The 55,778-nt window shown below is 41.1% G+C and carries 69 protein-coding genes (1 of these 69 running past the window's edge); 46 read left to right on the top strand and 23 right to left on the bottom strand.

Going from position 1 to position 55,778, the window contains the following annotated elements:
* From AS888_RS18335 to modB, 4 genes are all read left to right on the top strand, one after another.
* Position 1, top strand: partial view of a phosphate-starvation-inducible protein PsiE gene (locus tag AS888_RS18335; protein WP_311316489.1) — a 1-nt sliver only. 473 nt of this gene lie to the left of the window's left edge; only 1 of the gene's 474 nt is visible here; its start codon lies beyond the left edge, outside the window; the stop codon is cut by the window's left edge — 1 of its three bases falls inside, at position 1.
* A gap of 1 nt (position 2) precedes the next feature.
* Complete coding sequence (locus tag AS888_RS18330; protein ID WP_061143588.1) at positions 3-344, top strand: Na-translocating system protein MpsC family protein; 342 nt, start codon at positions 3-5, stop codon at positions 342-344.
* Between the two features lie 114 nt (positions 345-458).
* Positions 459-842 carry a hypothetical protein gene (locus AS888_RS18325; RefSeq protein ID WP_061143634.1) on the top strand — a complete coding sequence of 128 codons (384 nt, stop codon included), beginning with the start codon at positions 459-461 and terminating at the stop codon, positions 840-842.
* 57 nt (positions 843-899) lie between these two features.
* On the top strand, positions 900-1,556 hold the full coding sequence (gene modB, locus AS888_RS18320; protein ID WP_061143587.1) for a molybdate ABC transporter permease subunit: 657 nt from the start codon (positions 900-902) through the stop codon (positions 1,554-1,556).
* A 314-nt stretch (positions 1,557-1,870) separates the two neighbouring features.
* On the opposite strand, the gene AS888_RS18315 is transcribed toward modB, so the two are convergent.
* A complete protein-coding gene (locus tag AS888_RS18315; RefSeq protein ID WP_061143586.1) occupies positions 1,871-2,089 on the bottom strand; it encodes a hypothetical protein in 219 nt (72 codons plus the stop codon).
* A 136-nt stretch (positions 2,090-2,225) separates the two neighbouring features.
* On the opposite strand from AS888_RS18315, the gene AS888_RS18310 reads away from it, so the two are divergent.
* From AS888_RS18310 to AS888_RS18250, 14 genes are all read left to right on the top strand, one after another.
* Positions 2,226-2,558, top strand: coding sequence for a helical membrane plugin domain-containing protein (locus AS888_RS18310; protein ID WP_260320295.1), 333 nt, complete (start codon positions 2,226-2,228; stop codon positions 2,556-2,558).
* Positions 2,559-2,574: 16 nt separating this feature from the next.
* Complete coding sequence (locus tag AS888_RS18305) at positions 2,575-2,787, top strand: heavy-metal-associated domain-containing protein (protein WP_155645546.1); 213 nt, start codon at positions 2,575-2,577, stop codon at positions 2,785-2,787.
* 39 nt (positions 2,788-2,826) lie between these two features.
* Positions 2,827-2,970, top strand: a complete 144-nt coding sequence (locus AS888_RS26185; RefSeq protein ID WP_185113127.1) for a hypothetical protein — start codon at positions 2,827-2,829, stop codon at positions 2,968-2,970.
* Between the two features lie 405 nt (positions 2,971-3,375).
* Complete coding sequence (locus tag AS888_RS18300; RefSeq protein WP_061143632.1) at positions 3,376-4,278, top strand: LysR family transcriptional regulator; 903 nt, start codon at positions 3,376-3,378, stop codon at positions 4,276-4,278.
* Between the two features lie 141 nt (positions 4,279-4,419).
* Positions 4,420-5,442 (top strand): LLM class flavin-dependent oxidoreductase, encoded by a 1,023-nt coding sequence (locus AS888_RS18295; RefSeq protein WP_061143584.1) that lies wholly within the window; start codon positions 4,420-4,422, stop codon positions 5,440-5,442.
* A gap of 53 nt (positions 5,443-5,495) precedes the next feature.
* Complete coding sequence (locus tag AS888_RS18290) at positions 5,496-6,830, top strand: LLM class flavin-dependent oxidoreductase (RefSeq protein ID WP_061143583.1); 1,335 nt, start codon at positions 5,496-5,498, stop codon at positions 6,828-6,830.
* 17 nt (positions 6,831-6,847) lie between these two features.
* The gene (locus tag AS888_RS18285; protein WP_061143582.1) at positions 6,848-7,126 is read left to right on the top strand and encodes a glutaredoxin family protein; all 279 of its coding nucleotides are present in this window, start codon (positions 6,848-6,850) and stop codon (positions 7,124-7,126) included.
* A gap of 117 nt (positions 7,127-7,243) precedes the next feature.
* Positions 7,244-7,777: a GNAT family N-acetyltransferase gene (locus AS888_RS18280; RefSeq protein WP_061143581.1), complete on the top strand. Its 534-nt coding sequence runs from the start codon at positions 7,244-7,246 to the stop codon at positions 7,775-7,777.
* Positions 7,778-7,797: 20 nt separating this feature from the next.
* Entirely contained in the window at positions 7,798-8,622 is an 825-nt protein-coding gene (locus AS888_RS18275) for a transporter substrate-binding domain-containing protein (protein WP_061143580.1), read from the top strand.
* Positions 8,623-8,654: 32 nt separating this feature from the next.
* On the top strand, positions 8,655-9,362 hold the full coding sequence (locus tag AS888_RS18270) for an amino acid ABC transporter permease (protein WP_061143579.1): 708 nt from the start codon (positions 8,655-8,657) through the stop codon (positions 9,360-9,362).
* A 20-nt stretch (positions 9,363-9,382) separates the two neighbouring features.
* The gene (locus tag AS888_RS18265; RefSeq protein WP_061143578.1) at positions 9,383-10,093 is read left to right on the top strand and encodes an amino acid ABC transporter permease; all 711 of its coding nucleotides are present in this window, start codon (positions 9,383-9,385) and stop codon (positions 10,091-10,093) included.
* Complete coding sequence (locus AS888_RS18260) at positions 10,090-10,860, top strand: amino acid ABC transporter ATP-binding protein (RefSeq protein ID WP_061143577.1); 771 nt, start codon at positions 10,090-10,092, stop codon at positions 10,858-10,860. The genes AS888_RS18265 and AS888_RS18260 overlap by 4 nt, the downstream gene beginning before the upstream one ends.
* Positions 10,861-10,879: 19 nt before the next feature.
* Positions 10,880-11,389 (top strand): GNAT family N-acetyltransferase, encoded by a 510-nt coding sequence (locus tag AS888_RS18255; protein ID WP_061143576.1) that lies wholly within the window; start codon positions 10,880-10,882, stop codon positions 11,387-11,389.
* Between the two features lie 18 nt (positions 11,390-11,407).
* Positions 11,408-12,550: an amidohydrolase gene (locus AS888_RS18250; RefSeq protein ID WP_061143575.1), complete on the top strand. Its 1,143-nt coding sequence runs from the start codon at positions 11,408-11,410 to the stop codon at positions 12,548-12,550.
* Positions 12,551-12,738: 188 nt separating this feature from the next.
* Here the strand turns inward: AS888_RS18250 and AS888_RS18245 are convergent, their stop codons facing one another.
* Together AS888_RS18245 and AS888_RS18240 are read right to left on the bottom strand one after the other, a co-directional pair.
* On the bottom strand, positions 12,739-13,524 hold the full coding sequence (locus tag AS888_RS18245) for a glucose-1-dehydrogenase (RefSeq protein ID WP_061143574.1): 786 nt from the start codon (positions 13,522-13,524) through the stop codon (positions 12,739-12,741).
* Positions 13,525-13,542: 18 nt separating this feature from the next.
* Positions 13,543-14,394 (bottom strand): GRP family sugar transporter, encoded by an 852-nt coding sequence (locus AS888_RS18240; RefSeq protein ID WP_061143573.1) that lies wholly within the window; start codon positions 14,392-14,394, stop codon positions 13,543-13,545.
* A gap of 227 nt (positions 14,395-14,621) precedes the next feature.
* On the opposite strand from AS888_RS18240, the gene AS888_RS18235 reads away from it, so the two are divergent.
* Positions 14,622-15,185, top strand: coding sequence for a thioredoxin family protein (locus AS888_RS18235; RefSeq protein ID WP_061143572.1), 564 nt, complete (start codon positions 14,622-14,624; stop codon positions 15,183-15,185).
* A gap of 310 nt (positions 15,186-15,495) precedes the next feature.
* Here the strand turns inward: AS888_RS18235 and glpT are convergent, their stop codons facing one another.
* On the bottom strand, positions 15,496-16,857 hold the full coding sequence (glpT, locus tag AS888_RS18230; RefSeq protein WP_061143571.1) for a glycerol-3-phosphate transporter: 1,362 nt from the start codon (positions 16,855-16,857) through the stop codon (positions 15,496-15,498).
* A gap of 559 nt (positions 16,858-17,416) precedes the next feature.
* On the opposite strand from glpT, the gene AS888_RS18225 reads away from it, so the two are divergent.
* The 3 genes from AS888_RS18225 to AS888_RS18215 all read left to right on the top strand — a co-directional run bounded on the left by AS888_RS18225 (position 17,417) and on the right by AS888_RS18215 (position 21,321).
* Positions 17,417-18,607: a glycine C-acetyltransferase gene (locus tag AS888_RS18225; protein ID WP_061143570.1), complete on the top strand. Its 1,191-nt coding sequence runs from the start codon at positions 17,417-17,419 to the stop codon at positions 18,605-18,607.
* Between the two features lie 44 nt (positions 18,608-18,651).
* Positions 18,652-19,611, top strand: coding sequence for an L-threonine 3-dehydrogenase (locus tag AS888_RS18220; protein WP_061143569.1), 960 nt, complete (start codon positions 18,652-18,654; stop codon positions 19,609-19,611).
* A 312-nt stretch (positions 19,612-19,923) separates the two neighbouring features.
* Entirely contained in the window at positions 19,924-21,321 is a 1,398-nt protein-coding gene (locus tag AS888_RS18215) for an amino acid permease (protein WP_061143568.1), read from the top strand.
* Positions 21,322-21,644: 323 nt separating this feature from the next.
* Here the strand turns inward: AS888_RS18215 and AS888_RS18210 are convergent, their stop codons facing one another.
* Complete coding sequence (locus AS888_RS18210) at positions 21,645-23,036, bottom strand: hypothetical protein (protein ID WP_061143567.1); 1,392 nt, start codon at positions 23,034-23,036, stop codon at positions 21,645-21,647.
* A gap of 311 nt (positions 23,037-23,347) precedes the next feature.
* Here AS888_RS18210 and AS888_RS26495 point away from each other — a divergent pair, with 311 nt between their 5' ends.
* Entirely contained in the window at positions 23,348-23,509 is a 162-nt protein-coding gene (locus AS888_RS26495; protein ID WP_155645545.1) for a hypothetical protein, read from the top strand.
* Positions 23,510-23,556: 47 nt separating this feature from the next.
* Complete coding sequence (locus AS888_RS18205; RefSeq protein ID WP_061143566.1) at positions 23,557-23,832, top strand: hypothetical protein; 276 nt, start codon at positions 23,557-23,559, stop codon at positions 23,830-23,832.
* Between the two features lie 265 nt (positions 23,833-24,097).
* Here AS888_RS18205 and AS888_RS18200 read toward each other — a convergent pair whose 3' ends face one another.
* Positions 24,098-24,904 carry a cytosolic protein gene (locus AS888_RS18200; RefSeq protein WP_061143565.1) on the bottom strand — a complete coding sequence of 269 codons (807 nt, stop codon included), beginning with the start codon at positions 24,902-24,904 and terminating at the stop codon, positions 24,098-24,100.
* 235 nt (positions 24,905-25,139) lie between these two features.
* Between AS888_RS18200 and AS888_RS26490 the strand changes: the two genes are divergently transcribed.
* The 6 genes from AS888_RS26490 to AS888_RS26895 all read left to right on the top strand — a co-directional run bounded on the left by AS888_RS26490 (position 25,140) and on the right by AS888_RS26895 (position 26,815).
* Positions 25,140-25,295 (top strand): hypothetical protein, encoded by a 156-nt coding sequence (locus AS888_RS26490; protein WP_155645544.1) that lies wholly within the window; start codon positions 25,140-25,142, stop codon positions 25,293-25,295.
* Between the two features lie 188 nt (positions 25,296-25,483).
* Complete coding sequence (locus AS888_RS26910; RefSeq protein WP_260320281.1) at positions 25,484-25,612, top strand: hypothetical protein; 129 nt, start codon at positions 25,484-25,486, stop codon at positions 25,610-25,612.
* A gap of 1 nt (position 25,613) precedes the next feature.
* Entirely contained in the window at positions 25,614-25,859 is a 246-nt protein-coding gene (locus AS888_RS18190; protein WP_260320279.1) for an SPP1 phage holin family protein, read from the top strand.
* Between the two features lie 50 nt (positions 25,860-25,909).
* Positions 25,910-26,122 (top strand): D-alanyl-D-alanine carboxypeptidase family protein, encoded by a 213-nt coding sequence (locus AS888_RS26905; RefSeq protein WP_061143563.1) that lies wholly within the window; start codon positions 25,910-25,912, stop codon positions 26,120-26,122.
* 7 nt (positions 26,123-26,129) lie between these two features.
* A complete protein-coding gene (locus AS888_RS26900) occupies positions 26,130-26,357 on the top strand; it encodes a M15 family metallopeptidase (RefSeq protein ID WP_061143562.1) in 228 nt (75 codons plus the stop codon).
* A gap of 266 nt (positions 26,358-26,623) precedes the next feature.
* Positions 26,624-26,815 carry a hypothetical protein gene (locus AS888_RS26895; protein WP_061143561.1) on the top strand — a complete coding sequence of 64 codons (192 nt, stop codon included), beginning with the start codon at positions 26,624-26,626 and terminating at the stop codon, positions 26,813-26,815.
* A 91-nt stretch (positions 26,816-26,906) separates the two neighbouring features.
* On the opposite strand, the gene AS888_RS26485 is transcribed toward AS888_RS26895, so the two are convergent.
* The 3 genes from AS888_RS26485 to AS888_RS18160 all read right to left on the bottom strand — a co-directional run bounded on the left by AS888_RS26485 (position 26,907) and on the right by AS888_RS18160 (position 28,841).
* Positions 26,907-27,104, bottom strand: coding sequence for a hypothetical protein (locus AS888_RS26485; RefSeq protein WP_061143560.1), 198 nt, complete (start codon positions 27,102-27,104; stop codon positions 26,907-26,909).
* A gap of 4 nt (positions 27,105-27,108) precedes the next feature.
* Positions 27,109-27,678 carry a hypothetical protein gene (locus AS888_RS18165; protein ID WP_061143559.1) on the bottom strand — a complete coding sequence of 190 codons (570 nt, stop codon included), beginning with the start codon at positions 27,676-27,678 and terminating at the stop codon, positions 27,109-27,111.
* A 632-nt stretch (positions 27,679-28,310) separates the two neighbouring features.
* Positions 28,311-28,841, bottom strand: a complete 531-nt coding sequence (locus AS888_RS18160) for a hypothetical protein (RefSeq protein WP_061143558.1) — start codon at positions 28,839-28,841, stop codon at positions 28,311-28,313.
* 327 nt (positions 28,842-29,168) lie between these two features.
* Here AS888_RS18160 and AS888_RS26480 point away from each other — a divergent pair, with 327 nt between their 5' ends.
* A complete protein-coding gene (locus tag AS888_RS26480; RefSeq protein ID WP_155645543.1) occupies positions 29,169-29,312 on the top strand; it encodes a hypothetical protein in 144 nt (47 codons plus the stop codon).
* A gap of 1,105 nt (positions 29,313-30,417) precedes the next feature.
* Positions 30,418-30,759: a hypothetical protein gene (locus AS888_RS18155; RefSeq protein ID WP_061143557.1), complete on the top strand. Its 342-nt coding sequence runs from the start codon at positions 30,418-30,420 to the stop codon at positions 30,757-30,759.
* A gap of 375 nt (positions 30,760-31,134) precedes the next feature.
* Here AS888_RS18155 and AS888_RS18150 read toward each other — a convergent pair whose 3' ends face one another.
* Positions 31,135-31,353, bottom strand: a complete 219-nt coding sequence (locus tag AS888_RS18150; RefSeq protein ID WP_061143556.1) for a DUF3006 domain-containing protein — start codon at positions 31,351-31,353, stop codon at positions 31,135-31,137.
* The gene (locus AS888_RS18145; RefSeq protein ID WP_061143555.1) at positions 31,354-32,193 is read right to left on the bottom strand and encodes a ComEC/Rec2 family competence protein; all 840 of its coding nucleotides are present in this window, start codon (positions 32,191-32,193) and stop codon (positions 31,354-31,356) included.
* A gap of 1,043 nt (positions 32,194-33,236) precedes the next feature.
* Between AS888_RS18145 and AS888_RS18140 the strand changes: the two genes are divergently transcribed.
* The 5 genes from AS888_RS18140 to AS888_RS18120 all read left to right on the top strand — a co-directional run bounded on the left by AS888_RS18140 (position 33,237) and on the right by AS888_RS18120 (position 37,976).
* Entirely contained in the window at positions 33,237-34,301 is a 1,065-nt protein-coding gene (locus AS888_RS18140; protein WP_061143554.1) for a C45 family autoproteolytic acyltransferase/hydolase, read from the top strand.
* 192 nt (positions 34,302-34,493) lie between these two features.
* Entirely contained in the window at positions 34,494-34,784 is a 291-nt protein-coding gene (locus tag AS888_RS18135) for a DUF3817 domain-containing protein (protein WP_061143553.1), read from the top strand.
* A 162-nt stretch (positions 34,785-34,946) separates the two neighbouring features.
* A complete protein-coding gene (locus AS888_RS18130) occupies positions 34,947-35,714 on the top strand; it encodes an ABC transporter ATP-binding protein (RefSeq protein ID WP_061143630.1) in 768 nt (255 codons plus the stop codon).
* The gene (locus AS888_RS18125) at positions 35,701-37,611 is read left to right on the top strand and encodes an ABC transporter permease (protein ID WP_061143552.1); all 1,911 of its coding nucleotides are present in this window, start codon (positions 35,701-35,703) and stop codon (positions 37,609-37,611) included. Before AS888_RS18130 ends, AS888_RS18125 begins: the two co-directional genes overlap by 14 nt.
* Before the next feature lie 5 nt (positions 37,612-37,616).
* Positions 37,617-37,976 carry a YxeA family protein gene (locus AS888_RS18120; RefSeq protein WP_061143551.1) on the top strand — a complete coding sequence of 120 codons (360 nt, stop codon included), beginning with the start codon at positions 37,617-37,619 and terminating at the stop codon, positions 37,974-37,976.
* Between the two features lie 53 nt (positions 37,977-38,029).
* Here the strand turns inward: AS888_RS18120 and AS888_RS18115 are convergent, their stop codons facing one another.
* The gene (locus tag AS888_RS18115; protein WP_061143550.1) at positions 38,030-39,418 is read right to left on the bottom strand and encodes a sensor histidine kinase; all 1,389 of its coding nucleotides are present in this window, start codon (positions 39,416-39,418) and stop codon (positions 38,030-38,032) included.
* Positions 39,415-40,125, bottom strand: a complete 711-nt coding sequence (locus AS888_RS18110) for a response regulator transcription factor (RefSeq protein ID WP_061143549.1) — start codon at positions 40,123-40,125, stop codon at positions 39,415-39,417. Before AS888_RS18110 ends, AS888_RS18115 begins: the two co-directional genes overlap by 4 nt.
* A 237-nt stretch (positions 40,126-40,362) precedes the next feature.
* Here AS888_RS18110 and AS888_RS18105 point away from each other — a divergent pair, with 237 nt between their 5' ends.
* On the top strand, positions 40,363-41,538 hold the full coding sequence (locus tag AS888_RS18105) for an MFS transporter (RefSeq protein WP_061143548.1): 1,176 nt from the start codon (positions 40,363-40,365) through the stop codon (positions 41,536-41,538).
* Between the two features lie 58 nt (positions 41,539-41,596).
* Here the strand turns inward: AS888_RS18105 and AS888_RS18100 are convergent, their stop codons facing one another.
* The 5 genes from AS888_RS18100 to AS888_RS18075 all read right to left on the bottom strand — a co-directional run bounded on the left by AS888_RS18100 (position 41,597) and on the right by AS888_RS18075 (position 45,325).
* Complete coding sequence (locus tag AS888_RS18100) at positions 41,597-42,337, bottom strand: amino acid ABC transporter ATP-binding protein (RefSeq protein WP_061143547.1); 741 nt, start codon at positions 42,335-42,337, stop codon at positions 41,597-41,599.
* Between the two features lie 29 nt (positions 42,338-42,366).
* Positions 42,367-43,071: an amino acid ABC transporter permease gene (locus AS888_RS18095; protein ID WP_061143546.1), complete on the bottom strand. Its 705-nt coding sequence runs from the start codon at positions 43,069-43,071 to the stop codon at positions 42,367-42,369.
* Positions 43,055-43,879, bottom strand: a complete 825-nt coding sequence (locus AS888_RS18090) for an amino acid ABC transporter substrate-binding protein (protein ID WP_061143545.1) — start codon at positions 43,877-43,879, stop codon at positions 43,055-43,057. Before AS888_RS18090 ends, AS888_RS18095 begins: the two co-directional genes overlap by 17 nt.
* A 512-nt stretch (positions 43,880-44,391) precedes the next feature.
* On the bottom strand, positions 44,392-44,976 hold the full coding sequence (locus AS888_RS18080) for a YjgB family protein (RefSeq protein WP_061143543.1): 585 nt from the start codon (positions 44,974-44,976) through the stop codon (positions 44,392-44,394).
* Between the two features lie 148 nt (positions 44,977-45,124).
* Positions 45,125-45,325, bottom strand: coding sequence for a hypothetical protein (locus AS888_RS18075; protein ID WP_061143542.1), 201 nt, complete (start codon positions 45,323-45,325; stop codon positions 45,125-45,127).
* 220 nt (positions 45,326-45,545) lie between these two features.
* Here AS888_RS18075 and AS888_RS18070 point away from each other — a divergent pair, with 220 nt between their 5' ends.
* Both AS888_RS18070 and AS888_RS18065 read left to right on the top strand, forming a co-directional pair.
* The gene (locus AS888_RS18070) at positions 45,546-46,439 is read left to right on the top strand and encodes a TIGR01777 family oxidoreductase (RefSeq protein WP_061143541.1); all 894 of its coding nucleotides are present in this window, start codon (positions 45,546-45,548) and stop codon (positions 46,437-46,439) included.
* Positions 46,440-46,515: 76 nt separating this feature from the next.
* Positions 46,516-47,685 (top strand): LL-diaminopimelate aminotransferase, encoded by a 1,170-nt coding sequence (locus AS888_RS18065; protein ID WP_061143629.1) that lies wholly within the window; start codon positions 46,516-46,518, stop codon positions 47,683-47,685.
* A gap of 120 nt (positions 47,686-47,805) precedes the next feature.
* On the opposite strand, the gene AS888_RS18060 is transcribed toward AS888_RS18065, so the two are convergent.
* Positions 47,806-48,036, bottom strand: coding sequence for a hypothetical protein (locus AS888_RS18060; protein WP_061143540.1), 231 nt, complete (start codon positions 48,034-48,036; stop codon positions 47,806-47,808).
* Between the two features lie 468 nt (positions 48,037-48,504).
* Between AS888_RS18060 and AS888_RS18055 the strand changes: the two genes are divergently transcribed.
* Positions 48,505-48,777 (top strand): phage holin, encoded by a 273-nt coding sequence (locus AS888_RS18055; protein ID WP_061143539.1) that lies wholly within the window; start codon positions 48,505-48,507, stop codon positions 48,775-48,777.
* 180 nt (positions 48,778-48,957) lie between these two features.
* Positions 48,958-49,437, top strand: coding sequence for a C40 family peptidase (locus AS888_RS18050; RefSeq protein ID WP_061143538.1), 480 nt, complete (start codon positions 48,958-48,960; stop codon positions 49,435-49,437).
* A 64-nt stretch (positions 49,438-49,501) separates the two neighbouring features.
* Here the strand turns inward: AS888_RS18050 and AS888_RS18045 are convergent, their stop codons facing one another.
* On the bottom strand, positions 49,502-50,038 hold the full coding sequence (locus tag AS888_RS18045; RefSeq protein WP_061143537.1) for a GDYXXLXY domain-containing protein: 537 nt from the start codon (positions 50,036-50,038) through the stop codon (positions 49,502-49,504).
* Complete coding sequence (locus AS888_RS18040; RefSeq protein WP_061143536.1) at positions 50,031-51,089, bottom strand: DUF2157 domain-containing protein; 1,059 nt, start codon at positions 51,087-51,089, stop codon at positions 50,031-50,033. Before AS888_RS18040 ends, AS888_RS18045 begins: the two co-directional genes overlap by 8 nt.
* Positions 51,090-51,320: 231 nt before the next feature.
* Here AS888_RS18040 and AS888_RS18035 point away from each other — a divergent pair, with 231 nt between their 5' ends.
* From AS888_RS18035 to AS888_RS18025, 3 genes are read left to right on the top strand one after another with little or no spacing between them, the layout of a single operon-like run.
* On the top strand, positions 51,321-51,641 hold the full coding sequence (locus AS888_RS18035) for a PadR family transcriptional regulator (protein ID WP_061143535.1): 321 nt from the start codon (positions 51,321-51,323) through the stop codon (positions 51,639-51,641).
* A complete protein-coding gene (locus tag AS888_RS18030; protein WP_061143534.1) occupies positions 51,638-52,189 on the top strand; it encodes a DUF1700 domain-containing protein in 552 nt (183 codons plus the stop codon). Before AS888_RS18035 ends, AS888_RS18030 begins: the two co-directional genes overlap by 4 nt.
* Complete coding sequence (locus AS888_RS18025; RefSeq protein WP_061143533.1) at positions 52,186-52,980, top strand: DUF4097 family beta strand repeat-containing protein; 795 nt, start codon at positions 52,186-52,188, stop codon at positions 52,978-52,980. Before AS888_RS18030 ends, AS888_RS18025 begins: the two co-directional genes overlap by 4 nt.
* Positions 52,981-53,361: 381 nt before the next feature.
* On the opposite strand, the gene AS888_RS25900 is transcribed toward AS888_RS18025, so the two are convergent.
* Positions 53,362-53,535, bottom strand: coding sequence for a hypothetical protein (locus AS888_RS25900; RefSeq protein ID WP_155645542.1), 174 nt, complete (start codon positions 53,533-53,535; stop codon positions 53,362-53,364).
* 219 nt (positions 53,536-53,754) lie between these two features.
* Between AS888_RS25900 and AS888_RS18020 the strand changes: the two genes are divergently transcribed.
* Positions 53,755-54,951, top strand: a complete 1,197-nt coding sequence (locus AS888_RS18020; RefSeq protein WP_061143532.1) for an MFS transporter — start codon at positions 53,755-53,757, stop codon at positions 54,949-54,951.
* A 183-nt stretch (positions 54,952-55,134) separates the two neighbouring features.
* Here the strand turns inward: AS888_RS18020 and AS888_RS18015 are convergent.
* On the bottom strand, positions 55,135-55,778 hold a 644-nt coding region (locus tag AS888_RS18015; RefSeq protein ID WP_185113126.1), incomplete at its 5' end, for a transposase.

Here is a 55,778-nt window from a genome sequence, read left to right as displayed (position 1 = left end):
ATATGGAACATCAATTTAATATGTTAATTCGTGAGATACGTAAAGAATATGTAGGAAATGGACCAAAAGAGATTCATACACGTTTTGTAGACAATTGGGCAATTAGTGAGATGAAAGGCAATTTGACGAATGTAGAGAATTTTATGATCAGCTCAAGAGATGGACAAAGGATGGTCCATGAAGCAAGAACAAAATTAGTAAAGCAAATTTATAAAAATCCCACGGTCCTGAAAAAAATCGAGGATTTGGTGAATGCAAAAATTGTGAGCATCTTTACAGATATTGATTTGGACATAGATACAGCGATGACGATTTATGTATTTGATAAGCCTGTTCAAGGTTAACTAAAAAAATTCCCATCAAAAATATCTCTTTTGTGCGTAAGGGATATTTTGAGTTGTCCAGATATAGTTTTTGAGAAGGAAATGATTCAACTACCGAATGAAGGCGGAGAGGCAATGGATATAAAAAAAATGATAGAGATGACGGAGAAAACCGAAATCGGGATTGAGTCACTTGTTTCGAAAGTGAATAACGACTTTATAAAACTTTATAAAGAAAAAAACATTGAAAGTTACATTGATACTCTAAACGACATGTTAGAGTTAGCGGTTCAGCTGGAATTTGATTTTGTTTTGAAATATTTTGGTGCAGTTCCTATCGCCGCTGCCCATGAAAGATTTCAATTTCAAGAAATATTTAAGTGTTTAGGCACGAGAAAAAGTAATAAAGATTGGTATTTACATTTATTTGCATTGTTTTTAGGGATACCTTCCGTTTTTCGGTTGGATAGCAAGGAAATTGAGAGGAGTTTCTTTGAAACCAAAAAATCAACTTCTTAAGAGGTACTAGGTATTAGAGTACGAAAATCATTATTACTAGTCAAAGTAGGAGGATACATGTTCCAAGCGTTTCTAACACCCGTACTGTTGTCAATTAAAATCACGATGATATCTGGTGCAGCTGTAATTATTTTAGGTACTTTAGCGGGGAGACTGCTGTCACTTAATAATTTTAAAGGAAAAGTTATAGTAGAGACGATCTTAATGCTTCCATTGGTCCTACCTCCCTCGGTTGTGGGATTCTTAATGCTGATTGCGTTGGGAAAGAAGAGTGTGGTGGGGGAAGCACTGGAATTGGTTTTTAGGCAATCGATTCTATTTACATGGTGGGGCGCTGTTCTCGCATCCATCGTTGTGGCATTTCCCTTAATGTACCAGTCAGCAAAGATTGGATTTCAGGGAATAGATCATGAAATTGAAGCTGCTGCAAGAGTATTTGGAGCAAATGAATGGCAAGTTTTTTTCCTGATTTCACTTCCCTTGGCTTCTAGAGCGATCATTTCCGGAAGTGTTTTAAGCATGGCCAGAGCACTGGGCGAATTCGGTGCTACCTTGATGGTCGCCGGGAACATACCGGGAAAGACGCAAACGGTACCGACAGCCATATATGTGGCCATTGACACTGGAAATATGACGCTAGCTTGGCTATGGGTTCTTTTAATGGTAGTCCTATCGTTTATCATGTTATTTCTAGTACAAATCAAACAGAAGTGAAATAGGATTTCCTCTATTTATTAATGAGGCGAAGTTCTGAAGTGAAAGACCAGTAGTGCGGATCTAACCTGGCTCTTTTCCGCATGGCAAAGTTGAAATGCCTGTTCCATCCAGTGACGTAAGGTCATTATCGAAACATCGTGCACCAGGTTAAGGATCGCTCCATGAATGATGGGCAATGCTGCCAGGATAACCTATTTGGAGAGTTTTTCCCTTCACTCGCTGCAATCTGTTTTTGTATGGAGTGCAGCCCTCTACCAATATCCCAAAAGGATCCATCCCCTGTTCTTTACTTCCCTTGAAATCCACTCCGCTCAAGGTAATGAATATATTTCGTAATTTGGCGGATCGTTCAATTTAGACTTTTGCAACCGTCCTTCATTAATTAATTCCTGTAACATGTTTTCGATGACATCAGGCTTTACACCAAATAGATCAGCAATCTTTACGGTAGAGAGGGCTGTGTATTTTGGTTTTTTAGCTGAAGAAATAATCATATTATGTACCCGCTGAAATAAAATTTCTTTTTCCACTATTCAAACCCTTCGTTCGTCATAATTACAAAACATAATCCCTTCTAAGATTACCCCTTTTATCGTTTTCTTATGCCCTTATCATGATACAGTAACCCACACACCTAACTATAAGGAAATGGGTGTTTTGAATACCGTGAACGGGCTGCTGGAAAAACGTGTTGATGTAGGGGTGATTGCCGTTCAACAGCTCAATCAGCCTAATATGCATAATACAATCAAGAATGGGATGAATGCTTTTAACTTTCTTGGCCAATTGAATCCTGAGCAGTTACAAACGGTACTGAATGGAGTGAGTCACGGCTTGGAAAAATTGGCAGAGAATATAGATAAAGATGAAAAAGTGAGCTTATGGCAACTAGGAAATAGTATTAGAAATCCGGAAATAAGAACCTCCCTGTCGACGATGTTAGGCTTTTTGGAAGGAATGGGGGAGGCATTCCAAGGAGATAAGCGAGAGTTACACTAAAAAGGAGCATGGTAAAGTGGAAAATGGATTTCTTAAAGTGGAAGATATGAGAGATGAGAATGATGTTAATAAAGTTCTTCATGCACTGAATGAAGTCTGGGGTGTAAGGGATGTTGAAGTAAGCTTGGCAAACAAGCTGGCTACATTTAGTTATGATGAGAAAGCAGCCTCTCCAATTGATTTTCTTCAGGCTGTGAAAGATACGGGATTCGACATGAAAGAAGAGTAGCCATCTTCATCGAATCTGGTTATAAAGGAGAGATGGACAATGAAAGTATGTGAAGTATGCGGTGCAAAAGAGGAATTAGATCAAGACGGTAATGGTCAAGAACAAATGAGGATCCTTCATTTATGTGAAACCTGCAGAACCGAGCGCAGGTTCGCATCCCGATCCTTTATTGAGCAAACATAATCAAAATCTGATACCTTGTTCTCGATTCAGGGGACAAAGCGAAAATAGAGTTGAATAACGCATTGATGAATGAGATCGAGACTGAATGGCGGATAAGAATTTTGGATGAAGCTGAAATGGATTTAATAGATGGGAAAGAGCAGAAATGTTAATTTAACAGCATTTCTGCTCTTTCCATTTTATGTTGTTTTAATGAAAACCTCATCTGTCAGCGGTGGCGGACCGAATATCCTCTTACCTTCATAGGAAATTTTCATATTAATTCATACTTTACTTATTTGATTTATAAGATTAAAATCGGATAAACAAGATTATAAGATGGGCTGATTGGACAACCGAAAGCTCCTGAGCGCGATAAGCGAGCAGGGGCTATTTGTGTTCATTTTAAAAAAAGGAGCCGAAGGCATGAATATTGATCATATTGAAGCTTTTATGTATGTCGTTCACTTTAATAGCTTTCATAAAGCCGCAGAGGCGATGTTTTTATCACAACCAACCGTATCGGCAAGAATTAAGACGCTTGAAGGGGAACTCGATACAGAACTATTCGAAAGGCAAGGGAGGGGAATCATTTTAACCGAAAAAGGGAAAGCCTTCATTCCATTTGCGGAGCAAATCATCCGCACCTTCCAACAAGGGAAAAAGCAGCTGAAGGCAGGAAGTGATTTGGAGGAAATAACGATTGGGGCCAATATCATTACATCGCAATACTTTATTCCGTTCGCGCTTCCTCTTTGGAAAGAGAAAAACCCAGATTTACGCTTTAAATTCATATCAGCAACAAATGAGGAATTAATGGATAAATTGCTTCGGAAACAGGTTGATATAGCCTTCATGAAAGATGTTGCACATAGTGGGCTGCAAAATCATAAGACGCTTGATAATTCGATTCGATTAGTCGTATATCCGGGACATCCTTTTCAAGTTCAAACCGAGCTTTCTGTGCAGACATTAGCAATGGAGCCGCTCGTGTTTTTTGAGTGTGGTGCGTTTGACTGGAATCAGGTTCATAAAATATTTGAAGTCTCTAACGTGGAGCCGCGGTTTGAATTTCAGGTTAATCACCTCGAAGTGGCGAAATCATTGATTGTTAGCGGAAGCTGTATCGGGTTTTTGCCGTATTTATGCATTAAAAAGGAGTTGGAAGAGGGTACGTTGGTTGAAGTGGATGTATCCCATTTAATCAAGATCAAGCAGCACATCTATCTTACTCACTTAAATCAGGGGTTGGAGGCTCCTTTATTATGGAATGACATCCTTTTTTCCATACAGGAATTTGAACAAAACCATCATCCTTCACCGTTATAATCGAATCGATAGATATTTTCTATCGATGCCATATTTTTTTCTATTGGTAAAACCATTGCCATCCGCATGTTCTGGTGATAGGATATACAAAATCAATTAATCGTATAAATTAACTCGGAATTAAAGCGGAGGAGAGAAAATATGAGTTATACGCTTGGCATTTTAGATCAGAGTCCGATATTTCCCGGTTCTACAGCAGTTGATGCATTACAGCAAACCATCAACCTGGCTAAGCATGCAGAAGAGTGGGGGTATAACCGTTTCTGGGTTTCGGAACATCATCATGCCGAAACCTTGGCGGGATCCTCACCGGAGGTATTGATATCGCATCTTTTAGCCCAAACCCATTCGATTCGAGTAGGGTCGGGAGGTGTCATGCTTCAGCATTATAGTCCGTATAAAGTGGCGGAAAACTTTCATGTGCTATCAAATCTTTCACCTGGCAGAGTGGACCTTGGCATCGGAAAGGCACCCGGGGGACTCCCATTATCCACGAAGGCGCTGCAGCATGGTACCGTGAATGATGGAAAAGATTTTGAAGAGAGGTTATCTTTCTTGCAAGAAATAATTGAAAATTCGATCAATGATACCCACCCTCTTGCAGGCGTTCAAGCGACCCCGCTTCCGTCCATAAAACCTGAAATGTTCCTGCTTGGTGCCAGTGCTGACAGTGCGAGGCTAGCCGCCAACCTTGGTATCGCCTATGTATTTGCCCGATTTATCAATAGCAATGAGACTGTACTCGATGATGCTGCACGCATTTACCGGAGCATCTTTCCGACTGGGAGCTTTAAGGTATCGGTTGCCGTGATTGCCGCTCCTTCACAGCAAGAAGCAACCCAATTAATCGGTGATCAAAAGATAGTGAAAGTCCATCTCAGAAGCGGTCGTTCAGTGACGGTCCAAACACTCGAGCAAGCGGAAATATTCGGGAAGCAGGCTGGGGAATCATACGAAATTGAAGAACAGGAATCCACTATCATTGCCGGGACTCCCACATACGTAAAAGAACAGTTAACAAATTTACATGAAAAGTACGGGGCAGATGAGTTCATCTTGCATACGCCGGTTTTAAAAGAAGCAGAAAGATTACGATCTTTCCAATTATTGAGTCCGCTCCAATTAGCCTTACCTGAAGGGAAACACGTAACGAGCCCAAGTTGATTTCTTCACTCACAGGGATGTAAAAGCAAAAAAGAATAAAAGGGGGAGTATGGATGTCTGAGCGGAGAAAGTTGAAATTAGGAGCGCTTATTCATGGAGTTGGAGGAAGCATATCTGGTTGGAGGCATCCTGACATTCAAGCAGATGCCAGTGTCAGTATCGAATTTTATACGGAGCAGGCTCGGAAGGCCGAAGAGGGAAAGTTTGATTTATTATTCATCGCTGACGGTTTATATATCAACGAGAAATCGATTCCCCATTTCTTGAATCGATTTGAGCCACTTACTCTTTTGTCCGCACTTTCAGCTGTGACGACAAGGATAGGGCTTGTCGGTACTGTTTCAACTTCGTATAGTGAGCCATTTACTGTAGCAAGGCAATTCGCTTCACTTGATCATATCAGTCATGGACGAGGGGGATGGAACCTTGTTACTACGCCTCTTGAGAGTACAGCCTTGAACTATAGCAAAACCATTGAAGAACATCCCGATCATGCCAAACGGTACCGGATTGCTTCAGAATATATCCAGGTCACTAAAGGCTTATGGGATTCATGGGAGGATGATGCGTTTATCCGGGATAAAAAGTCGGGTAAGTTTTTTGAGCCTTCAAAAATGCACCAATTAAATCATAAAGGAGAATTCTTCTCTGTACAGGGACCGCTTAACATTGCTCGATCCAAACAGGGGCGTCCGGTCATTTTCCAAGCTGGATCATCCGAAGACGGCAAAAATCTTGCTGCCAAAGATGCGGATGCAATCTTTACGGGTCATCCAACTTTGGAAGAGGCGCAGAAGTTTTATCAAGATGTTAAAAAAAGGGCCATTGCATTCGGGAGAAACCCTGATGATATCGTCATCCTTCCGGGTATCGCCCCGATCATCGGTGCAACTGATGAAGCGGCAGAGAACAAATATCAAGAACTTGCTAATCTTGTTTCCGTCGATAAGGCGCTCGATTACTTGGGACGGTACTTTGATCATCATGATTTTACGCAATATGATGTGGATGCCCCTTTCCCGGATCTCGGGGACATCGGAAAAAACAGTTTCCGAAGTACGACCGATCGAATTAAGCAGGAGGCCAAGGAGAAACATTTGACGCTCCGACAAGTGGCCCTTAATGAAGCTACACCCCGTACTCCCTTTATTGGAACTCCAGAGAAAGTGGCGGATTTGATCCAGCAATGGTTCGAAGAGAAGGGTGCGGACGGATTCATCTTTGCTTCAAGTGTCCCGAACGCTTTGAATGACTTTGTTCTCCATGTGGTTCCCATCCTTCAACAAAGGGGGATATATCGTACTGAATATGAAGCAGATACATTAAGGGGCAACCTGGGGCTTCCGTTCCCGGAAAATCGTTATGCGAAAGAAAAAATCAATCAATAATCAAGGAGGAATATGAAATGGGAGAACAGCTATCTGTCGTCGTTTGGTCAAAACAAGGCTGCCACTATTGCGAGGATGTTAAACAATACTTAAAGGAAAAGGACATTGCGTATCAAACGGTGGATGTTACCAACCAGGATGAACGGCGCGATATTTTAGAAATCAAATATGGCGTCCGGTATGTGCCCATTATTGAAATCGGGCGGGGGAACGTCTATGAGGCCGTTACAGAAGTCGGCATCCCCCATCTTGAAAAAGCACTTGACCGGTACCATCACAAAAATCCAGCATTTTAACCTAGATTCCTGAATCAGCAGCAGATAGAAAGGTCTTGAACAGGTGAATGAATAAATCGCGATATAATTCCGACTATTCTTGTTTGGATAATAAACTATGGAGATGGGGGATGAATCATGTCACAGCTAATCCGTCTTGCTACTGTTACGGATGCCTCTGAAGTGCTGGGGGTCACGCTTAGGGCGTATGAACCGATTAGGGATTTGAATATTAAATTTTTGGCTGCGACGGCTGATCTGCAGTTAGTGACGAATAATATTCGGCGGAATCTCACTTACGTATTAGAACGGGATGGCCAAATTGTTTCGACCGTGACCGTTCGCCATCCATGGAATGATCCTGAGCACTTCAGTCCCTACCCCTTCATTTGGTGGTTTGCGGTAGATCCCTTGTATAAGCAAAAAGGCATCGGGGCGGCTTTGTTAACTTGGGTGGAAGAAAATATGCTTCGGGATCTGGTGAAAGCGCCGGCTGTCTATTTGGCGACAGCCGATCGCCACCCTTGGCTTGTATCCATTTATGAAAGAAGAGGCTATGAGATTTTTGCCGAACGAGTTCACGATGGCGAAAAGATTGTCTACCTTCGTAAAATTCTTGATGAAACGCTGTACCGCATCATTGAAAATAAAGAACCATTGGTTAGTCATTAAAAATGTCGGGGGAAATTGAGATGAAAAAAATATTATTTTTGGTGATGGCACTGCTGCTGACTGTTTTAGGAGCTTGCTCTTCGAAAGAAACAACGAGTACAGCAAAATCAAATGCAGGTGATACAGAAAATAAAAAAGTTCAGAAAATCATTGTAGGAACAGGCACGCAATTCCCGAATATTTGCTTTTTGGATAAGAACGGGAAGCTGACAGGATATGATGTCGAGTTGGTCCGCCAAATCGATGAAAAGCTCCCTGAATATGAATTTGAATTTAAAACGATGGATTTTTCTAATCTTTTATTAAGTTTAGAGACGAATAAAATCGATTTCGTTGCTCATCAAATGGAAGTGAATGATGAACGAAAAGAGAAATTCCTCTTTAATAAGGAGCCATATAATGTCTTTCCCTTACAGGTTACCGTTCATAAGGACAACAATGATATTCATTCCATTAAAGATCTAAAAGGGAAAAAAGCGATAGTGAGTGCAACGAGCAATTCAGCCGTATTTCTTGAAAAGTACAATAAAGAAAATAATGCCGGCATTGACATCATTTATTCAGGCCAAGGTGCCGATGATACGAAGAATCAAATCAAAACGGGCCGGGCCGATGCCACCATCACGACACCATTTGCAGTCGACTTCTTGAATGAACAAGCAGATGCACAGCAAAAGGTCGTAGGTGAACCTCTCCTTAATTCAAAGGTATACTTTTTGCTAAGAAAGGATGAAACGCCTTTACAGAAGAGAATTGATGAAGCACTTGTGGAGCTGAAAAAGGAAGGGGCAGTGAGCGAACTTAGTAAAAAGTGGCTGGGTGCTGATTATTCAGTCGGATTTTAATTAGATTGTCGTAAGCGCGGAGGTGCTAAAGCATGGGGAAATCATTCGATCTTTCTTTAATAGTCGATTTCGTACCGACTTTAATCCATTATCTAGGGGTTACGTTACAGATCCTGGCAGCCTCGGTTTCATTAGGGATGATCCTTGGGATAGCGGCTGCCATCCTGAGGGTATTCCGTATCCCGGTCTTGAATCAATTTGTCATATTGTATATTTCCTTCATTCGGGGAACTCCTATTTTAATCCAATTATTTCTAGTGTTTTATGGGCTTCCTGCCATCCTTTTATTCGTTAACATCGATATTTCAAGAATGGAGGCTCTGTATTTTGTCATTATTACGTATGCACTAAGTAATGGGGCGCATTTTGCGGAGATTTTTCGAGGGGCGATAAAGGCTGTCGATCATGGGCAAACGGAAGCAGCCTATTCAGTGGGGATGAATAATAGCCAAAGTTTTTTTCGGATCGTGCTTCCACAGGCAATACGGATCGCTTTTCCCAATATCGCTAACGCCATCATCGGATCATTGAAGGATACCTCTCTTGCCTTTACCATCGGTGTGATGGATATGATGGGGAGAGGGGAGACATTGATTGCTGCAACGGCACACGGTCTCGAAGTCTACCTCTCCTTATCCATCATCTATTATGCAGTCGTGCTACTGTTCGAGAAAATATTTAGATTGTATGAAAAACGCATCAACCGGCATCAGGCAGTCCATGTGTCTGCTGCTGGATAACAAAAGGAGGAGGGAAGGTTTTGACGATTGATATTCTATTTATCTGGACTGCTTTCAAGGAGATTTTGAAGGCACTTCCCACTACGCTTTTCTTGACGATTATTCCTCTTTTTGCAGGTTTTCTAATCGGTCTCGCCGTTGCCTTGATCAGGATTTATAAAGTGAAATATTTAGCTGGAGTGGCGAATGGATATGTTTCTTTCTTTAGAGGAACGCCGATCATCATGCACATCATGCTCATTTATTTCGGTTTTCCGCTATTGATCGATCTAATTTCCGCGAAATTCGATTGGGGCATTCAATCTAATTCCATCCCAATCAGTTTATTCGTCCTGACCGCCCTATCGTTGAGTGCGGGTGCTTATTTATCGGAAATATTCAGGTCCGGAATCATCAGTGTCTCCACTGGACAAATGGAGGCAGCTTATTCCATAGGCATGAATACCTTTCAAGCGATGACACGCATCGTTTTGCCTCAGGCAATGGCCCAATCCATTCCGAATTTCACGAATATTTTCATTGGATTCCTGCATACGTCATCGATCGCTTTCATTGTCTCCCAAAAGGAAATGACAGGTGCAGCCAATATAGTTGCATCCACCAATCTGAAATTTTTGGAGTCTTTCATCGCCGCTGGTTTGATTTACTGGGGTCTCACAATCATTGCGGAGGGACTTTCGTTTTTCATCGAGAAAAAAGCCACTGCCTATAATCGAGGAGGAGTACAATGATTTATTTAAAAGATATAAAAAAATCATTTAACCGGCAGCCCGTCTTAAAAGGAATCAATTTGAAGGTAGGCAAGGGTGAAGTAGTGACCATCCTTGGACCTAGCGGATCTGGAAAAACGACCTTGCTTAGGTGCTTGAACTTTCTGGATAAACCAGATGAGGGCATTGTTCAAGTGGGAAATATACAGGTGAAGTCCACGAAGGCGACCAAAAGGGAAATCTTGTCCCTGAGGAGACAATCGGCGATGGTTTTTCAGCATTATAATTTATTTGCTCATAAAACCGTTTTGGAAAACGTGATGGAAGGATTAATTGTTACAAAAAAATATAAGAAGGCGGATGCGAAACGAGAAAGCGAGCTTTTATTGGAGAAAGTAGGGTTGGGAGATAAGCATAACGATTTCCCTTCGCAATTGTCAGGCGGCCAACAGCAACGTGTGGGCATTGCCAGGGCCCTTGCTTTAAATCCGGAAGTCATCCTATTTGATGAGCCAACATCGGCACTTGACCCTGAACTCGTCGGAGAGGTTCTATCGGTGATAAAAACCATTGCCCAGGAAGGCATCACGATGGTGATTGTAACCCATGAAATGAGTTTTGCCAAAGAGGTATCCGATCGAGTTCTCTTCATGGACGGCGGGATCATCGTGGAAGAAGGCTCTCCGCTTGAAATTTTCAATGCTCCCAAAGAAGAACGAACACGACAATTTTTAAACAGGATATCAAGGGATATTCCTATACCGTATTTAGAAGAAAAAGCTAATTGAAGGAAGGGGCCAAGGGGAGATGACTAATCCAATTGTAGTCAATGAATTAATTGAAGAAGACAAAGAGAAGGTCCGCCGCTTATTGGTTGAAAGTTATCAGCAGTATGAATTTGAATATTCGAACCCGGAGGCTTGGGATGGATATTTGAAGAATATTCAATCCTCCGTGGATAATCCACTTGTTGATAAGGTATTGGTTGCAAAGTGCCAACAGGATATCCTTGGTACATTACAGCTTTTTCAATCATCTGAAAAGGCATATGAAAAGCCTGAACTTGGAATTTCTTCACCAATCATTCGGTTGCTGGCCGTTCATCCCCAATCAAGAGGGCGCGGTATCGCACAGGAATTATTAAAAGCTAGTGTACAGTATGCAAAATCGCAAGGGGCGTCCAGTTTGTACCTGCATTCTACCGACAAGATGCATAAAGCCATTAAATTATATGAATGGTTTGGCTTTAAACGGGATGAAACGAAGGAATTCCAAAATCATGATATTTTAGTGAAATGCTATCGCTTGGATTTATAAAAGGAAGGAGGCGTCTGTATGGGGCGAGAGTTGGAAAGCCGTTTAATAGCGATACGGCGTCATTTACATCAACATCCCGAGTTATCGAATGAAGAATTCGAAACGACAAAGTCGATTCGAAAGTGGCTTGGGGAAGAGGCTATAGAAATCCGGCAGACAGGATTGAAAACAGGTGTTTTCGCAGATATAAAGGGTGGGAAACCCGGACCGACGATAGCGATAAGGGCGGATATCGATGCGCTCCCGATCGAGGAGCAAACCGGTCTTCCATTTGCTTCAAAAGTAAAAGGAGTGATGCATGCCTGCGGGCACGACTTCCATACCGCAGCTGTCATTGGCGCTGCTTACCTGTTGAAAGAATATCAACCGGAGCTGAGCGGAACCGTGCGCTTGCTTTTTCAACCAGCAGAAGAGTTGGGCGGCGGTGCTGCTTACGTGATAAAAGACGGCCAAATCGACAATGTCGCGGCCATAATCGGACTGCATAATAAACCGGATTTACCTGTCGGGACCATAGGGATAAAAGAAGGAGCGCTAATGGCGGCAGTGGACCGTTTTCAAATTGTGCTTCAAGGCAAGGGCAGTCATGCGGCGATCCCTCAAAGTGGAAATGATCCGATAGCAGCGGGAGCCCAGCTTATTACCGCCCTGCAAACTATCGTCAGCAGAAATGTATCTCCGCTGGAAAGTGCGGTGGTGAGCGTGACGAGGATAACAGGTGGAAGCACATGGAATGTAATTCCGGGTGAGGTCACACTTGAAGGAACGATCCGGACTTTTGAGTCGGCAATACGGGAGGAAGTAAAGCAGAAATTTCATTCGATCGTAAATAATATCGCGGCCGCTTTTTCACAGGAGGCTGTGATTGACTGGTTTCCAGGGCCACCTGCGCTTCATAACCATCCAGCTATTACAGAGATGGCACGCAGTTCCGCTTTGGGGCAATCATTAGGTGTAATCGATCCAGAACCTTCAATGGCTGGGGAGGATTTCGCTTACTATCTTCAACATATTCCCGGTACTTTTGCCTTTTTTGGTACGAACGGAAACGAAGACTGGCATCACCCAGCCTTTACGGTTGATGAAAAAGCGATAATGAAAGCCGCCTATTTTTTATCTGAAAGTGCCAAGGATTTATTGTGTAAACATGGAGAGTGGTGAAGGCAGGATTTGCCGAGCACATTTGGGGAAAGGCTTTGTATGTTGGATTGAAGATTCTATAAGGTGAGGGCAAAGAAATGAGAGACAAGGAGGACCCCTGTCTCTGACATTCTTTCTTCTTATTGGCATACATAACTTTTACTAGAATGAGAAGGGACATTTCAGCAGCTGCATCATTTTTAAAACGATTACCCTTTTCCTGCTTGGAATCCGGGATATTTGGTCATTCCGCCATCAGCGTATAAGGTCATGCCCGTTACGTAGCTTGATTCAGCTGAGGCTAGCCAAGCAGCACAAGCGGCAATCTGTTCCGGTTTTCCGATATATCCCATTGGAATTAAGTCGATGACCTCTTGTTTAGCTTTTGGATCATTGAACTTCTCGGCATTGATGGGTGTATCGATGGCGCCAGGGGATATGTTATTGATGCGAATCCCTTTAGGGGCGTATTCAAGTGCAAGGGTTTCCGTCATCATCTTCACTCCGCCTTTACTTGCTGCATAGTGGACAAAATGAGGCCAAGGGATCCGATCATGAACGGAGGACATGTTAATGATATTCCCTTTAATGTCATGATCCAGCATATAGCTGATCGCTTCCCTGCTTGCCAGGAACATCCCGGTTAGATTTACATCAATGACCTTTTGCCAATCTTCAAGTGTCAATTTTTCACTTGGCACTTCATTTTCAATACCGGCATTGTTGATCATGATGTCGATTGTCCCGAACGTATCGACCGCAAATGAAAGCAGTTCCTTAACATCCGCTTCCTTCGAAACGTCGCCTTGGATCGCTGCCGCTTTGCCGCCCGCTGCTTCGATCGTTTGGATGATATCCTTATGATCGTCATTTTCAGTGTGATAGTTCAAGACTACATGTGCCTTTTCCTTACCGAACCTCTCGGCCATGGCTTTTCCTAGCCCTTTTGCCGCCCCGGTGATGACGACGACTTTTTTCTCTAAATCTTTATACATGATAAATCACTCCTTGAATCATTCTTTTGTAAAGCCGATCATGACGCCGCCAGCAATGACGAGTACACATCCAATGATGACGAAGGTCATTTGCTTTTTCGATTTTTTCTCTCCTAAGAGAAAGATGCCGCCTAAAGTGGAAATGACGATTCCCATTTGGGAAAAGGAGAAGGCAATGGCGACACCAACCTTTGGATTAGCCAGCAGAAGGCCGATGTTACCGACTGCCCACATCAGTCCTGTCAGGATATTTCTTCCGGCATATTTATTGAACGGTTTATGCTTGAGGGAAAGCAGCAGGGCAGCTAGGAACATGCCGATTGCTTGCGGCAGGATCGCAGACCATCCGTCCACTTCATTCCACCTGACCACAATGACATATGTAACATAACCAGCCGTTGAAATGGCAAGATAAAATAGCCCTTTTTTCATGCTTCCTTGTTTTTTTTCAGCACCGTCACCATAACTTGTCAGCAAGACACCGGTAATCAAGCAGATGATGGCAATGATGCCGATGATGATTGTAAGTTTGTCATTCCATTCCCTGAAAATGATCACGGCGAAAAATGTATTTCCTAAAATTTGCAGCCCCGTCGAAATGGGAACGGTTTTAGAAACCCCAATTTCTTTGACACTATTAAACTGAAATAACTGACCGAACGCCCACCCTATTCCGGATATGATGCCGACGATCCACACCAGACTGCTCCATTCCGGGGGATTGATGAAGGACATCACGATGGCGAACAGTAATGAACCGACTGTAATGCCGAGTGTTTGATTATAAGAACTGCCTCCAAGTTTTTCGGAAACAAGCACCAAACTGCCCCATGTCAAAGCGGGGAGAAGTGCCAAGAGAATACCTTCCACGAATTTCAACTCCTAAATTGGAAAACCCTTTTTTAAATGAATAGTAAATACTTAGATAGCAAGCTATTGATTTATATTACGTTCCCTTTACACGGGAAAGAAAACATGGTATTCATTTACCAATTTGAAATCATCCCTCTTTCACTTGGATAGGTTATCAAGGTGTAAACAATGAAATTGTGCGTGATTTATGGTACTTTTAACTTAAAAAAGATAGGAGCAATAAGATGACGACATTGAATGAATGGTTTGAGAAGGGAATCCCAGCAGAAGAATTTGTATCTTCCATGAAGGTCCATAAAGAAAGCTTGCAGTCGATCCTTGAGAACTTTGCCATTTCTGCGGAAGATCAGGATCTTTTTGATGAATGGAAAGCGAAAGATCTTCGGGCCATTGTCCTTACTGAAGACTGGTGCGGAGACGCGATGATGAATATACCGATCCTGTTGAATATTGCTGAAGCTGCAAATATCGAAACGCGCATGGTTCTACGAGATGAAAATCTTGAACTGATGGATCAATACTTAACGAATGGCACAGCGCGTTCCATTCCCATCTTTATATTCATCGATAAGCATGGCGAGGAAAGAGCTGTATGGGGACCTCGTGCACCTAAAGTGCAGGACTATGTCATGGAGCTGCGTTCCGTATTGCCAGCCAAGGATGATGAACGATTTGAGGTCGAGCAAAAAGAAGTCTTTAAAAAGATCACGAAGGCGTTTTCCGAGGATAGGAACCTTTGGTTTGAAGTTTACGGCAGCATCAAGGAGACATTGGGGAAAATTGATTGAATTCTCGCAGTAACGGGAATTTCAGGCTGTAGGCAAACTCGATAGTCATTGAGGATGTCTACTGCTTTTTGCGAAATTCAACCGTTAAATTCCCCTCCACTAGCCTTAAAACTTTAACAAACTTCCATTTTTACGCAAGGCATCATCCCTGCTTTAAACGTAATGAAAAATCAAAAAAGGCTTCGGAATGAAATCATTCCGAAGCCTTTTTGTCTGGCTTGCGCCGGTGCTTCCAATGACGTTCTTACTGTCATCCCATCATGGTAACGGGGATGGATAGGGCTATCGTACCTGACAGCATAGCCTTACCTTACCCTTTTACTACTTCCTGTCCGCGAACATTCCATGTAATCGCAAATACGACTACTGCAAGAACACAAGAAATTGTGATTAATGTAAAGCCTGCGTTCCAACCTGCAAAGTCCACTACATATCCCATCATGGCATTCGCTGCCACAGACCCACCTAAATATCCAAACAAGCCAGTCAATCCTGCGGCTGTACCGGCAGCTTTTTTAGGAACTAGATCAAGTGCTTGTAGACCTATTAACATGACCGGTCCATAAATTAAGAAGCCAATCGCAATCAAGGAAATGATATCGACCATTGGGTTTCCTGCGGGATTAAACCAGTAAACCAGGACAGCGATTAATACTCCCAGCATAAAGACAACCCCCGCCGGTCCACGACGACCTTTAAAAACCTTATCCGATATATATCCGCATAATAAAGTTCCGGGGATGCCAGCCCATTCGTACAAGAAATAAGCCATACTCGATTTATCCATATTAAAGCCTTTTTCTTCGCTCAAATAGGTCGGTGCCCAATCAAGTACACCATAACGGACGAAATATACAAAGATATTTGCAATGGCGATTGCCCAGACCCATTTGTTATTCAATACATATTTGAATAGAATCTCTTTTGTTGTCAATTCCGTTTCAAACAACTTTTTCGTTTTATTAGGATAATCATTGCGATATTCTTCAATAGGTGGTAAACCAACTGATTGGGGTGTATCACGTATTAAGAGAAATGAAATGAATGCAATTACAATAGCTACTAATGCAGGGAGTATAAAAATTCCTTCATAGCCAGCATAGGAAGAGCCCATTGATGTAGCAAAGATGGAGACACCTGCAATGGCCAATGGTGCCATTAAGCCGCCGCCCACGTTATGGGCAACATTCCATATTGCTGTTTTTCCCCCTCTTTCACTTACACTATACCAGTGAACAAGTACTCGGCCAGATGGGGGCCATCCCATTCCTTGAAACCATCCATTAATGAATAACATGATGAACATGATTGCAACCGATGATGTAAAGAAAGGGACGAATCCCATAAGGAGACTTACGATTCCGGCTAGAATCAAGCCTGCTGGCAAGAAATACCTTGCATTACTTCGATCTGAGACGGTTCCCATTACAAACTTACTTATCCCGTATGAAATGGAAATGGCAGACAACGCTAGTCCCAGCTGTCCAGTTGTAAATCCTTCTTCCTTTAAATAGGGCATGGCCATGGAAAAGTTTTTCCGAATTAAATAATACGCTGCATAACCAATGAAGATCCCGATGAAAACTTGTAACCTGAGTTTTTTATATTCAGAGTCAATTTTTTCCTCAGGTAATCTTTGAACTGGTGGGGCAGGCTTAAACATTTTGAACATTTCAATCCTCCTTAATGAATTTAAGTTATGAACGTGGTTAAGAAACGGCGATAAAACAAAAAAACCCATACCAAAATAGCGTACCTTCATATTGACAGGTCCTATTAAAGCATGGGTCTCCAGATCTCCACCATCATTAACTTGTACAGAAAATAATACCTGCATATAAAAGTGTTGTCAACGTTTACATACGTCCGGGGTGGGGGATGTCAGGCAGTTGAGTCATTTAACATAGGTAACGCTATAAAATCCATGATGGGAATCAATCAGGTATTCTTGCGACTTCAAAAGATTTTTATGCTTTCTTTATTGCAAAAATATTAAATTCGTATTTTTTTGTCCGCACAATATGGACAACGATAAAATTATCTATTATTATGATGGGTATAACCACTAATACAAAAGGATTCATGTTGAACCTATCTGTATTTTTGGGAAGGACACATGTATTTTCTTAAAAATAGTAAAATTCTATATTCTTAAAGGTTTGTTTTTAGAATAGGAGTAAATCATAAAAAAATCCGCATTTGTTCCAACCAATAATGAGGGGGTATATGTAATGACTAGTGAATCATTAAATCAATTTTTAACAGATAATTTGAACGATTTAAAAGATAAAGGTCTGTACAACGTTATTGATCCAGTAGAAGGTCCAAACGGGCCGGTGATCAAGATTGCTGGCAGAGAGCTGATCAATTTATCATCCAATAACTATTTAGGTTTAGCCACGGATCAACGATTGATTGTTGCTTGCATCGAAGCGACGAAGAAATATGGTGTCGGGGCCGGGGCGGTTCGTACGATCAATGGTACGTTGGATATCCATGTGAAATTGGAAGAAAAGCTGGCGGAATTTAAGCATACGGAAGCAGCCATTGCTTATCAATCTGGATTTAATTGTAATATGGCAGCGATTTCAGGAGTGATGGATAAGAATGATGCCATCCTTTCAGATGAACTGAATCACGCTTCAATCATTGATGGATGCCGTTTGTCCAAAGCAAAAATCATTCCCTTCATCCATTCGGATATGGAGGATTTACGATCAAAGGCACGTCAAGCAAAAGAGTCGGGATTGTATAACAAGGTCATGGTCATTACCGATGGAGTGTTCTCCATGGACGGGGATATTGCCAAGCTTCCTGAAATCGTGGAGATTGCCGAAGAATTTGACTTAATTACGTATGTGGATGATGCGCATGGTTCTGGTGTATTGGGAAATGGTGCAGGGACGGTAAAACATTTTGGCTTATCGGACAAAGTCGATTTCCAAATTGGCACATTATCCAAAGCGATTGGCGTTGTTGGAGGCTATGTAGCGGGGAAGAAGGATTTGATTGACTGGTTGAAGGTTAGAAGCCGGCCATTTTTATTTTCAACGGCTGTCACACCTGGGGCAGTTGCTTCGAGCATAGAAGCGATCGATATTTTGATGAACAGCTCGGAACTTCAAAATAAGCTGTGGGAAAATAGCGCTTACTTGAAAAAAGGTCTAAAGGAATTAGGGTTTGATATCGGCGATAGCGAAACACCGATCACGCCTTGCATCATTGGCGATGAAGCAAAAACACAGCAATTCAGCAAGCGGCTGAATGAAGAAGGTGTGTATGCCAAGTCCATCGTATTCCCTACCGTACCAAGGGGAACAGGAAGAGTAAGGAATATGCCGACTGCTGCCCATACAAAAGAGATGCTCGATCGTGCGATAGCGATTTATGAAAAAGTGGGAAAAGAGATGTCAATCATCTAACGGATTAATTTGCTTGCTGGGAATACATTGGGGAGGGATTTTTAATGAAAAAGGTCTTAGTCACAGGAGCTTTAGGTCAAATTGGTTCAGAACTGACGCTGAAAATGAGAGAGATTTACGGAGCCGACAATGTCGTGGCAACGGATATCCGAAAGACGGAGAGCTCCGTCGTCCAATCGGGTCCATTTGAAATTTTGGATGTTACCGATGAAAAAGAGATGTTCAACATTGCCAAGAAGCATGAAGTGGACACCATCATTCATTTAGCTGCTTTATTGTCTGCAACAGCTGAGAAGAAGCCGCTGTTAGCCTGGAATTTGAACATGGGTGGATTGGTGAATGCGTTGGAAGCGGCACGGGAGCTCAATTGCCGATTATTTACTCCAAGCTCGATCGGAGCGTTCGGTCCAACCACACCTAAAGATTGCACACCGCAAGACACGATACAACGTCCAAATACGATGTATGGAGTGAACAAAGTATCGGGAGAGTTGCTATGTGATTATTACCATCATAAATTTGGCGTTGATACGAGAGGTCTTCGTTTCCCGGGGCTGATTTCGTATGTCACGCCTCCTGGCGGTGGGACCACCGACTATGCGGTTGAAATTTACTATGAAGCGATTAAAAACAGGAAATACACTTCCTACATCGCAAAAGGAACGTATATGGATATGATGTATATGCCTGACGCCTTGGCTGCCATCATGGCATTAATGGAGGCGGATGCATCCAAGCTGAAGCATCGGAATTCCTTCAATGTATCGGCCATGAGCTTTGACCCGGAACAAATTGCTGCCGAGATTAAAAAGCATATTCCTGACTTTGTCATGAACTATGAGGTCGATCCCGCAAGACAATCCATTGCCGACAGCTGGCCGAATAGAATCGACTCGACTTGTGCGAAGGAAGAGTGGGGATTCAAAGCGGAATACGATCTGGAGAAAATGACGAAGGATATGTTGGTTAAGCTTGGATTGAAATCATTTTTAGTGACCGCATAACGGACCGTATCTGAATAAAAGAGTTGCAAGACTCTTTTATTCAGGTTATTTTATTAAGGTCGTGATTTTTTTAGCGGTTGAATGATACACTTTCGGAATCATGTAAAAGTAAGCGCTTTCCGAGTGATTCACGTTGTAAGCTGATAAATGTGAAAATTCGTATGAATCTTTCAAACTATCAGGAACGCTTGAATTTGAAGTGTGAAATGATTTTGAAGCGTGTGAAGACGCCTGCTCATCACTTCGGTACGATATGTTTTCATTGGGAGTATGCAGCAAAATTGACTGATTAGCAGTGTAGGGGGAAATGGAATGGCAAACAAAGATTTGAATAGGGACTTGAAAGGCCGTCATATTCAGATGATCGCTTTGGGCGGGACAATTGGTGTTGGTTTATTCATGGGTTCGGCCAGCGCAATCAAATGGACAGGCCCGTCTGTCATGTTAGCTTATGCAATCTCAGGTTTATTCATCTTCTTGATCATGCGTGCGATGGGGGAAATGCTATATTTAGAGCCAAGTACAGGCTCATTTGCGACATTTGGTTATAAATATATCCATCCATTGGCAGGATATATGACTGCATGGAGTAACTGGTTCCAATGGGTTGTTGTCGGGATGGCCGAGATCATCGCAGTCGGGACGTACATGCAATATTGGTTCCCTCACCTTCCTCCATGGATACCAGGCTTGATTGCAATGGTGATCCTAGGGGCGGCGAACTTGATTTCCGTTAAATCTTTCGGTGAAATCGAATTCTGGTTTTCATTGGTTAAAATCGTAACGATCGTCTTGATGATCGTTGCAGGATTTGGACTTATCTTCTTCGGCTTAGGTAACGGCGGAGACGCAATTGGACTATCAAATCTTTGGGAACACGGTGGGTGGTTTACAGGCGGTTGGAAAGGCTTCTTCTTTGCACTATCACTTGTTGTGGCTGCCTATCAAGGCGTGGAACTGATCGGGATTACAGCTGGCGAAGCGAAGGATCCGCAAAAAACGATCACCAAAGCGATCCAAAGTACAATTTGGCGTATTCTAATCTTCTATATAGGTGCCATTTTCGTTATTGTAACCGTTTACCCTTGGGACCAACTAACTGCAATTGGAAGCCCATTCGTGGCCACCTTTGCTAAAGTCGGTATCACGGCAGCAGCTGGCATCATCAATTTTGTCGTCATCACAGCAGCCATGTCCGGCTGCAACAGCGGCATTTACAGTGCAGGACGGATGCTTTATACATTAGGAATGAATGGACAAGCACCTAAATCCTTTGCAAAAGTATCGAAAAGCGGTGTTCCTTTATTCGGTACGTTCGGTGTAATCATCGGATTGGCCATTGGAGTCGTATTAAGTTATATTGCTCCAAAAAACCTATTTGTGTATGTATACAGCGCAAGTGTACTGCCTGGAATGATTCCGTGGTTTGTCATCCTGATAAGCCAAATTAAATTCAGAAAAATCAAAAGAGCTGAAATGGTCAATCACCCATTCAAAATGCCTTTTGCACCTGTAACAAACTACTTGACCATCGCCTACTTAATTATGGTATTGGTCGGCATGTGGTTCAATGATGAAACGCGTATTTCACTCATTGCCGGAATGGTCTTTTTAGCCATCGTAGTCATTAGTTTTTACGCTTTTGGAATGGGCAAGCGTGTCCCAGTGGATACTCAAACAACTGAAGAAACGGATGTTAAAGCAGGTTAACGGCTGAACGACAGTAGAAACCGCATCCCTGATGGCAGGTAAACTCGGTAATGATCGAGTTTACCTGCTTTTTTTAGGATATAACAATAGTCAGGGCACTAATCTCCTCGGCTGTAGAATCATACTTGATGTAAGTCCGGTTAGCGGCAATGTGAGTCCAGCAAGATAGGGATGAGGGAAAAAATATCGCCGAAATCCATAGTTATATTGACGATTGAATTAAAAAAGGACTGATTATTTTATTCAGTCCTTTTTTAAATATGATATGGAAATCAAGAGGTTGTTCCGTGTTTCAAACCTCACACAAATCTGGCATACATCAATTAAATAAGAAACATCGCGACGATGGTTGTGACTGCAAGGCCGATTGCCACCGGCAGTAAATTCCGGCGCGCCAGCTCGAAGGGGCTGACATTACACATTGCCGCGGCTGGAATCAGTGCCCAGGGAATCAAGGTGCCTCCGCCAACCCAAATCGCAGTGATTTGCCCCAGTGCAGTCAAGGTAGCGGTTCCGCTGCCGATGGCCGTGCCAAATAGTTTGGCAACCGACCCGGCCAAGGAAATGCCTGAGAATCCCGACCCGTCAAGGCCAGTGATGGCACCGATGCCTGTTAATGTTACGGCAGCGATCTCCTTCGTCAAAGGAACAGAGGCCGCTAAGGCGGCACCGAGGTCATTGACGATGCCGAGCGACGTTTTTGGTAAATGATCTCCGATGATTTGATTGAAGCCGGAATCACCTAAATAGAAGAATGCAGCGATTGGAATGACCGGTCCGAATACCTTAAAGCCAAATTGAAAGCCTTGAATCAAATAGGCCGTCGATTTTTCAAGGCCCTGTTGTTTATGTGCCACAAGAGATAAAATCAGTAAAATGAAAACCGCCGTACCGCCCACCAACGCCGTCGCATCTCCGCCCTGCAGCTTCAAGATAGACAACGCCACCACATCGAGCAGAAATGCAAGCGGAATGAATATGGCAAAAAACTTCTTTTGTGCCAGAGTGAGCAGTTCTTCACTTCCTGCTTGATCCTGGACGATGCCCGCATTATCATCTGCTTTGATTCTTCCAAGCTTCATATCCCGCTTCAAGAGGATGAAAGCGGAGAGGGTGGTGACAACCCCCATCGTAATCACAAGGGGAATGCTGGCGGCGATGACATCACCGACTGGAATTGAAGCCGCGTCTGCCGTCAGTTTGGGTGCCGCTTGAATGATGAAATCCCCTGATAGCGCGATACCGTGGCCAAATAGGTTCATGGCCATCGCCACGCCGAGCGCCGGCAAACCTGCCCGTAACGCTACGGGAAGCAGAACCGCACCAAGTAAGGCAACCGCCGGTGAAGGCCAAAAAAACCACGATATGATCATCATGATGATTCCGATTATCCAAAAGGCAAGTGCAGGATTTTTAATGAATTTAGCAAAAGGAGCAATCATGACATCGTTGATTCCAGACTTGGTCAACACCGTGCTCATGGCGACAATGATGGAGATGATCAATATCGTCGACATTAATTCCGTGATGGCGAAAATGAAGCTGTTGAATATCCCGCTTATCGACGAAGCTAAACTGCCTGTAGCCACCAACGCCAATAGAAAAATTCCAATGATGCAAATGAGGGTCGTATCCCGACGCTTTACCATAAATCCAATGATCAATGCAATGAATACAACATAAATCCAGTGTAGTGCTGTCAACTCCAGTCCCATGATTCGTCCCCCTCATAAATGTGCCTAGTTACAGATTATGAAGGGAGATCATGGTGGTGAGTGGTTTGGCGAATTTAAGGGGCACAGGAAAGCTTTCACTTTGTGAAAACTTCGTATCATTTGAATGTAAGTAAACTTTGATATGTATGTCCATACTTATCTACCTTAGAGAAGGATCAACTTTTTTTGAATAAATAGATAATCAATCCAAATATTACATATTGTTGAAAAATATGATAGTTTAATAAACGACTACATGATTAGAGGAGATGGAAATAAGATAAGAGTAATTGTAATGGCATTAATAGTTAGTGTTTTTTAGTACAGCCTTTATCCCCAAAAGTTTGGCTGAAACAACGGTAGACAATCAAGCAGATTTCTTGAATGAAACTATTGAAGAATTTAGAAATTTAGAAAATAGTAATACACAAACCATTGATATTAAAAATGATGATGGTCATATATTGGTGTGAAAAATACACTTTAAAGGCATATAAAGAACCAACTAATGCATTTTTAGATGGTGGAAAAGGATCACCAAGAACAAAAAAATGTTAGTTATGGAGCAAAAGTAGTCGACTTTAAACAGTTATCTAAAAATGTATCAAGTGCAAAATCTACTATTCTTGAATCGTCAGCTGCCATGATTTCTGCGGGTATTGGTGCCCTTTATTGGTGGACAGTTGTTGGTTTAATTGGCGCAACAGGTACTGCAGGCTTGGCAGCATATCAAATATATAGTGCAAGTAATTCGGCTAAGGCAGATATGAAAGAGGCTTATAATCTATTAAAATAAAGGATAGATAAACTAATATGATGAATTATTTACAAGGTGTTTTTATAAGTGCAATGATTGTGTTTTGTTTATATCAAATTATAGAAAAAAAACAAAAAGACAAAAAAACTAGACATTCTTATTACTGGGTAATTTTCTTATTTATCTTATGGGTATACCTGTTTAATGGAACAAATCAATGAACTATAAGATAAAAGTAAATTCTCCCTCAAGAAAAGATATTTACTAACCCTGACAAGAAATTAGCTAGTTCTTGTCAGGGTTTTTATATTCCTAAACTTGAGTGATTTTGCTTGTTCACAATGCCGTTGAAATAAGCAAATTGCCCTTTACGCATATTCACTCTACTTTTCACCTTCATAACAAATTCCTTGAACGCTTTGGTGCCGATTTCTATTTCCTGTCCCCTTGTGAATGCTCTTTTGTTAGTAGAATAATCAACCACTCTATTACACTGCTTAATTACCTTCCAGAACTCTTGTATAGTTTCAGCTTTCTCGTAGAAAGAACCTACTAGATTACTAAATACACCCGGAACCCAATGGGCTACAAAATTTGCTTGGTTTAAAGATTTTGCTAGAGAATTATCCACAACGGCTTTACGTTTATTGTTTTTAATATTTTGTTTTAAGAAAGATGTAGTTGTTTTAATGGCCGGACACTTCTTGGTCATTTTCACAGGGGTCTTGCCGGTCATTTCATCATTTACAGGCTGAATGATAATAGCATTAGCTGTTTGCATCATATCCTTTTTCCTCTTCATAGGTACTTGGCAGATCATCCCGAGGACTTCGAGTTTCTTCATTAATCGTTGAACAGTTTTATAAGATACTTCAAGCTTATCTGCAATTGTATTCTTACACATATAGCTCACACCAAGTTGCTTACAGCTATGACGCTTCAAGAGCTCCAACAATGCAATTAGTCTGGATTGTACATCTGAACGTTTAATGTCCAGACGAATGACGTCCCTGTAAACTCGTACCGTTTTATTTAATTCTTCAATAACTGTGAAAGAAGATAGGTTGTTATATGATTCTTCATTTGATATTACGTCGATACGTTTCTTCATTTTGCAGTCTCCTTAGACAACAAAAAGCAACGGCCCTGGGTGAGCAAACCGTTGCTAAGAAACCCATGATGTAATAAACTACATCTAAGGGTACAGCAAGTGTTTGCCTATCGTAAGTAGGCGGACGGTATAAATAGTGGTCCAACACTATTTATACACGCTGTGCTTTTTTTGTGTTTTCCAGTAGACACAAGAAATGTTTTTAATCGATGGAAGTGTAGTTTCTACGGTCCATGTGCAGTTCCAAAGTCAAGATCCGGAGGGTACCATTACTCTCAATGGGTATATTCCTCTTAATGCTGAGGAGTATGAACAAAACGAAGCTCTGCCAACTTTAACGGAAGTGGTGAGGACCAAGTTAATTGATCGATTGCAGCCACAAGCCGGTTAGGAGGGGGGCATTTTTGGAAATAGATATGGGGTATCTAATTACATGCATAGGGCTTTTTTGTACTGTGGCCGGATTGGTCATCGGTTTTTTTACGTTTCATCGAAATCGGGATAAGTGTAAAAAATGATGCGACTGAATCGGCCATTATCAAAACCAAGTTAGAAAATATTTGTCAATCCGTTGATTTAATGCGAATTGATTTTAAAGCGAGTGAGAAACGATGGAACACATTGTCAGAACAAGTCGTTCGAATTGATGATAATACCAAGCAGGCGCATAAGCGCATCGATAAAATTGAAAATAAAGGAGAGGTCTAAATTGGATAAAACAAAACAATATATAGCGATGATAGGCGGTGCACTGGGTGCACTGCTTTTATTTTTTCAATCACTCGGCTTTCAGGTGGAATGGTTCATTGAAAATACTATCAATTCATTTATTAATTTCCTTACAGCCATAGTGCCTCTTATGTTTGCTCTATACGGTGTGTATAAGAATCAATATCTCCTAACCGAGAAAGCGAAGAAACAAGAAGGAGTTTTGAAAAAACAAGGATTAAAATGAGCTGCCTATCGGGTGGCTTTTTATCTTGTATAAAAGGGGGATGTTAGAAAATGACTGTATCTTTACAAACTTTGCTGGATAGATCAGCTAGAAAAATGGGTGTAGGGATTAATTTTATTGTGAAGGGCTCGGCATTGGAAATGATAAAACGATCGTATAAGGAAGGAATTTACGTCCAAATAAGTTCAGGTTATCGCTCAATGGAAGAACAGGCTGCACTATACGCTCAAAGCCGTCTTTATAGCTACAAGGGTAATAGCTAAGTCAAAAGTGACGCAAGCGAAACCTGGACAATCTATTCACAATTATGGATACGCCATTGATTATTTCCTTGTTAGTGATGATGGAAAAACAGCCTTGTGGACGGTAAATGCAAAATGGAGACGTGTAGCTGCCATTGGAAAAGAACTTGGGTTTAAATGGGGAGGAGATTGGATAGGCTTTAAGGATTACCCACACTTAGAAATGACAGGTTGCTTTTCCTTTACCCAGCTGTAGGCCGGCAAAAGACCGAATCTAACCTTGAAATTTAAGTCAGGTTCAGAAGTTGTTACTGAGCTGCCTAAAAAAGAAGTAGCTCATGAGGTAAGTAAGAATCCTTCCGAAGGCAAAGGTGATAACACGATCGTTTCCATTCAGAAATCACTAAATAGCCGGTATGTATTTAATCTCATTTTGGATGGTATCCGGGACCTAAAACTAAGTCAGCCCTTAACAAAGCACTACAAACCGAACTTAATAAGCAATTCAATAAAAAGTTGGTTGTGGACGGAAAATGGGGACCTAAGACTAAGGCGGCTATCGTAACTGTTCAAAAGGGTGCTAAAGGCAATCTTACGTGGATTTTACAAGCCACACTTTATATGGAATATTATTCCACTTTTGGAAAGGGTACTGAAACAGCATTAGAAAAGTTTCAGAAAGCTAAAAAGATTACTGCAGATAAAAAGGCTTGAAAAGCTTTTTTCACAGAATTATTTGCTGCATAAAAACTATTAATATAGAAAAAACCTGTAGAATTGCCTCTACAGGTTTTGCTAATCTTTTTTATTTTTGCTTATATGTTTTTCCACTTTTAATTACAAAAAATATTAATGAAGCAAAAAATAAAATATTAGACAAATTCACAAACAGTTTTATTCCAGCATTAAGATCTTTTAATCCCATAAAAATATCAATAACAGAGACTAATCCAGTAATAACCAACAATATCAAAAAAAATAAATATATTTTAATCACTTCCATTTATTTAGAGTAAGAAAAACACTATCGCTCTTGATGTAACATCCGCTAAATAACTTGGTACGCCAACTTGTTTTAAAGCCTTAGATAGCCCTGCTTCAGCAGTACCAGAGAAATCTACTAATATGTCAAAAGCTTCCATTACAACTTGGTAACTCAAATAGTAGTTCAAAGATTTTTTTGCTTTACTTGTTAATGGTAATTTATCAACATATACTTTGATTTGTTCATTCCACGCACGTGATCCAACATTCTTAAGCTTTTTAATCATCTGTTTTGCTGCTTGTTTTGCAGCCATTGTTTTTAAACCAAATGTAGTTATTTGTCCAGATAGTTGTTGATCGTCAGCAATATTAAGATTATTACTTACAGTGTTAAAAAGATCATAGTAATCTACTTGACTTAATTCTAGTTCAATAGCTTCATCAACTTCAACATTCAAAAGTCCTGGATTAGAGTTAAGGTCCTCAGAATAATATTCGTCTGAGTTTTGAGCATTAGCAAACGTTGGAAGTGCTACTGTTGAGAGCATCAACGCAGACATTGAAGCTAAACCTAGTTGTTTTAATTTATTCACAATTTACCATCCTATCTAAAAATTGGTTAATGACAGTAAAATTATAGCATTACAATATTACTATATCAATAATATTTTTAAATCAATAGAAACACTACAAAAGGTAAAAGAATAGCTATTAATGTCAAACAGTTTTGATGTTAGCTCAGCATTATACTTTCGTAAAAAATCGAGTGAAGAAAATTATTTCCAAATAAAAAACGGTACTTGTACAATTACAATAGTAAAAAAACCAAAAAATCAAGCCTCTTCTAGAGTGTGAGGGGCTTGATTTATTAGTTTGAAAAGGCTTCTTATATTGTAGGTCTTGCCTTTTTAATTAACTCCGTAATATTAATATCTCCGTTATAAAACACCTGGTCATTCGAAAATCATCACTCGCAGCAAAGCTCATTTTAATCTGCTCAATCCATTTATATGCGGCAATGGCTGCTGTCCAGCCAGGATCCTTTTTATAGTCTGAATTTATAACAGAGAAGCTTCCACTTTGATATTTATGTTCATACTTACCTACCTAAGAGAAGGATCATACCAGCTTTCGCCAATAATCATATTCTCACCTTTTCTTGTAAAAGTAAATTTCGCTATATTTTGGCCTTCTAAAAGATAAGTGCTTCCCAGAAAACCGTCAGCTAACTGATATCTTCCTCTTTGGCGAGATTAGCTGCTAAATCCTCGCTATACATTTCAATTAAGTTCTTAGTCCTCTTTTCATTGTTCATAGCGTCAAATTTCAAATGTGGTAAAACTATATTACTCCCATCATTTAGACCTAAGTTTTCGTTAACTTCCATATCACTAATATTCGTGTGGCTATAGTTCTTATCTATAATGCTGTTAATTGTATCTTCGATTTTTTCTTCCCTTGTTGAATCCGATTCGGGAAACCATTCATCCTCCAAATCTTCTTCCTGACTTTCTTCGCTCTTCATCGTCTCATTAGCTGAAATAGAATTTTTTTCAACTACAGGTTCTGTTTCATTTGAAGTTTCTGCATCTTCAATGGCTACTGCGATAAATGCAACAACAAAAAGTAAAATGAATGACCCGACCGATGACAATAACATTTTCTTAACTTTCCCTGTTTTTCTAAAAGCTGATATGATTGCGGCAAGAATAAAAAATATTGTGGCAAACACACAAAGTAATCCTAAAAATCTCAACGTTTCTTTCCCCTCCGTTTACTTAATCATATGATAATTTCTCATCTTCTTCATATAAATGATCGACCTTCAAACCTAATAATTTAGCTAATTAACACACTAATAATTGTGAGGTCTTTTCTATTATTTATCCATTTGTGGAACTATTTTTACAAAAAAAGAGTAAAGTTTCTAAATAAATAGATAATTAATCCAAAGATTACTTGTTGTTGGAAAATATGGTAGTGTAATAAACGACTACATGATTAGAGGAGATGGAAATAAGATAAGCGTAATTGTAATGGCATTATAGTTAGTTTTTTTAGTACAGCCTTTATCCCTAAAAGTTTGGCTGAAACAACGGTAGACAATCAAGCAGATTTCTTGAATGAAACTTTTGAAGAATTTAGAAATTTAGAAAATAGTAATACACAAACCATTGATATTAATAATGATGATGGTCATATTATTGGTGTAAAAAATACACTTTAAATGCATTTAAAGAACCAACTAATGCATTTTTAGATGGTGGAAAAGGATCACCAAGAACAAAGAAAAATGTTAGTTATGGAGCAAAAGTAGTCGACTTTAAACAGTTATCTAAAAATGTATCAAGTGCAAGATCACAAATTCTTACTTCGTCAGCTCAATGAATAGCTGCAGGTATTGCAGCTACTAAAATATATAGTGCAAGCAATTCAGCTAAGGCAGATATGAAAGAGACTTATAATCTATTAAAATAAAGGTTAGATAAACTAATATGATGAATTATTTACAAGGTGTTTTTATAAGTGCAATGATTGTGTTTTGTTTATATCAAATTATAGAAAAAAAACAAAAAGACAAAAAAACTAGACATTCTTATTACTGGGTAATTTTCTTATTTATCTTATGTTTATACTTGTTTAATGGAACAAATCAATGAACTATAAGAAAAAAGTAAATTCTCCCTCAAGAAAAGATATTTACTAACCCTGACAAGAAATTAGCTAGTTCTTGTCAGGGTTTTTATATTTCCTTTTGTTGCTGAATATTTGAACAAGCGTAGAAACCTAAACGAAGATTGATAGCTTTGTGGGTATACGTCAATACTGAAAAGAATTAGGAACTTATCTTTTACATCAACACAACCAATTCAGAGCACTTTGAAATTCAATAAGGTGGTTCATAAATTTATCAAAGTAAAGATCGCATAAGCTTATTCACAATGCCATTGAAATTAACAAATGGTCCTTTAAATAGGTACTAACCAAAAAGTATCTCACCGTCGTGAAAAGCGAAACTGTATCGCGTCTTTCACGAAAATATCAAGTAATAAGTAAGCAAATGAAGGAATGGAACAAGCTTAATAGTCACTATATCTTTGAAATTGGACAAAAAATGCATGTGAATTAAGTAAAGGAATTCGGAGCTTGAAAATTAGATTATTCATCTTAAATTAATAGATTGTATGGTCTCTGAGAGTTGATCGGCAAAAATTTCTGTAAACGAGTGGTGTATTGTTTTATTGAAAAAGTATTATAATTCCTTTTCATTGAAGACTTTATCCCCCTTTCAAACGTCTATTAATTAGTACCAATAAAAAGGAGGAGTTAAAATGTTAAAAATTTTAGTATCAGGACTGACAATTTTCACAGTGGCTGGAGGCATTATGACAAGTGGGATCTGGGGGGAACTACCAAATCAAAAGGTTTCTGCTCAAAGCGTAGAGGCTGAAGTACAATCCAGTTACTATGGATATAAAGATTTAAAATCTCTTGCCCTTGCTTGGTATGATAATGGTTATACAAACCTTGACAATCCTAAGCGTATTCCAGTTGACAGAATCAACGGTTTACCTATAGGCCTTTCCAAAGATGACTATGTTAAGTTTGTAGTGGAACAATATGGCGAAGAATCGGGAAATTCAGCCACACAGGTCACCTTCTTAAAGCATTAATTTAGACCCCCTGATAATAACCTAAAATAATATGCAGGCTGCTTAAGTTTATAGAAAGTGATGATCGTTAGTTAGTGGTTTGAAGAATTTAAAATCTTGAGTTTGTCAAAGAGGTAATTTTTCGCCCTGAATTTTACAAATGAAGACCTAAATGCATTGTCCCAATAACCTTCACTCATGTTAGGGAGATAGTAAGTTTGGTTTTTGAAGAACTAGCTAGAATAATTTCCTGGATTAACCTGAACATCCAGCATATAAAAAGTTAACCCGCATTGAACCAAGTATCTGTATAACTGTTAGAAAGTTAAGTGAAAAGTACTGGTTGTTATTCCCACCATAAGGAAAAGCCCTTCTCAAGTGAGAGGGGCTGTATCGTTAATCTTCAAATAGTTCATCCATTAGCTCATCAATTTCTTTTCTTAATTTTTCAGTGCCTTCTTTGGAAATAGTGATTTTGTCATTATCAATTATCAACATATCCCCGATTTTGGCTCCTTTAGGAAGAGAATGCTTAGGTATATCCTTCATTTCCCCGCCATCGATTTCAACGACAGCAATCTTTCCCTCAAAGCGATCGATGATTCCTTGTTGCATTTATTTCACCGTCTTTACATTAATTTGCTTGCCTGTAGAAGTAAAGATAATGTTACCTGATTTATCGGTACGGTATGTTTTGGCTTTAATTGAATTTAATCTTTTGACCACTGTAGAAGTAGGGTGCCCATAACCATTTTTGCCAACGCTAATTACAGCGTATTTAGGCTTTGCCTTATTAATAAAAGCAGCAGTTGAAGATGTATTGGCTCCGTGATGGCCAACTTTGAGTACATCTACACGTGGTACAAGCTTTTTGGCAAGCATATCTTGTTCGGATTTTTCCTCAGCATCACCAGTAAACAGGAATGTCTTTTTATCATGTTTAAGTAAAAGGACTGCACTCCAATTATTTAAATCTGACTTAGCGTAATCTTTAACGGGAGCAATGAAATCCATTGACGTATTTTTTGCTTTCGTTATGATTTCTACCCCAGTCTTCGCAGTTTTTATTTTAAGCTTCTTCTTCTTAACTGATGTCAAAAAATCTTTATAGGCTTGTGTAGTGTGAGAAACCTTAGGAGCATATACAGATTTTACAGTGAGTGTTTTAATCACATAAGCTAATCCGCCTACATGATCGGCATCCGGATGAGTGGATACTACTGCATTAAGGGTTTTTACCTTCTGCTTATTTAGATAGGCAACAACTTCATCGCCTTTTCCTTTTCCGCCACCATCGATTAAAATGTTTTCATTCCCAGTTTGAATTAGAATGGAATCACCTTGACCAACATTAATGAAGTGAACCTTTACATCGTTTGCTGCTTCAGCCGTTTTGATTCCTGTAAATAAAGATAAGAATAGAACTGTTACAAATAGAACTTTTAGATTTTTCAATACGTTTCCCCCTAGAATAAATAAACCAACAAACAAACATCAAAGAATAGGTTACTAGAAACCCTTACCAATTTTAAAACAGTTTCTCATTTTTATCCAGATAAAAATGTATTTTAGAATAGCACCTATTGGTCAAGGAATAAGACAAAAAGAAATAACGCCTACACCCCTTGGCAACAAGTTATGAAAGTGGTTGGGGGGAGGCGTTATATGGAAGAGTAAGCTATCTATCCTTAGGTAGTAAAGAACAGATTCCATTTTAATATCCAATCTGAATTAATCTAAATATCCTAAATGTGAAATCTAAATAATCCTGGAAATCTCTATTTTCCAGGTTGCAAGCTTATTTATCAATTCCTATTAAGACAATTAATTTATGGATTAATCTATTGCTATTCATATTACAGTTCTCCGCTGATAGCTTCAGTAGGTTGTTAGCACAAACACTACAAATCTAAGTTACACGCCTTGATTAACGTCGGATTGAACACGTTTTTGTTTGGACTTGATGACTAGGCTGTCAAACATGCCACTAAATAATGTTAAAATATACAAATGAACAAAAAAAGAAAGGATTTTTTAAAATGCTACAAAATAAACGTTTTAAAGGCATTTCAATCGTTTTTGCAACTGCGCTATTTGTATCTTCCGTTCTAATTATTTCTTCAAGTTATTTCAATAGCAAACAAATACAGTCGGCAACAAGGCAGTGCTATCAAAATAATGGGAACGTGATGTTAGAAATCCACAATCGTTTTACAAATGAGTTCTCTTTTGAGTGCCAATCCAAAAAGTAAGATGGGGCACGATCTAATATGGAATTCTTCGATTTAACAATAGGCAAGAATTAATAAATTGAGAATAAGAATTTCAGTTTCCATGAAATCTCCGCGCGGGGCATGGATAGTGTAAGGCTTTAAGCAGAGCCGCAGAGCTCCAAAAGTGGGTTGTTACATAAATGTAAAGGCGTATCTTCTTTATTTTCAACCATACATCAAGTATTCTTAATTTGAATAGCATCTACTGTAAATGAGGGATAAGGCGTGAAGCAAATATATAGTGATATCATACAATTTAGGGGAACACATTATGAGTTTGGATACATGCAGGGGGAGGAGTTTAAGGATTCATTAACGGTAAAGAATCGTGAAGATCAGTGGAAGATCAGGCAGCCGCGATTTACGGTCGAGGAAGGTGAGGTCAAGCGGGCGATTACACAGTTCGCTCCTGGAGTGTGGGAGGAATTGCTTGGGATGCAGGATGCGCTGAAATGGCCAATTGAGCGTGTGCTCCAAGAATTTGGAGGGTACCGCTTGGATTATGTTCGGTCTGGATGCTCGATCATGACAGGTGATGATTATCTGATTCGCAATTATGATTACCATCCAAAGACATATGAAGGACGTTATGTGTTATTCCAGCCAACCGATCAAGGATATTCAAGCATCGGCCCAAGCCAGCGGGGGACTGGAAGGATGGATGCGATGAATGAGAAGGGCTTGGTGATGGGGTATAACTTCATGAATCGAAAGAATCCTGGAGATGGCTTCATTTGTTGCATGATCGGCAGGCTGATTGTGGAAGCCTGTGCGAACGTAGAGGAAGCGGTGGCGATGTTGAAGGAAATCCCCCATCGGCATTCTTTCACGTACGTCGTCTATGATCGAAGCGGCAGTACATATATTGTGGAAACATCTCCGAGAAATGTGGAGGTGCGCACGGCAAGTGCCTGCACGAATCACTTTGAAATCATGAAAAATGAAAATCGTCACCATCTGATAGATTCAAAACGCCGGTTGGGGATCATTCAAGAGCAAGAAGGGAGCCTTTCGTCTGCCTACGAGGCATATCGCCTGTTCAATGATTCCAACCAAGGTGTCTTTTCGGATTTATATAGCAGCTGGGCCGGCACGATTCATACTTCCGCTTATTTGCCGAAGGAATTGAAGGCTTGGATTGCTTTAGGGGGCAATCAGGAGCCCACGATAATCGATTTTGCGAAGTGGCTAAAGGGAGAAGCTGTTGAGCTGGATCGGGTCATGGGTGTAATCGATACGGATATTCCGTTCGTGCATATGGATGAGGGAGCGAATTGGTTCCGGACTTGAGCAATGAAAAACACCCCACTGTTAAGTGTTGAATAATGTTGTTGTGTTTAACGGGCCCAATCACTCGATTGGGCTTTTTCCTGCATTTATTTTTTGTACATGTTATTGGAGGTTCGCCCAGTAATATTATATGATAAGGTTACATATTTTGGATAACAACCGTACTTGTACAATGAATGAGGGGATGAGCGAATGTTTTCGACAGCTTTCGGATGGTTCAGGTTCATTACAATAATAGAGGGAATTTCTTATGTTCTCTTGTTGGCTATTGGCATGCCCATTAAGTACATATTGAATATTGGTGAAGCGACACTCATTTTGGGCAGCATCCATGGATTTTTATTCGTCGTGTTTGGTCTTTTACTTCTTTATGTAAGCCTTCAATCAAAGTGGTCCTTTGTAAAAATGGCACTGATCTTCATCGTTTCATTTATCCCGTTTGGGAATTTTGTAATCGATCGAAAGGTATTGAAACAAAGTTAACCCTTTACATGATTAGTAAGTGCAATTTCCAGCAGGTGCCTTCCAGTCAATGGAAGGCGTTTTTTTTTTATGGATGTAAGCTTGATGTAAGGTTGACATAAATGTGCTGTAAGAATGAGCTTATATAGTATGAATATCAACAATCATGATGAGGTGAAACAAATGGAACCATTATTGAAAGTGGAAAATATCAAAAAGATTTATGGGAAATCAAGTGCTGCTTACACGGCGCTGGAGAATATATCTTTTGACATTCATGAAGGAGAGTTCGTGGGAATCATGGGTCCGTCTGGAGCGGGGAAATCGACTTTGCTTAATATGCTGGCAACGATCGATTCACCGACTGAAGGCAAGATTTATATGAGAGATGTAAGCATTCACGATATGAAGGGGGCCGATTTAACGGATTTCAGACGTGATAATCTTGGATTCATCTTTCAGGATTACAATTTGCTCGATTCATTGACCGTGAAGGAAAATATATTGCTGCCAATGGCGATTGCAAAAATGCCAGCAAAAGAAATCGATATCTCGGTGAACCGCATAGCTAAAGTATTTGGCATTGAAGATTTATTAGCTAAATATCCGTACCAAATCTCCGGTGGACAAAAACAGCGGACAGCCGCAGCAAGGGCGCTTGTAACTGAGCCTGCACTGATCTTGGCTGATGAACCAACAGGGGCACTCGATTCAAAATCAGCGACCGATTTACTGGAAAGCTTAAGTGAGCTAAATGAGAATAATCACTCGACCATCATGCTGGTAACACATGATGCATATGCGGCAAGCTTCTGCAATCGCATCATTTTTATCAAGGATGGTACACTTTCCAAGGAAATTCACCGTGGTGTCCTAACGCGTAAAGCTTTCTTCCAAGAAATTATGGATGTCCTTGCAACTATTGGAGGTGAGGTAGATGACGTTATTTAGTCTCGCAAGAAAGAATATTGTCCGAAACCTATCCCAATATTTTTTATATATCGCATCCATGGTTTTCAGCATCATCATCTATTTTACATTCGTAACGTTGAAATACAGCGATACGATTGCAGAACAAACGGCTTCATCACAAAAATTAGATTCATTAATGAGTGGAGCGGCAGTCATCCTGATTTTCTTCGTTGCCATTTTCATTGCCTATTCAAATTCATTTTTTATGAAAAAACGTAAAAAGGAAGTCGCATTATATGCATTGCTCGGCGTACGTAATCGTCAAATTGGTTTTATGCTCTTCTTTGAAAACTTATTGCTAGGCTTGGTTTCGTTAGTTGTAGGGATTTTACTCGGATTCCTATGTTCAAAAGGATTCATGACGATTTTGATATATTTGATGGGCTATGATGTCATTGCACCATTTACATTTTCCGGAACTGCAGCTTTGAACACCTCGATCGTATTTTTTATTATTTTCTTGGTGACATCATTCCAGGGCTATCGTTTAATTTATCAATTTAAACTAATTGATTTATTCCACGCTTCTAAAAAAGGGGAAGCGGTCCCGAAGCCATCGAAGGGTGTAGCCATTCTTGGAATCCTGCTGATTGTCATCGGTTATTGGTTGGCGATGCAAGATCTATTTACTTCTAAAGTGTGGGAGAAAGTCGGCTTTTTAATGACGGCACTCATCATCTTGACAACAGTTATTGTCGGTACGTTTTTGTTGTTTCATAGTGTGACAGGCTTTGTGTTGGAGCTGATCAAGAAAAATGAAAAATGGCTATGGAAAGGTCTGCATTTGATGACGATTTCCCAACTGCTCTATCGCATTCGGGGCAATGCACGTACATTGACCGTCATTGCGGTGTTAAGTGCTACGACGGTAACGGCAGGCGGTGCAGTTTATGGTCTTTATTACAACACAAACGATCAGGTTTTGACTGCTGATCCCAGTACGTTCATGTATCGGCAAACGGATGCGAAAAGCGACGAAGAAGTCAGCGCCATTTTACCGGATACAAAGTATGATGAAGTGATCGAAGCACTGTCCGTCACCTTTCATGCGAAAGAGCTAAATGACTTGGATGGTTCAGGCAAGAGAATTTACACGGTTATCGACGAAGAAACATATAACAAATTAGCGGCCCTGCAAAACAAGGATGTGCTGCGTTTGAAGGAGGATCATGCTGTCATTCTCGATATAGGATATGACGAAAGGCTCTCTCCAGACTATAAGGGAAAGACGATCACGACAAAAAACAATACGGCAATCACATTTCAAGGCGTTAAGACACAAACGGTTTTAAATGCGGGTACAGCAGGCATCACGGTTGTCGTATCCAATCATACATTTGAAGCATTGCAAAAGGATGGGGAGTCGCTAACATATCGTGTCATTGGTATGGACAAGGCATCCGTTGATTTATCCGGGGAAATGGCAAAGGAGATACCTGAAGAAGGGCAATTTTCCAGTGCGCCGCAAGACTTTCAACTGGCCCTCGAAAGCGTAGGATCCCTGCTCTTTATCGGGAGCTTCCTTGGTCTCGTCTTTTTAGCTGCGACAGGAAGCATCATTTACTTTAAAGTTTTGACTGAAGCAGAGGAAGATAAATCACAATATAATATGCTTCACAAGATGGGCGTCAGCGCTAAAGAAATGCGAAAATCGATTGCTTCACAAGTGGTCGTCATTTTCTTCGTACCTTTGGCAGCAGGATTATGCCACAGTGTTGTCGCTTTAAAAGCATTTTCTAGTTTATTGATGATGGACCTGGCGAAACCTGTGCTGATCTGGATGGTTGCCTATACGGTGATCTATGGTCTGTATTATATCTTAACGGTAGCTTCTTACAATCGTATTATCACACAAAATAATAAAACGGAAGGATGATCGAGATGAAGAAATTTCTTATGATAGTTGGAATTTTGTTTATACTGGGAGCGGCAGGAGTCTTCGCTCTTACTAAACTAGACTTTAACCGCATGAATGCCGATAATTATTATTTGCAAATTACGGAGGATGGAACACAGCATGAACACAAACTTGACGATGGTTCGGTGATGACTTCTTATTCATATAAACTGGAGGCCACAAATGCTGATGGTGAAACGGAGACGCTTGAATTCACGGCACAAAAAAATCTGCGGAAAGATGCCTATTTGAAGGTATACGTGAAGGATGAAGATCAAGTATCTTCCTATGATGAAGTGACATTCGAGGAAATCCCAAAGAAGGCCCAAGAAAAGCTTAAATAGGAAAGAAGGGCTGTCCGTAAGTTGTGGACAGCCCTTCTCTGTAATAAAAATATTTATAAAAGTATCGTAATGGTCGTTCCCTTATTTTCAATGCTAGTCAAGTCCAGCTTACTTTTATGAGCGTGTATAATATCCCTTGCAATGGCCATCCCCAAGCCTGTTCCGTGTGTGTTGGCGGTACTCGTACCTCGATAGTAGCGTTCAAAAATTTGTGCCAAATCTTTGGCGGGAATGCCGCTGCCATTATCGGCAATGGTAATTTGGGTATGAGTATCTGATTGTTGATGAATGGCATCAATTTTGATTTTCACGACGACATTTTCATCATTATGTACGAGCGCATTGTAGATTAGATTGAAAATTGCCCGTTTCAGTAATTTTTTATCCACTTGATGGATTGCTTTATCGACATTTGCCTCGAATTCAATCTGTCGATCCCCAAATGATGAATCATTTAACAATTCGATCGTCATTTCGCGTATGAATCCAACGATATCAATTTCTTCAAATTGTATAGGTAGTCGTTGATTTCGCAAACGCATCGTTAAATTGAGATCATCTAACAAATCCTTCATATATATGGACTGTCTATTAATAATGGCTATATACTCATCCAATTCTTGCGGCGTTAAATCCACGGCGCTTTCCCTCATCAATTCCGTATACCCAAGGATGGAAGATAGTGGTGTCTTCATGTCATGTGAAATGTTGCTAATCCATTCTTCACGCATGTTGTCGAGTTGATTGCGTTCTTTTTCATACTGATCTAACTTTACCGATAGTTCATTCATATTGCGAAATACATCTTCATAAACGCCCTTTGGTATGCTCATCTTTTTAAAGCGCCTATCCCGAAGCTGCTGTATTCCTTCTATTAAAATGTGGAGCGGACTCGTTAACTTTTTTCCAAATAAGAAACCAATGACTAATGCAATCATGATATCGACGGATAGAAATAGTAAAAGGATGATGTTGATGTACTTTAAAAGGCTATCATAATTATAGGACAATACATACCGGCCTATTCCTCGATCTTTAACTCCGATAAAATAGCTGAAATTGGAGGCTTCACCGACAAAAACAGTCGTCTCAGAATCAACTTCCTTGTACTTATACATTTGGACGATTTCAGCAGGAGTATATACGGTTTTCAATTTCTGAGGGGTGTAATAGGCTGCAACTTGCTGCCCCTTATCATTCAAAAATTGTATCCATGCGTTATTATTCCTCAGACTTTCTCGTCCTTCTTCATTTACCTTTGGTTTATTATCTTTGAGGTCTACATATTGTGAAAATTGCCTGCTAAAGTTCTCCGCAGATTCCTCTTCCGTGTCTATATGAACAAAAAGTAAACATATAAGCAAAATGGTATTCACAATCCCCACGATCACTACGATCGTCACAACGGATCCTAAAAAGCGGCCTGTCAATTTCCACTTCATCTTTGTTTGCCCTTGGTTTGCAATTTATACCCAAGTCCCTTTACGGTTAGGATAAAAGCTGGCTTTGAAGGATCTGCCTCGATTTTTTCGCGTAAGCGGCGAATATGGACCATCACGGTATTATCCGAGCCAAAAAATTCATCGCCCCATACATGTCCAAACAAAGTTTCCTTGCTTAAAATCTGATTCGGATGATGCATGAAACAGCTCATCAATCCGATTTCTTTTGCGGTGAGCTGAATAGGCTTGCCATCCTTCTTCAATTCGGTTTCATTTGCACTAAGCTCAAACGGACCAATCAGCAAATTTTTCGGGACGTGTTTTTCCTCTGAAAAACCAGCTCGTCTCAGCTGCGCCTTCACCCGGTAGGCAACCTCCTTCGGACTGAATGGCTTGGTAATGTAATCATCGCCGCCAATCGCCAACCCTAAAAGCTTGTCGATTTCCTCATCCTTTGCCGACAAAAATAAAATGGGTACATTGGAAACTTCACGAATACGCCTGCATAAATCATAGCCTTCGCCATCAGGCAGCATGATATCGAGTAAGACGAGAGCGGGATCAAGCTCTTGGAATCGAGCCCATCCGTCTGCAAGCGTCCCTGCCGTCACAATATTAGCCAGGCCTTCTTTATGTAAAACGGTCTCCATGAGATGTGCCAAATCTTGTTCATCGTCAATTATTAGAATCCATTGTTCATTAGACATCGTTTTGCCTCCTTAACATCGCTCTTACCCTCCAGTATAGTGCACAAGCAGACTGTATCAAAGGTATCTGCAGTGTTTTTTACTCCGAGGCATTGTATGCCTGCTGTTTAGGAAGCAGCATTTGGCATGAAGGTTCCTAATGCTTGGTAAAGTTTGTATGATGGGCTGTTTAAAGAATGGCTGGGCGGTTCATGCTAAGTAGTATGGTTGGAGGAAAAAATAAAGGAGAAAAGAATAATGGAAACGAAAAAAGTGTTACCCGTCCTTTTTTTGGTGATGTTTTTGGTGATGGTCGGATTTGGAATCATCATTCCTGTCATACCTTTTTTGGCAGAAAAGGTTGGCGGCAGTCCTACGGAGTTGGGGCTGTTAATGGCAGTGTATTCGTTCATGCAACTGTTTTTTGCACCGATATGGGGGCGCATCTCCGACAGGGTGGGACGTAAGCCAGTCATGGCCATCGGCATTGCTGGATTGGCCGTTTCGTTTTTCATCATGGCTCTAGCAGATTCTTTATGGGGATTATTCGTAGCCCGGATGGTTGGCGGCGTTTTATCCTCGGCAAACATGCCGACGGCCATGGCATATGTAGCTGATATCACGAAGCCGGAAGAGAGGGGAAAAGGGATGGGAATCATCGGGGCAGCCACTGGGCTAGGCTTCATCTTTGGACCGGCGATTGGCGGAATATTCTCCAAAACAAGCTTGAATGTACCCTTTTACATAGCGGGGATTTCCTCTATGATTACCTTGCTGCTCGTGATGTTCCTATTGAAGGAATCACTTCCAGTCGAAAAGAGAGCCCCTCGATTTAAAAGTAAACAGTCCAGATGGAGTGGCTTTAAAGGCCCTCTTAGTTACCTGTTCATCCTACAAATGATTGTCACGCTTTCGATGGCAGGACTTGAAACGACTTTTGCTTATTTTGCGGCAAAAAAGGCTGATATCAGCCTTGTGCAATTAGGATACATCTTCATGATCATGGGATTTGGCAGTGCGATTGTCCAAGGTGGCCTGGTGGGCAGGCTGAGCAAGAAATACGGGGAAGGTGTGGTCATCCAGTTGGGGCTCATCATCTCCGCAGTAGGATTCGCCCTCATTCTGTTTTCTTCCGGCTTCTGGACATCGGCGATCTTCCTTACGTTTTTCGGTATGGGAAATGGGTTCATCAGACCGGCGATTTCGGCACTGCTGACGAAAAGGTCTAATACGGGACATGGCAGTATCACCGGACTGCTTTCTTCCTTCGATTCCTTCGGAAGGATTGCCGGTCCTCCTATAGGCGGTTGGTTATTTTCCATTTCAAATGGCTTGCCATTTTTATCGGGCGCGATCCTTTCCGTTTTTGCATGGATTCTTTTTCAGAATTATCAAGCCCGCGCTAATCGAATCGAAGCTCCTTATAATTGTTGAAGCACAAAAATCCCCCATCTCTAGAATGGGGGATTTTTTGCGAAAAGAATGCACCAGGTCATCCTTGAATCAGATTGAGAAATTTACGTGTGCGCGCTTCTTTCGGATTGGTGAAAATTTGGTCGGGTGTTCCCCGTTCCATTATTTTTCCTTCATCCATGAAGATGACCTCGTCGGCGACCTCACGAGCGAAACGCATTTCATGAGTGACGACGATCATTGTCATGCCTTCTTCTTTTGCCAAGTCTTTCATTACCTTCAGCACGTCTCCGACTAATTCAGGATCCAGGGCCGAGGTGGGTTCGTCGAACAGCATGACCTTCGGCTCCATGGCCAGGGCCCTTGCGATGCCGACACGCTGCTGCTGTCCGCCGGACAATTGAAAAGGGTAAAAATCGATTTTTTCACCTAATCCAACCTTTGTCAGCAGAGCCGTCGCCGTTTCTTTCGCTTGATGTTTCGCTATATTCTTCACAATGATCGGACCTTCCATTACATTTTCCAGGGCCGTTTTGTGGGGGAAGAGATTATAGCTTTGGAATACCATCCCTGTCAAACTGCGGAAAGAGGTAATCGATTTTTTCTTGACCGGCTTATTGAAGTCCATCACCGTTTGATCGATCTCGATCGTCCCGTCCGTAGGCACCTCAAGGAGATTCAAACACCGAAGAAAGGTTGTTTTACCTGAACCAGAAGGTCCGATCAGTACGATGACTTTCCCTTGCTCCACTTCCAAATCGATGCCCCTTAATACATCAAGGTCACCAAACGATTTATGAAGATTCTTAATGTTGATCATGTTAAAATCTCCTTTGACTGCTGTGGTTCTCATTTTGCTACATAGCGATTAAGCTTGTCCTCGATACTTCCTTGTATGAAAGATAAAATCGTACACAAAATCCAATATAGGGCAGCGGCTTCGATGTAGAGTAATAGAAATTCATAGTTTTTTGCAGCGATCTCTTGTGCTTTGCGGAATAATTCCGTAACAAGGATCAGTGATGCGAGCGATGTATCCTTTAAAAGGCTGATGAACGTATTTGAAAGCGGGGGAATGGATACACGAGCCGCTTGCGGCAAGATGATACGTTTCAAAGCTTGGGTATATGTCATTCCAATTGAATAGCCTGCCTCCCATTGCCCTTTTGGTATCGATAAAATCGATGCACGGATAATTTCCGAAGCGTATGCTCCAACGCTTAGTGAGAATCCGATGATAGCCGATATAAAAGGGCTGATGGTGACGCCTAGGTTCGGCAGCCCATAAAAGATAATGAATAATTGCACAAGTAATGGTGTCCCACGGATGATTGACACATATACTCGTGCAATTATTTGAAATATTTTAATGGAAGATAATCGAGCCAACGCAGTAAGAACTGCGAGAATAAGACCAAGAACGAATGTAATCAAAGTTAGTGGAATTGTATTTTTAATAGCTCCCTCTATCATCGGATAGAGGGAGGTTTGCGCGATGGAAACAAGCTGGTTCATACGCTCAGGGTCGTTGAAAATATTACTTAGGAGAAACATCTTCACCGAACCATTTATCTGAAATCTTAGCGTACGTGCCGTCGTCTTTCATCGCTTTTAATGCTTTGTTTACTTCATCCACTAATTTGCCGCTGTCTTTTCTGAACATTAAACCACTTGCAGCTCCGTTTTCTTCCTCATCGGCCACTTTAATTGGCGCATCCGGGTGCTGCTTTTTATAATCAAGGAACGACAATTTGTCATTGATCGTGGCATCCACCCGTTTGGAACCAATAAGTTGAACACTTTGGGAGAACCCTTCGATGCCGGTAACTTTAGCTCCATGGGATTCAGCCAGATCATTGTAGTTGCTCGTTAAGGATTGTGCCGAAGTTTTACCTTTTAAGTCATGGAACGATTTAATATCTTTATTATCCTTGTGAACAAGCAGTACGGCACCTGATTGAATATAGGCATCCGAGAAATCATATTTCTTTTGGCGGCCTTCATTAATGCCCACTTGGTTTGCAATCATATCAAAACGTTTCGCATCCAACCCTGCAAACAGGCCGTCCCATTGCGTTTCCTTGAATTCAGCTTTCACTCCAAGGCGTTTTGCCACTTCTTCAGCAATTTCAACGTCGAAGCCCGTTAATTTGTCCGAATCATCGTGGAATGTGAAAGGAGGATATGTACCTTCAGTTCCGACTGTTAATACGCCATCTTTTTTAACTTTATCGTATAGATTTTCTTGTGAAGAAGATTTATTGTCGGTATTGTTTGCCTCGTTTTTTGTATTTGAACCACAAGCGCTAAGTACAACCGTGAAAGCTAACAATAGCGATAAAAGTGCAACCATTTTTTTCATTTCGGTAGACCTCCTAGTAATCTGATAGGGATTGATACTCTGTGATACTATACAAGAAAAGGAAAAAAGTCAATGAAAATAACTTATATCATTAGTGTGAATGAATCTTGATGAATTATACGGATTTTCACGCATTGAATCGAATTCGTTTCAATGCGTGAAAATCCGTTTAGTTTCCATTATGAAGGGAAAAAATACCTGGTTTACCTAACGCAGTGCGCCAAAGAATCGTATCAACTTAAAGCTATTGCACGATATTTTTACACTGTGGCGGACCTGCTTGCCTGATCCTTGTTTTGTCCAAAAATCGATAAATCGCCAAACTCGCGGAAAAATGCGTCGGTTTCGCAGAAAAATCGCCAAATTCGTAAAAAAATGCGTCGAATTCGCAGAAAAATCGCCAAATTCACAGATAAAAGCTTCTGTTTCGTGGATAAATTTTCATTTTCCAAGAAAAAAGGCTGCCGAGCTCCGGCAGCTTGCAACGATTATTCCTTTGCACTCATCAAAAATCATTTAGCTTCCAGTAAATTGACATGATTGACAGTTTGATCTTCACCAACTATGAATTGCAGTTCATAATCACCTGTCTTGTAGATGTAGTTGATTTCATCCGTGCTTGAAATATGACGGATTTGATCGGCACTGCCAAGTTGTTCACCCAATACTTTAGGGGTGATGCTTCCTAAGTTATGATCGCGTTCTACATTTGTCCCAAAATATCTGATTTGGGAAATGGTCTTATCTTCGCCATAAGTGAAGGAGAATCCAGGGTGTCCCATTTCTGGATGATAAAAGTCAAAAGTCCCATCGTCATTGCCAGGTTCTGGGGGAGATCCGAATGTATTGTATACGTCTTTTTGGGTATTTTCCTTAATTTTTAAGCCTGTGGCAGTATAAGGCATTTCGCCAGAAAAGGCCTTATTGTAGATTTCATGTAAAGTGGTGATAGCGTGTGTCTTCGCTAAGCTGGAGGAGTCCTCCACCGTGGATGCGGCTTGAACCGGTTCAGTCGAAAAGGATGCACCTGCACCTAAAAGGGAACCGGTCAGAATAGCGGCACTAAGCATTCTGGTTGCTGGTTTTTTAGATAACATTTCTTATCCCTCCTATATGATACTTTTCCACCAATTCCTAGTCATGAAACATTTTTTCGGCCATTAATCGCCCAGTTAAGGTACTGCGCACCGTAGAAAAGTCAGCATTCCAACAGCTTTGCCCGAATGCTTTAGCTGCTTGCCAACACTACTTGTTAAATTCGCTGAAATCTTCTATATATAAAGCTACATAACCGCAAATGGGGCATACAGATGCTTTAGGCTTTGCAGATACACTCCTGAAAAGTCCCAACTTTTTAATGATCTTGAGTCCATTCATGCCGCCTTGAACATTCACTTGGCAATCCTCTATCATATCAGCATGGCAATGAGTACAAAGTCTTTTCATTATCTCCCTCCATTCCTGTAAAACTTCCTTTCTTGTTAATTCAAGCCTCATTTTAACATGAATATCCAACAGCCCATGACACTGATTTAAGGCGTTTGTTCCAGATTGTGATATCGAAAATCTTCTACCATTTAATGTAATGAGATGATATAATATTTGTGAATTAATTCACAATCACCAGATGAACGATTATCTTATATGAAGAAAGCGGGTTGGTTATATGCTGAAGAAAGTGGTTTTAGCAGGCGGGACTGGTTTTGTCGGACAATACTTTGAACAACATTTCAGGAACCTTGGATATGAAGTCGTCATCATTTCCCGGCAAACACCCCATATTGGCTGGGATGATAGAAAAGGATTAAGGGAAGCCATCGATAATTCGGAAATGCTGATCAATCTCGCCGGTAAAACGGTCAATTGCCGCTACAATGAGAAGAATAGAAAAGAAATTTTGGAATCCCGCACGGACACGACAGAAGTGCTCGGACTGGCAGTTGAGCAATGCGGAAATCCTCCTTCATTATGGATAAACTCCAGTACGGCGACGATATACAGGCATGCAGAGGATAAACCCATGACAGAAGGGAATGGAGAAATCGGTTCAGGATTCTCCGTCGATGTAGCGAAGGCATGGGAGCGTTCATTCTTTCGTTTCCAATTACCGGAAACGAGACAAATTGCTTTGCGGATAGCCATTGTTTTTGGTAATGGCGGCGTAATGACTCCTTATAGGAATCTAGTCAAATTCGGTCTGGGTGGCCGCCAAGGATCAGGGAACCAAAAATTCAGTTGGATACATATAGAAGATTTGTTCAACATTGTCCTTTTTCTAAAACAGAATGAGGGGCTTGAGGGAGTGTTCAATTGTTCCGCGCCTAACCCAGTCACTAATCGTGAGCTGATGGCACAGCTGAGACAGGCGATGAATAAAAAGATGGGCATGCCTTGCCCCGAACCATTGCTTACTATGGGCGCCTTCTTCATGGGGACCGAAACGGAATTGATCTTGAAAAGCCGCTGGGTCAAGCCTGAAAGATTGATAAAGGAAGGTTATGCCTTTACATTCAATCATCTGGATGAGGCGCTCGAACAGATTCTGTCTAAAGCTATATAAAATTATAAAATCCTGTAAAAAGATTGCTATAATGATAGGAAAAAGATTATGAATGGAGGGGAAGCGCATGGTCAGCATGCTTCCATCTGAAAAAGTCCGAAAATTCAAAACAGGAATATTCACAGAGCTTTCCGGGCGCAAGCAGGAAGCGATGAAACGAGGAGTGGATGTTATCGATTTGAGTGTAGGAAGTCCTGATCTACCACCGCCTGATTTTGTCATGGATACGCTTGTGAAGTATGCCCAGGATATTAATTCCTACGGATATACGTTAACGGGAACGCCCGAATTCCAGGAGGCTGTGCGATATTTTTATCAAGCCCGTTACGGAGTGGAACTGGATGAAGAGAAGGAAGTCCTTCAACTGATGGGATCCCAGGATGGCCTGGCACACTTGGCAATGGCGATGATAAATCCGGGAGATTATGTGCTTGTGCCGGATCCGGGATATCCCATTTACGAAGCTAGTGTAAAGCTTGCCGGTGGAATCATACATCCGATGCCGCTTACAGCAGAGAATGAATTCCTGCCGCAGCTTAACGAAATCTCTGAGGAAATAGTGAAAAAAGCAAAGATGATGATCATTAGTTATCCCGGAAATCCAGTCACAGCCCTGGCTGATGAAAGCTTTTTCGCAGAAGTGATCGCGTTTGCGAAAAAGAACGATATACTGGTGGTTCATGATTTTGCCTATTCCGAATTGATTTTTGATGATCATCCCCAAATTAGCTTCATGTCGATCCCAGGTGCCAGAGAAGTGGGAATTGAATTCAATTCACTTTCGAAAACATTTAATATGGCCGGCTGCCGCATTGGATACGTAGTCGGCAATAGCGATGCGTTGAACATATTGGGAACATTGAAATCACATATTGATTATGGAGTTTTTTATCCTATCCAAAAAGCTGCCGCAAAGGCGCTTACTTCCAACTTTTCATTGCTATCCGATCAGGCTCGGGAATATGAAAGACGTCGGGATGCCTTGATAGCAGGTCTTGCAAAAGCTGGGTGGCATGTGCCGAAAACATCCGCCACCATGTTCATTTGGGCCCGGATTCCAGCAGGGTGGAAGTCTCGCGATTTTGCCTATGCCTTGATTGAAAAGGCAGGAGTTACCGTTGTCCCAGGAGATGCTTTTGGGAAACAGGGCGAGGGTTATGTGCGAATGGCTTTGGTCCAGCCACCCGAGCGATTGAAAGAAGCGGCAGAACGGATAGGACTGTTCCTGGAGAAAAATCGATTGTAGGGAACATATTGGATAAGCTTATGAGTATCATGGACCGGTGTGCTGGCGATCGCTCACTAGTACATTGATAAAGAAAGAACGTCAATCAACGATTGAACGTTCTTTTTTTGTTGCTAATAGTCACTTACTTTTCATCACTCGATTCGAAATGAAATAGGCCATTACAGCTGAGAGCGCAGACATTATCATGACAGGCAATTGCGGCTGTGAAACCATACCGGGAGAACCGGCGATAGGAGTTGCCCCTGAAAAATCAGGAGTATATGCAGCAGTTAGAATCAGTCCGGATATCACTTGTAATATCGTGAATAACAATAGGAAACTAATTGTAAAGAAAAGATACTTCTTCATATGTTTCACCTCCTCTAATACATACGGATGACTTCCATGGAAGTTCCTTTAATTTACATTTTGTTATTGAGCGCCTCATAAATGTCTAAGCTTATTTACATTAGGAAAGTATAAAATGCCTTATATAGAGTATCAAGGGCTTGAAGCTGTTACTTACTTATTGAAATGGGGGAATCTGTAGACAAAAGAGGCCGCATCCGATTATTAATATAGAGTGCAGTGCATTGGAACAGTCGGAGTCCCATTCAGCAAAACTGTGGGAAATGGCGCTTCCTTCCTTGTTTTCATGAAGGTTCTAGCGTTTTCCAACCCTACTTGGGGGATTAAGAGAGAGGGAATTTGAAAGAGATTAGAGCGATAGATTATATGATGCATTTCCCGAACGGAAAAAGGACAAGCCGCATACTATATAGCAAGTCCGGATGCTTAATGAAACGGGCTTAATATGATAGATAGGGGGGCATGGCAATGATCAACTGGAAAGTGCGCCTTAAGAATCCAACGTTTATATTCACGGTTCTCCTTCCTGGGCTTTTGTTATTGGTACAGATGGTTGCGGCGTTCATAAACAATTTCATTCACCCAATCGGCTTTACCATTAGTGATGATGCATTGAGCGGGGCTTTGGGCATCATCAACTTTATAGCCATTACATTCTTTGGGGTCGGCGGTGTGATCGATCATACCACTAAAGGGCTAAGTGATAGCGAGAATGCTCGAAGTTATGATGAACCTAAATAATGGTACTCCATTGAAGATATAGAAGGAACCAGATAACACCGTTCAGGTTACACACGGTAGTTATCTGGTTTTTGTGTTTTAAGATGCTGGAAACGAATTGTGGATGTTTTTGACATGAAAACGAAAAAGGCAACATACATTTAAAATCGTGGTTCATTTTCAGTTTGGGGAGGAAAAAGAATGAGTTATCGTTTACCAGTTTCAAAATGGCTCGGGGCCATCGTTTTACTTGTGGCTTTATTGGGGGCATTCGTATTAAGTCCTGGCAATGCTTCAGCGTCCATCAATTATGGTGATGAAGTTGCCGCGTTGGCAAAGAAGCATGTGGGAAGCTCTTATAAATATGGAGGGACGACACCAAAAGGGTTCGATGCGAGTGGTCTGACCCAGTATGTATATAAAAATGCCGCGACAGAATTGAAGATTCCGAGAACTAGCGTCGATCAATATAAAACGGGCAAAGCCATACAACAAAAAGATTTAAAAACAGGAGATTTGGTGTTTTATGCCACAGGTAAGAAAGGGCAGGTTAGTTTTGTGGGAATCTATTATGGAAATGGCACATTTATCGGGGCCACATCCAAAGGAGTCAAGGAAGTGAAAATGATAGATAAGTATTGGAAGGAAAAATATATCGGCGCAAAACGGGTCATTAAGTGACTATGTAACGTTTGAAGCACCATAAGGAAAAGGAGCCTCGAATTTTCGATGCTCCTTTTTCTATTCATTCAATGATAATATCGGTTAAGACAACATTGCCATTGCGAACTTTTATTACCGCCATCGAAGGACTAGTCAATGCACGCGACTCCATTTGCTTTGCTTTTTCCTCTGATGCGAAATAATTGTCCAGGCCGTATTTAATCTGGATGCTTGTTGCCTTTTTCAATTCATAAGGAATTTGCAATTCCCCTTTTAGGTACATTCCTTTGCTTGGTTTCTTTTTCGTTACGGAATCGACTTCATATAGTCCGCTGCCGTCTTGTTTCAAGCGTACATAGACCTTTTTATAATCTCCCATATTCCTTGCTTTGAACTCGGATTTGATCGAATCGGCAAGTTGGTAAGGCTGGACCGTTTCAATGTCATATTCGAGGGCTACATAGCTGCCCCTAAACAAGTCTGTCGGATCGACGGGGGCCGTTTTGATTTTGATTTCTTCTCCCGTCATTGTTGTCAAGAACGGAGGAAATGCCAAAATCAATAGAATCAAGACCGGTATGGAAAAAACGATGAATGGTTGGAATGCTGAATTATTCATGGAGATGGCCTCCTTTTTTTCGTTGATTTTCAAAGAAAAAGCCAAACCCGATAAGCATGATGCCGCCGATGATGAATGTAAGCGATTTTGGCAAAAAGTCAAAGGAATCGAGATAATATCTGAAGATCAATGCACATATAATCACGATGCTGGTCAAGCTGCCTTTTAGAATCAGATATAGCAGGAAAACAAAATAAGCTAAAGGGAACCAAATCGAAAACTCAAAGGTAAGGAATAGTGCCGTAATGCCATGTAAGATGTGCCCTTGGATGTGAATGACGTTTCGTAATCCAGGTGTAACCGGGATGAAAGCCAGCAGGATTCCGAGCACAAACAGGATGGAAAGGACGATCGTATTCGAGTTTTCCAAATCAAGCTTCGGCACGAATTCCATTAGAAATAGGGCGATGGTATTGATGGCTAATGCATTAATGAAAAAGGCAGGATACTTAGGGTAATTGAATTTTTTCAATAGGATGTATAAAGCCGGTAAAAACACAATGATGGCTAACGGATAAGATGTTTCATCAAGGAATATACTTCCATTGATATAAATGAACAGCAGGAACGAAGTAAAAAGGAGGATGAAAACATCCTTTAAGTAGTAGCAAATGAATACCGTTCCGATGGCCCACAATAGGAAGGAACTATTGAAATTGATGACAATGTTGAACATTTGTTCAATTAGGAAGATCCCAGCCCCGAATATTAAGATACCGACATAATGCAGGCTTCTTGCTGTTTTGGGATAGCGCAGCTGCCACTTTACACCAGCAACGTTCACTCCAATCAAGCACGCAATGATAAGCAGGAATTTCACGACTTTATCTAGATAGATCCAGTTACTGGCTACGAAGGTCAAAACGCCCAAACCTAACAGCAATGCCCCGATGGACAAGAGAATGGTGACGAAGCTCATATTCCCTTTCACGGCATAGGAATCTAACATCTTCTCTTTTTCTTGCTCGGAGATGATTCCTCCCTCTTCAAGGTAATTGAACTCATTTTTTAAAAAATCGAATTGCTTTTTCGTTATTTCTTTATGACCCAAAATAATTCCCCCTTCCACATTTTACTATTATACAATGTATTCTCTCCCACCCTCGAATAGATGTTGTTATTTTCCTTCTACCCTCAATGAAAGGAATATAACTAATTTTTTTTAGTACCTTGCAATAAACAATACCGTGTGGTAAATTATTTGTATAAGATGTATTGTTTGATGATCAGTACTGTTTATTGAACTATACCTTAAGATTCCTAAATGAGGAGTGATGGGTCCATGAATGTACAATTTAAGAAGGGTGTCCTCGAGCTGTGTGTTCTCGTTTTATTAGATAAGCAGGACCGTTACGGCTATGAGCTCGTACAGAAGATTTCAGATCAGATCGAGATATCGGAAGGGTCCGTATATCCGCTTTTAAGACGGTTGACGAAGGAAGAATATTTCACGACTTATTTGCAAGAATCGACGGAAGGCCCTCCGCGTAAGTATTATAAGCTTACGGACAAAGGCCGGGATTACCTTCAAGAGTTGCTGACGGAATGGAATGAATTTTCCAATGGAGTCAATCAATTAATCAAGGAAGGTGTGAGCCAATGAATAAAGAACAGTTTTTAAAACAGTTGAATGACTCTTTAACAAGGCTTTCATTAGAGGAGCGGCAGGATATCCTGCAGGACTACGAAGAATATTTCACAATAGGGATGGAGCAAGGAAAGACAGATCAGGAAATTTCCGCATCGCTCGGGAATCCTAAACAGATTGCCAAGGAACTGCTGGCCACCTATCATCTTGGCCAAGTCGAACAAACCACTTCTGCCGGTAATGTCATGAGGGCGGTTTGGGCCGTCATTGGCTTGGGCTTTTTCAATCTCGTCATCGTATTGGGTCCTTTCATAGCACTGGTTGGAGTCGTCCTTGCAGGCTGGGCATCGGCGATAGCATTCATTCTTGCTCCGGTATTCGCATTGCTTAACCTTATAGTGAGCAGCTTTCAATTATTTGATTTGTTCTTCTCATTGGCATTATGCGGGCTTGGGATTTTCATGGCCATGGGGATGTTTGTCGCTACGAGAGCCCTGACGAAGGGGTTCATTCGTTATTTGAAATTTAACGCATCCCTTGTGAAAGGTGGTTTGAAAAAATGATCAATGTTAAAAAGTTATCGATCATAGCTCTTGTTTTGTTTTTGATTGGAGCAATAGGGAGTGCGTTTACGTTTTCCCAAGTGACGAATCAGAGTGCGACGACAGAGGTAAAGACGATTTCGGATGTCGTGACGAACATAAACATCTCTGCTGACAATGCCACCGTCGAGATCATCCGGACGAAGGGTCAGGAAACCAAGGTAGAGCTGGTTTCAAAAGGGGTGGAGAACTCCAAACTGGATTTCACTGCAGATGTGGATGGTAAGAAGCTAACCGTGAAATTGAAAAATCAGCTTACCTTTAGCTTTGGTTTCCATATTCAATCTCTACATCTAAAGGTTTATGTGCCCGAGAGAGCGTATAAATCCTTAGCAATCAAATCCGACAATGGTAAAGTGAAAATATCGGATTTGAAAAGTGAATATGTGAAAGTGAAATCGGAAAATGGCCGAATCGAATTAAATGAGATACTTGCGAAAAAAGTTGAAGTGAATTCTTCGAATGGAGCGGTGGAGCTCGATCATGTTGAAGGTGAACTGGTTGGATCCTCGAATAATGGCAAAATCATGCTGATTACAAAAGACTTGGATAGGAAGATCGATCTCGAAAGCGATAACGGTAAAATCATGATTCAAACGGAAAATGAACCGACAAATACGACTTTCGATGTCTCGGTCGACAATGGTAAAATCGATATTCTTGGCAAGTATGAGGGCAGTACTGTCATTGGCAAGGGTGAAAACCTGGTGAAATTGGAAACGAATAATGGGAAAATCGAAATAACGAAATAGCAATCAATGAAAAAGCCGGCCAAAAGAAGTCGGCTTTTTCCCTATGGGACCTGTTTATATTTCCGGATTTTGAATTATGGTAATACAGGTTTAAGGATGAACCAAATACGGAAGCCACTATTTGCTGAAACAAGGTGCCGGGGATGACGGGAACTGCATCGGCGACCGGAAAATAGGCAACAGCAAGGGCGGTACCTGCGGAGAATTCGATTCCAGCTGGGGAACTATCCTTTCTCATCTGTAAATCAACTAAGAGAGAAACAGGGAAATTCAGATCATGACAGAGATGCTCGCCGTTTTTCCGCTTGTCAATCTACCATGGAAGGGAGAATGTACTAGAGGAGGGTAAGGGGGCAATGGCTGATACAATCCGATCTTCCCCTACTTTAATTTTTTCATAATATGATAGATCGTGACTTGCATTCCTATGATACCCACAATCAATAGAGCTATTATGATGAACGGTCCTGAATCCTCATCTAAGCCGAATAGTAAGAGAAGGAATAAACCTGCACTTACGCCTAAACCCAGGATCATGTTCAATAGGAGCTTCATAGGCACTCTCCCCTAAAGGTTTTTTGCTTACATTATAAAATAGTTTTAAGGCCATTGCATAATCATCCGTTAATTTCCTCCACTTGACGGGGCAAATCGATGCTTATTGTCATATTGGGGTTTTCTTTATATATATTTAGGTACACGAAATAAATCGTTGGCTTCTTGCAACCATTTTTAGTAAACTGGCAAAGACAATTATATTTAGAAGGTGAAGGGATGAAGGAAACTTTAGTCGATGAACGGGTACGGGGTGCTGACAAGATCTGGACACGGGACTTTATCATGATCTGTTTAGCAAACCTTTGCATTTTCATGGGGTTTCAAATGACGATGCCTACGCTGCCGCTGTTTGTTGAGCAGCTTGGCGGGGATGATCGCCTTGTAGGGGCTGTGCTTGGCATTTTCACTTTTTCCGCCCTGCTAGTTCGGCCAATCGCAGGAAGGTTATTGGAAACGAAGGGAAGGCGCATCGTTTTTCTTGTTGGTTTAGCCATTTTTGCTTTGTCGGTGGGTTCCTTCGGCTTCATGGGGAGCATAGGTTTATTATTCATGATGCGGATTATACAGGGTGTAGGGTGGGGATTTTCTTCAACGGCCTCAGGGACGATCGCTTCTGATATAATCCCTGCGAAACGACGCGGTGAAGCGATGGGTTATTACGGTTTATCGGGAAATTTAGCATTGGCCTTCGGTCCATCCTTGGGGCTTTTCCTCGCCGCGGTTTTACCATTTCAAGAGTTATTCCTGATCTGTTCAGTACTCGGTTTACTTGCCATCGTTACAGCGTCACTTATTCGATATCAAAAAGTGGAAAGAGATCCATCAACGGCAGCGGTGGCCAAAAGGTTCGATGTTTATGAAAAAAGTGCCATCCATCCATCGTTGCTGATTTTTTTCATATCCGTCACTTTTGGTGGAATTGCCACCTTCCTCCCGCTTTATACAGCGGAAAAAGGCGTTGATGGAATCCAGTGGTACTTTTTGGTGTATGCAATGGCCCTGATGGTCACAAGATTATTCTCGGGCCGTTTATATGACAGAAGGGGACATCGAGCCATCTTCATACCTTCGACAGTGCTCATCATGGCTGGGATGCTGCTGTTGGCATGGATGCCTGGTGAAGCGGTCCTTTACCTAGCGGCAGTGCTTTATGGATTTGGGTTCGGTTCGGTTCAGCCGGCGCTTCAGGCATGGTCGATTGAAAAAACGCCACCTAACCGGAAGGCGATGGCAAATGCCACGTACTTTTCATTTTTTGACCTTGGAGTGGGCATGGGCGCCATCTTGTTCGGGCAAATAGGCTATCTTTTTGGATATAGAAGTATCTATATTACAGCAGCATTTTCGATTTTCATTTCCATGATCGTTTATTTATTGATTATCAAAAGTGAGAATAAGCTGAGCTCCCTGTAAGAACTGGGGGCTCTTGGTTCGCCCCTTGATAAGAGAGTGCTTTTAGTGGAAAGGAGCGGCCAAGTCGCCACCTTCCAGTTTGTAGACAAAAGGGGTTCGGAATTAAAAAATTCCGAACCCCTTTTGAAATTCCTTTGAATTTTGATCAAAGGTTACGAGATTTGGGCTCTTCGAGCCACTATGTTAAGCCATTTTAGGACCTTGCCATGTCCAAGTGGCCATCTTCTTTACATTCATGGCAGCGAAAGTAAGCATCGCCTGCATCGACAATTTTTTAAGTCCCCTTAAAGTAGTCCAACGCATACCATGCTTTTCTTTTGCATCTGCGAATACACGCTCAATCGTTTCTTTGCGTTTCGCATATATAGGTTTTACCTCTTGATGATGACGCAGATGATCTGCTTCTTCCACATATGCTTGCCAGATATGCCGTGTCACTACTTTTTGATGGTCTTTGCTTTCCGTACACCGTGATAAAAATGAGCATGTTGCACAAATTTGTTTGGGCGATTTGTACTCGCGATAGCCCTCTTTATTTGTTGTTGAGTACTTTAAAGTTTCTCCCGAAGGGCAAAGGTAACAATCAAAGTGTTCATCGTAAACATAGTCATGTTTGCGAAAGAATCCTTCTTTTGTACGAGGACGTGTATAGGGTAAAGCAGGTGTGATTTCTTTGTAAAATAGGTAGCTTGTAATCGCTGGTGTTTTATAAGCGGCATCTGCGGCAGCATGGAATGAATAGGCAAACTGTTTTGTTCGTTCATCTTTCACATAGTAGCCACTCTCAGGATCCGTAGTACTTTCTTTAATTGCTTTGGTTTCTTCCT

The sequence above is a fragment of the Peribacillus simplex genome (assembly GCF_001542915.1).
GTDB lineage: Bacteria > Bacillota > Bacilli > Bacillales > DSM-1321 > Peribacillus > Peribacillus simplex_B.
This window is presented reverse-complemented; position numbering and strand designations above follow the sequence as displayed.

Bases quoted from the DNA above. Each gene is read 5' to 3' on its own strand.
- AS888_RS18205 (WP_061143566.1), top strand. From the start codon at position 23,557: ATGGTGGAAAAGGATCACCAAGAACAAAAAAATGTTAGTTATGGAGCA.
- modB (WP_061143587.1), top strand. From the start codon at position 900: ATGTTCCAAGCGTTTCTAACACCCGTACTGTTGTCAATTAAAATCACG.
- AS888_RS18250 (WP_061143575.1), top strand. From the start codon at position 11,408: ATGGGGCGAGAGTTGGAAAGCCGTTTAATAGCGATACGGCGTCATTTA.
- AS888_RS18045 (WP_061143537.1), bottom strand. From the start codon at position 50,038: ATGAATAATTCAGCATTCCAACCATTCATCGTTTTTTCCATACCGGTC.
- AS888_RS26905 (WP_061143563.1), top strand. From the start codon at position 25,910: ATGACTGTATCTTTACAAACTTTGCTGGATAGATCAGCTAGAAAAATG.
- AS888_RS18050 (WP_061143538.1), top strand. From the start codon at position 48,958: ATGAGTTATCGTTTACCAGTTTCAAAATGGCTCGGGGCCATCGTTTTA.
- AS888_RS18060 (WP_061143540.1), bottom strand. From the start codon at position 48,036: ATGAAGAAGTATCTTTTCTTTACAATTAGTTTCCTATTGTTATTCACG.
- AS888_RS18065 (WP_061143629.1), top strand. From the start codon at position 46,516: ATGCTTCCATCTGAAAAAGTCCGAAAATTCAAAACAGGAATATTCACA.
- AS888_RS18245 (WP_061143574.1), bottom strand. From the start codon at position 13,524: ATGTATAAAGATTTAGAGAAAAAAGTCGTCGTCATCACCGGGGCGGCA.
- AS888_RS18110 (WP_061143549.1), bottom strand. From the start codon at position 40,125: ATGTCTAATGAACAATGGATTCTAATAATTGACGATGAACAAGATTTG.
- AS888_RS18125 (WP_061143552.1), top strand. From the start codon at position 35,701: ATGACGTTATTTAGTCTCGCAAGAAAGAATATTGTCCGAAACCTATCC.
- AS888_RS18115 (WP_061143550.1), bottom strand. From the start codon at position 39,418: ATGAAGTGGAAATTGACAGGCCGCTTTTTAGGATCCGTTGTGACGATC.
- AS888_RS18270 (WP_061143579.1), top strand. From the start codon at position 8,655: ATGGGGAAATCATTCGATCTTTCTTTAATAGTCGATTTCGTACCGACT.
- AS888_RS18325 (WP_061143634.1), top strand. From the start codon at position 459: ATGGATATAAAAAAAATGATAGAGATGACGGAGAAAACCGAAATCGGG.
- AS888_RS18020 (WP_061143532.1), top strand. From the start codon at position 53,755: ATGAAGGAAACTTTAGTCGATGAACGGGTACGGGGTGCTGACAAGATC.
- AS888_RS18215 (WP_061143568.1), top strand. From the start codon at position 19,924: ATGGCAAACAAAGATTTGAATAGGGACTTGAAAGGCCGTCATATTCAG.
- AS888_RS18235 (WP_061143572.1), top strand. From the start codon at position 14,622: ATGACGACATTGAATGAATGGTTTGAGAAGGGAATCCCAGCAGAAGAA.
- AS888_RS18225 (WP_061143570.1), top strand. From the start codon at position 17,417: ATGACTAGTGAATCATTAAATCAATTTTTAACAGATAATTTGAACGAT.
- AS888_RS18120 (WP_061143551.1), top strand. From the start codon at position 37,617: ATGAAGAAATTTCTTATGATAGTTGGAATTTTGTTTATACTGGGAGCG.
- AS888_RS18075 (WP_061143542.1), bottom strand. From the start codon at position 45,325: ATGAAAAGACTTTGTACTCATTGCCATGCTGATATGATAGAGGATTGC.
- AS888_RS18210 (WP_061143567.1), bottom strand. From the start codon at position 23,036: ATGGGACTGGAGTTGACAGCACTACACTGGATTTATGTTGTATTCATT.
- AS888_RS26910 (WP_260320281.1), top strand. From the start codon at position 25,484: ATGCGAATTGATTTTAAAGCGAGTGAGAAACGATGGAACACATTGTCA.
- AS888_RS26185 (WP_185113127.1), top strand. From the start codon at position 2,827: ATGAAAGTATGTGAAGTATGCGGTGCAAAAGAGGAATTAGATCAAGAC.
- AS888_RS18030 (WP_061143534.1), top strand. From the start codon at position 51,638: ATGAATAAAGAACAGTTTTTAAAACAGTTGAATGACTCTTTAACAAGG.
- AS888_RS18155 (WP_061143557.1), top strand. From the start codon at position 30,418: ATGTTAAAAATTTTAGTATCAGGACTGACAATTTTCACAGTGGCTGGA.
- AS888_RS18220 (WP_061143569.1), top strand. From the start codon at position 18,652: ATGAAAAAGGTCTTAGTCACAGGAGCTTTAGGTCAAATTGGTTCAGAA.
- AS888_RS18070 (WP_061143541.1), top strand. From the start codon at position 45,546: ATGCTGAAGAAAGTGGTTTTAGCAGGCGGGACTGGTTTTGTCGGACAA.
- AS888_RS18300 (WP_061143632.1), top strand. From the start codon at position 3,376: ATGAATATTGATCATATTGAAGCTTTTATGTATGTCGTTCACTTTAAT.
- AS888_RS25900 (WP_155645542.1), bottom strand. From the start codon at position 53,535: ATGAAGCTCCTATTGAACATGATCCTGGGTTTAGGCGTAAGTGCAGGT.
- AS888_RS18130 (WP_061143630.1), top strand. From the start codon at position 34,947: ATGGAACCATTATTGAAAGTGGAAAATATCAAAAAGATTTATGGGAAA.
- AS888_RS18150 (WP_061143556.1), bottom strand. From the start codon at position 31,353: ATGCAACAAGGAATCATCGATCGCTTTGAGGGAAAGATTGCTGTCGTT.
- AS888_RS18285 (WP_061143582.1), top strand. From the start codon at position 6,848: ATGGGAGAACAGCTATCTGTCGTCGTTTGGTCAAAACAAGGCTGCCAC.
- AS888_RS18255 (WP_061143576.1), top strand. From the start codon at position 10,880: ATGACTAATCCAATTGTAGTCAATGAATTAATTGAAGAAGACAAAGAG.
- AS888_RS18260 (WP_061143577.1), top strand. From the start codon at position 10,090: ATGATTTATTTAAAAGATATAAAAAAATCATTTAACCGGCAGCCCGTC.
- AS888_RS18200 (WP_061143565.1), bottom strand. From the start codon at position 24,904: ATGAAGAAACGTATCGACGTAATATCAAATGAAGAATCATATAACAAC.
- AS888_RS18330 (WP_061143588.1), top strand. From the start codon at position 3: ATGGAACATCAATTTAATATGTTAATTCGTGAGATACGTAAAGAATAT.
- AS888_RS18025 (WP_061143533.1), top strand. From the start codon at position 52,186: ATGATCAATGTTAAAAAGTTATCGATCATAGCTCTTGTTTTGTTTTTG.
- AS888_RS18275 (WP_061143580.1), top strand. From the start codon at position 7,798: ATGAAAAAAATATTATTTTTGGTGATGGCACTGCTGCTGACTGTTTTA.
- AS888_RS18280 (WP_061143581.1), top strand. From the start codon at position 7,244: ATGTCACAGCTAATCCGTCTTGCTACTGTTACGGATGCCTCTGAAGTG.
- AS888_RS18290 (WP_061143583.1), top strand. From the start codon at position 5,496: ATGTCTGAGCGGAGAAAGTTGAAATTAGGAGCGCTTATTCATGGAGTT.
- AS888_RS18090 (WP_061143545.1), bottom strand. From the start codon at position 43,879: ATGAAAAAAATGGTTGCACTTTTATCGCTATTGTTAGCTTTCACGGTT.
- AS888_RS18080 (WP_061143543.1), bottom strand. From the start codon at position 44,976: ATGTTATCTAAAAAACCAGCAACCAGAATGCTTAGTGCCGCTATTCTG.
- AS888_RS18095 (WP_061143546.1), bottom strand. From the start codon at position 43,071: ATGTTTCTCCTAAGTAATATTTTCAACGACCCTGAGCGTATGAACCAG.
- AS888_RS18295 (WP_061143584.1), top strand. From the start codon at position 4,420: ATGAGTTATACGCTTGGCATTTTAGATCAGAGTCCGATATTTCCCGGT.
- AS888_RS18055 (WP_061143539.1), top strand. From the start codon at position 48,505: ATGATCAACTGGAAAGTGCGCCTTAAGAATCCAACGTTTATATTCACG.
- AS888_RS26485 (WP_061143560.1), bottom strand. From the start codon at position 27,104: ATGGAAGTGATTAAAATATATTTATTTTTTTTGATATTGTTGGTTATT.
- AS888_RS18100 (WP_061143547.1), bottom strand. From the start codon at position 42,337: ATGATCAACATTAAGAATCTTCATAAATCGTTTGGTGACCTTGATGTA.
- AS888_RS18035 (WP_061143535.1), top strand. From the start codon at position 51,321: ATGAATGTACAATTTAAGAAGGGTGTCCTCGAGCTGTGTGTTCTCGTT.
- glpT (WP_061143571.1), bottom strand. From the start codon at position 16,857: ATGTTCAAAATGTTTAAGCCTGCCCCACCAGTTCAAAGATTACCTGAG.
- AS888_RS18135 (WP_061143553.1), top strand. From the start codon at position 34,494: ATGTTTTCGACAGCTTTCGGATGGTTCAGGTTCATTACAATAATAGAG.
- AS888_RS18105 (WP_061143548.1), top strand. From the start codon at position 40,363: ATGGAAACGAAAAAAGTGTTACCCGTCCTTTTTTTGGTGATGTTTTTG.